This is a genomic window from Bacillus sp. LSHTCR4, assembly GCF_057197025.1.
The window spans coordinates 1683908-1741578 of the sequence record NZ_JBXUNO010000001.1 but is presented as its reverse complement, the minus strand read 5'-3'; the positions used below and the strand labels follow the sequence as shown (position 1 = coordinate 1741578).

The following is a 57671-nucleotide window of genomic DNA, read 5'->3' as shown; positions in this document are numbered from 1 at the left end:
GATTATATTAGACCGCATTACACAAGGATTTCATCAAAAAAGAAGATAACAAAAAAACACACTTTATTATACAAAGTGTGTTTTTTGTTTGAATCAGATTACATACGAACAATAACAGAAACGCCAGCTGGCGCACAAACTTGGTTTTGCTGTTGTTCAATTGATTTAATTACATGATTATTTTCTTCAATTAATGAGATTAATTTCGCTAATTGATTTTCAAGACTTGCAATACGCTGCATCATATATTGTGAATCATGATGCAATGTATTCCTTACGAGATGAGGAGAATAAACATATTGTTGATTTATATTTGGATTCCAATGAGGATGTATTTTAATCGTTCCCCCTTAAATAAATGACTGATCTTTCTTATAGTAAATGCCTATATATACTTAATGGTTACTTGAAATTTTTCCAGTGTAAAAGGAGTATGTACAGAAAATGGAAAATATTATATATGAAGGTAAAGTACATTTTTTGGAAATGTTCAAGTGAGATAGTGAATATATTAATACATTCAAGTAAGTGTATGTTATTTAGCGAGAAATGATGGGAGGAGATGTAATTTTGGCTAAAAATAATAAAAATAATAAAAATGATGCTTTGGCAATAGGTATTGGTATAGGAGTTGTAATCGGTGTATTCCAAGGTTATTTTACAAATAATTTAGTAATCGGAATTGTGATTGGGGTCGTAATTGGAATTGCGTTTTTGAAGAAATAGTGAGTTTTAAATTTCTTTCAAAAGATAATACTTCAAAAGAATGAATTTTCGGAATATAAATCCTATTTTTCCTTTTTTTATGATATTATAAATAAAAAGGATGGTGATGGATATGTCAACAAATAATCAAGTAGAACAAAACTGCTTCATTTGCGAAAAACATAAAGGAAACATTACAGTTCCAGGTGGAGCTATTTACGAAGATGAACTCGTTTACGTTGGACATGTCTACTGGGATAGTGAAGAAACATACCTTGGTTATGTAATGATAGATATAAAAAGACATGTACCCGGCCTTGCTGAACTAACAGATGAAGAAGCGAAAGCGTTCGGACTTATAACAAGTAGAGTAAGTAAAGCGCTAAAAGAAAGTGAAGGTGCTGAACATATTTACACTTTTGTTTCAGGAAATGGTGTACCACATATGCATATGCACATCATACCGCGTTATGCAAATACACCAAAAGAGTTTTGGTCACCGACTGAAGTAGCGAAATGGAACGGTGCGCCTTATGGTGACGCAGAAAAAATCAAAAAACTATGCGAAAGATTACGAAAGTATATGGTGAGTGAATATGCATACAACAAATAATAGACAACATTCATGGGTTGGAAGTAGAGAAATGTGTTTAGATGAAATTTCGGTAAAGCAATATGGTGATATCGTGCTCGGTGCATATGGTGGAAATATTAGTGCCGGAGCAAAAAAGAACGAAGATGGTGCGTTAGTTTGGTCAAATGGTGATTGGGAATTTGCAGCTATATTAGATGGACATAATAGTGCAGAAAGTGTTGATTTAGTAGTAAATACAATTCAAAAAGAATATGAAAATATAAAAGAAATGATGAATGAATCGATTGATACAGTATTTCGATCTATTGAAAATCATATTCTTACTATCTTTCAATCTTCTTCATTTAAGGAAAAGTGTCAAAGAATTAAAGGTGAAACTGCTTGCTTACTATGTGTAAGAAAAGAAAATTATATATGGTGGCTATCTATTGGAGACTGTTTAGTGTATGTATTTCATGAAGAGTTACATAAGTTAGGACAATATGCATTAAATCAACGTCATTTTTACGAATGGATTGGAAATGTAAACACATTTGATTTCCCTGTTCCTTGTTATTCAACAGGCATTCGTGAATTACGTAATGGAAAGAATCGAATTGTAATGGTGACAGATGGGGTATTAGAATGCGGGGAACGTCGGTATGAAACTCCTATAAATCTGTATAGTGATATGAATAGAAATAATTACATACTCAAAGAAAATATTCATAATGTTTTAGAACATGTTCATCAGCAATTAGGAAGAGATAGTGCGACGATTATTAGTTGGGACGTAGAGAACAAAATGAGTACTACGTATCCGAGTGATCAGCCGGACAAAATCCAGACGATAAGATAAAGGAGGTGATCTCTCTAATGCATGTGAAAGTAGTTGTATTAGTTTTATGGATCATATTCTTAGTTGTTTTAGAAAATATAGTGAGAAAAAGGCTAAATATACCGAAACAAAAAGGATGGAATAATAAATATGTAAACAAGCTGCATAAATGGGGAAACAGGATTATTATTTTTTCTTATATAGTAGTTATAATTATATGCTCTTTTCTTTCGAATCCTCTATACATGGGTTTTCTACCTTTTCTGTTTTTAATTACATTATATAGTTTCGAATCATATATGGAATGGAAATATGATCGAGAATCAAAGGAGTTTTTGATATCCTTAGGCGGAGCTATTTCATTAATGATAACGGGGATAATACTATATTTCCTTATTTAATACATATTGATTGCAACACTATCGTAATATCATATAATGAGAAATTATAAGGAGAGAAGAAATGAAAAGTCCTCGATTACGCGCTGAAGTAATGATTTTAAATAAAGATCATTCTAAAGTACTAGTACAATGTGATTTAAGTGAAACATTTTATCGTTTTCCAGGAGGCTCTATTGAATTTGGTGAAACAGCAAAAGAAGCAATAGTAAGAGAATTAATGGAAGAATACGATTTGAAGATTGATGTTCAAGAATTAGCCGTAGTAAATGAACATATTTTCGAGTGGAACAACGAAAAAGGACATCATTGTACATTGATACATTGAGGAGTTGTTAAAGAGAGGGTTACAAATGAAATAAGACATAAAGAATATGAGAATATTATATTAATATGGAAGGGCATAGAGGAATTAAAGGAGAAACTAACATATCCTGAAGGAATTGTAAGTTATTTAGAAGAGAATGATCGTAAAATAGTCCAATTTATTTCTAAAGATAAATAAAGTAATAGGAGGAATGTAAATGAGAACCTATACGTTTTGGATTATAATCTTTTTTCTTTGTATAGGTGGCTACTTTTTGGAACAATTTTTAAGAAGAAAGTTGAACATGCAGAAGAGAGGTTTCTTTGGATATAAACATGTAAATAGTCTACATGTGAAATTGGAAATAGGCTTGTTTATTATTTATCTTATAAGTGGCTTTATTTATATAAATAGCTTTGAAAATGCAAATGTAGGGTATGCTTTTTTCATTTTTTTTGGAACGCTATGGACGTTAAGGGCATGGATGGAGTGGAAATATGATAGGGAATCGAAGGAATATATTCTTTCGATAATCGGTTTATTGGCATTTACAGTTATGATTTCATCGCTCATTTACTTTGATCCGTTTTCAATTTAAAACGAAAAGAATAAAATAAGGAGATAGAATAATTTGGGGTTAAATGAAATGATTGAAAGAATTCAAGAAAAATGTACGGAACAATCAGTAATAATAATAGGTATTGATGGTTGTGGCGGTGCAGGTAAAAGTACGTTAGCTAATAAAATAAAAAGTGATTTTTCAACTGTAACGGTTGTACATATGGATGATTTTTATTTACCATCTGCAAAGATTGTAAATGTACATCCTACGAATAAATCGATTGGTGCAGATTTTGACTGGAAACGTCTTTTACAAGAAGTTTTAGATCCTATTAGTAATGGATTAGAAGGGCGTTATAAGCGTTATGATTGGGAAAAGGATTCTTTAGTTGGATCCCATATTGTTCCTGCCAGTGGTATTGTAATTATTGAAGGTGTATATGCAACACGTCAGGAGCTAGCGGAAATGTATGATTTGAAAATATGGGTGAATTGTCCTCGTGAAACACGTATAAAAAGAGGGATTGCTAGAGACGGGGAAGCTGCGCGCGATATGTGGGAAAACAATTGGATGGTTGCTGAAGATATGTATGTAGAAAGTCATAAGCCACATGAATTTGCAGATGTTATTATTGATGGCACAAATAATGAAATAACTAATAAATAAGAAACCATCTACTGCTAAATGGTTTCTTATTTATTTAAGTATTTATTTTAGCTAAAATAGATGTAACGAAATTTGTTTTATCCTCTGCATATTGATGTTTATCATTAGGATTAGCTTTTGAAAGTTGAATCTTTAACTGTTCATACTGTATACGAGCAGTTTTATTGTCTATTAAGTAATCTCGAAATTGTAATTGTTCTATTAAATATGTATTCCCTCGTTCATACATATGAATTTGATGAGTTCTTGGCTCACCTTTATTAAAATAATATCGTTCAGGCAATACATCTTCTCTATATTTATAGTTTAGTAGTTCTAACTTTTTAATACAATGTACACCGTCCGTATAATTTTCTAATTCGATTGCTATATCAATAATTGGCTTTGCACTTAAATGTGGAATAGAAGTACTACCAATATGGTGTATCGCTAAAATATGTTCGCCAATTTGTTCCTCAATGAATTGTTTCTCCTTTACAAATTCAATTGCCCACTCTTCAGTCCATGGAACTAAAAACACTTTACCGTAGGGTAAACCTAACATTTAATTAGCACCTCTTTCAAATGGTTTTTAAAAAAGGGAATTACATCTTCTTAAAGCTTCTCAAAACAAGGTATTCCCACAATCTCCAAGGAAGAATTTTCTTTGCAAAGATCATAAATTTCACACCTTTACCGATTGGATATCGTAAATTCGTACGCTTAGACTCAACAATTTCTACAATTTTATTAGCAACATCTATTGGATTACCAAATGTATCACTGCCACTATTAATATGTTTTTGTATTTTGTCCATATATTCTTTGTAAGGAGAAGTAGTATCAGATTGGTTTGTAGCTAGTTGTTTACCAACTTCCCAAATATTCGTGTTATAAGAACCAGGTTCCACTAAAGCAACATCTATTCCGAATGGTTTTACTTCTAAACGAAGGGATTCACTCCATCCTTCTAATGCATGTTTTGAAGAAACGTAAGGAGATAGACCGGGGAATCCAACTTGTCCACTAATGCTACTTATATTAATTATTTTTCCACTTTGTTGTTCTCTCATATATGGTAAAACAAGCTGAGTGATCGATATAGCACCAAAAAGATTCGTTTCAAATTGTTTGCGATATTCCTCTACTAGAATTTCTTCTACAAAGCCACCATTAGCATATCCTGCATTATTAATAAGGAGGTCTACTCTGTTTATTTCTTTTAAAAATAATTGAAAGTTATGTATAGAGTTTTGATCGGTTACATCTAATTGTTGAATTTTAATGTTTTGCTGTAAGCTGAGTTGGGTAGCTTGAGATAGTAAGTTCACTTGTTTTTCAAGGTTCCTCATTGTAGCGATAACGCAATAGTTTTTTTTCGCAAGTTCAATTGTTGTTAAAAGACCGAACCCACTTGAAGCCCCGGTTATAACTGCGATTTTTTTATTCATTTTTTGCTCTCTTTCTTTTTCTTTTATCATAACGAGTTATGATAAGAAAATCTATTATTCTTATATTCGTTTTGAGAGAATTACCCGTTAACTCTATATTCTATGAGATTTTTAAAAGAGGAAATTATACGGACTCAGCGTATATAGAGAAGTGAGTAGGAATACGTTAATGAAATGAGGGAAGAAAAATGGCCCATGTGAAAGATGTATTAGCAGATCAGTTATTAGCCAATGCAAACGATCCTAGTTGGTATATTCCGTTTTCAGATGCAGTGAAAGATCTATCTGAGAGAGAGGCTTTCTGGAAACCGAATGAAGAGAGTAATAGTATAGCTGAAATTGTACAACATTTATTGTATTGGAACTCAACGTGGCAAACTAGGTATAAAGAATCAAATGTGAATGCCGTGCCCGCTATTGGTGATAATAACAAAAGTTTTATGCTTTCAGATAATCAAACCTTCGATGAGTTAAGAGAAAAACTACTAGAGAAACTGTTACAATGGCAAAAACTTATCAATGAAGAGAAGGTTGAAAGTGATGTAATTGGATTTCCAGTATGTGCGAAGTGGTGGGAAGTGCTAGCAAATGTAACAACTCATAATGCTTATCATATTGGTCAAATTATTTACATTCGGAAGTTACAGAAGAGTTTTGATAATGAATAAGATAATAATTCTCAAATTAGGTGAACAAAAGTGGACAAAACGAGACAAGTGTCTCATTTTGTCCACTTTTTTATTATGGAAGAAAAGAGAAAACCTATTAAATCAAGGATTAGAATTTGGCACAGTACTTGCAATATAAAAGATGAACAAGAAAATAGGAGGGCTGGACATGTTAAAAACAACTGAAAGTAAAGGGAATGAAATTACGAAAGAACAAGCTCGTTGGATGTATGAAAAAATGTTAGAGATTCGTAAGTTTGAAGATAAAGTACATGAATTGTTCGCTCAAGGCGTGCTGCCAGGTTTCGTCCATTTATACGCAGGTGAAGAAGCGGTAGCGGTTGGTGTATGTGCCCACTTAACGGATAGTGACAGTATTACAAGTACGCATAGAGGACATGGACATTGTATCGCAAAAGGCTGTGATTTAAACGGTATGATGGCTGAACTTTTTGGTAAAGCGACAGGATTATGTAAAGGTAAAGGCGGCTCCATGCATATTGCCGATTTAGATAAAGGAATGCTTGGTGCGAATGGAATTGTAGGTGGTGGTTTCCCGCTTGCTTGCGGTTCGGCATTAACTGCTAAGTATAAAGGAACAAAAGATGTAAGTGTTTGCTTCTTCGGTGACGGAGCGAATAATGAAGGGACTTTTCATGAAGGAGTTAACTTAGCGGCGATTTGGAAGTTACCAGTTATTTTTATCGCTGAAAATAACGGTTACGGTGAAGCAACGACATTTGAATATGCTTCAAGTTGTGATTCTATCGCGGATCGTGCGAAAGCTTATAACATTCCAGGTGTTCAAGTGGATGGAAAGGATCTTCTAGCTGTATATAAAGCTGCTGAAGAAGCAGTAGAACATGCACGTAATGGTGGTGGTCCAACCATAATTGAATGTATGACATATCGTAATTACGGTCATTTCGAAGGTGAAGCACAAACATATAAAACTTCAGAAGAAAAAGAAGAACATTTAAACGAAAAAGATGCAATTGTGAATTTCCGTAAGCATTTAATTCATGAAGCTTTATTAACTGAGTCTGAACTTGTGGATATGGAAAAGGCAGTAGATGAGGCAGTACAAAGATCAATTGAGTTTAGTGAAAATAGTCCGTATCCAGATGATGAAGAATTATTAAAAGATGTTTATGTTTCTTATAAATAAGAGGAGGGTGAAAAATTATGACTAGAACAGTAAGTATGTCAACTGCAATCAATGAAGCGATGAAAATATCGATGAGCCGTGATGAAAATGTAATTTTAATAGGAGAAGACGTTGCAGGTGGTGCGCAAGTTGATCATTTGCAAGATGATGAAGCATGGGGCGGTGTTCTTGGTGTTACGAAAGGTCTTGTACAAGAATTTGGTCGGAATCGTATTTTAGATACACCAATTTCAGAAGCGGGTTATATGGGAGCAGCAATGGCAGCTGCAGCAACTGGTTTACGTCCGATTGCTGAATTAATGTTTAATGATTTTATCGGTAGTTGTCTTGATCAAGTATTAAACCAAGGTGCAAAATTCCGTTATATGTTCGGTGGTAAAGCGAAAGTGCCAGTTACGGTACGTACGATGCATGGTGCAGGTTTTAGCGCAGCAGCACAGCATTCACAAAGTTTATATGCGTTATTTACGAGCATTCCAGGAATTAAAGTTGTCGTTCCTTCCACTCCGTATGACGCAAAAGGCTTATTGTTAGCGGCAATTGAAGATGATGACCCAGTAATCTTCTTTGAAGATAAAACACTTTACAACATGAAAGGTGAAGTGCCAGAAGGATACTATACAATTCCATTAGGGAAAGCCGATATGAAACGTGAAGGTTCTGATGTAACAATCGTCGCAATTGGAAAACAAGTTCACACGGCGCTTGCAGCGGCTGAGCAATTATCGAAAAAGGGGCTTGAAGTAGAAGTAATCGATCCACGATCTTTATCACCACTTGATGAAGATACGATTTTAGCATCTGTTGAAAAAACAAATCGTCTTATCGTCATTGACGAAGCAAACCCAAGATGTAGTATCGCAACAGATATCGCGGCAATTGTAGCGGATAAAGGATTTGATTTGCTAGATGCACCTATTAAACGAATTACTGCACCACATACACCTGTTCCGTTCTCGCCACCACTTGAAAAGTTGTATTTGCCAACGCCAGAAAAAGTAATTGAAACTGTATCAGAAATGATCGGAGACCAATCTTTATTACATGTGTAATAAAACGATGAGAAGGGAGAGAGCAGTATGGCTGTAGAAGTTGTAATGCCAAAGTTAGGTATGGCGATGAAAGAAGGTATTATTACGAGCTGGAATATTAAAGCAGGCGACCATGTATCAAAAGGTGAACTAATTGCTAGTATTAACTCGGAAAAAATCGAAACGGAAATAGAAGCACCAGCTGATGGAACTGTTCTTGATATAGCTGTAAGTGAAGATGAGGGAGTTCCACCTGGCACTGTAATTTGTTATATCGGTAAGCCGAATGAAAAAGTAGAAGTCTACGAAAGTACAAATGTTGTAGAAGAAAAAACATCTAATCCAGAACCTAAAAAGGTCCAACATCCAGAACCTTATGTCATAGATGTGACGAAGCAAAGAGTTAAAATATCTCCAGTAGCGAAGAAAATTGCAAAAACTGAAAATCTTGATATTAAATCATTACTTGGTACCGGTCCAGGTGGAAGAATTACAAAGGTAGATGTATTAAAGGCGCTTGAAGAAAGAGTAGCAATTCCAAAAGTACTTGAACAGGAGGAAAGTAAAGTAATTCCAGTTACCGGTATGCGGAAAGCAATCGCAAACCGTATGCATGCAAGCTTACAAAATAGCGCGCAATTAACATTAACGATGAAAGTAGATGTTACAGATTTAGTTGCTTTACATAAAGAGATAGCGGACGTTGTGCAAAAACGATACGATAACAAACTAACCATTACGGATTTTGTTTCTCGTGCTGTTGTATTAGCACTTGGAGAACATAAAGAAATGAACAGTGCTTATATAGATGATACTATTCATCAATTTGAACATGTTCATTTAGGTATGGCAGTCGCATTAGAAAAAGGATTAGTCGTTCCAGCTGTTCGCTTTGCTAATAATCTATCTTTAGTAGAGTTATCTAAACAAATTAAAAACGTTGCACAAAAAGCAAGAGAAGGTAGTTTAAGTAGTGATGATATGCAAGGTACAACCTTTACAATTAGTAATTTAGGTAGCTTTGGAATTGAATATTTTACGCCAGTATTAAATACGCCGGAAACTGGTATTTTAGGCGTAGGTGCAATTGAACATGTTCCAGTATATAAAGGAAAGAAAATAAGAAAAGGCAGTATGTTACCTTTAAGTTTAACATTCGATCATCGTGTATTAGATGGTGCACCAGCAGCTGCATTTTTACGCACAATTAAACGTTATTTAGAAGAACCTGTAACAATTCTTTTATAAAGAGAAGGTGAGAGAATGAGTAAACTAGTCGTTATTGGTGGCGGACCTGCTGGCTATGTAGCGGCAATTACCGCGGCTCAAAATGGAAAAGATGTCACTCTTATTGATGAAGCTGATCTTGGCGGGACTTGTTTAAATGTTGGGTGCATGCCTACAAAATCATTGTTAGAAAGTGCAGAAGTGCATGACATTGTGAGAAAAGCGAATCATTATGGAGTTACATTTAACAATGGAAGTATATCAATTGATTGGAAGCAAATGCAGGCAAGGAAATCACAAATCGTAACGCAGCTCGTCCAAGGAATTCAATATTTAATGAAGAAAAATAAAATAAAAGTTATACAAGGTAAAGCGAAATTTGAAACGGATCATCGTGTGCGAGTTATATACGGTGATAAAGAAGATGTAGTAGATGGAGAACAGTTCATTATAGCAGCAGGTTCAGAACCGACTGCATTACCCTTTGCTCCATTTGACGGAAAGTGGATTTTAAATAGCAGCCATGCAATGTCCATAGATTATATACCAAAATCATTATTAATCGTTGGCGGTGGTGTAATAGGATGCGAGTTTGCAAGTATTTATAGTCGTCTTGGAACAAAAGTTACGATTGTTGAAATGGCACCGCAATTATTACCAGGTGAAGATGAAGATATCGCACACATTTTAAGAGGGAAACTAGAAAATGATGGTGTAGAAATATTTACAGGAGCAGCTTTAAAAGGATTAAATAATTATAAGAAGCAGGCTTCATTTGAATATGAAGGAAGTATCCAAGAAGTTAATCCAGAATTTGTTCTCGTTTCTGTCGGCCGAAAACCACGTGTACAACAATTAGATTTAGAAAAAGCAGGCATTCAATATTCAAATAAAGGAATTTCTGCGAATGAACATATGCAAACAAATGTATCACATATTTACGCAGCAGGTGATGTGATTGGTGGAATCCAACTTGCTCACGTTGCCTTCCATGAAGGAACTACGGCAGCATTACACGCAAGTGGAGAAGATGTAAAAGTAAACTACCATGCTGTACCTCGCTGTATATATACAGCTCCAGAAATTGCTAGTGTCGGTTTAACAGAAAAAGATGCAAGAGAGCAGTACGGTGACATACAAATTGGAGAATTTCCTTTTACAGCAAACGGAAAAGCGCTTATTATTGGCGAACAAACAGGTAAAGTAAAAGTTATTGTGGAACCAAAATATCAAGAAATTGTAGGGATTTCTATTATTGGTCCACATGCAACTGAACTGATTGGACAAGGAACTGTAATGATTCATACAGAAGTTACCGCTGATATTATGAGAGATTATATTGCGGCACACCCAACTTTATCTGAAGCGATTCATGAAGCGCTATTGCAAGCGGTAGGACATGCTGTACATGCTTAAATAGAAATATGATAAGCCACTATTCTCTAAATGAAAGAGAGAATAGTGGCTTGAATTTTTACAGAAGAAATTGAATATCCTATTATTTTTTTACGTCAATCGCTGAAGTAATATCGTTCCAATCAGCAGCTAGATTAGCAGTTTTACCGTACCAATCAGCGTGTTTAAATATAACACCTTTTCCATATCCTTGTGTAGAAGTATGCTCCCAAAGTGTCGTTGAATAACTTGCAGAAGGTGATGCTGTACTTACAGAGGAAATTCTGTCGTTCCAGCTAGATGGTAAGTTTTTAAAGCCGCTGCTCCAGTAAATATATTGACCACCTTTATCTTTATGTTCATAAAAATCAGTACTACCAGCACCGCTACCTAAAGGATTAATTTTATTTTTAAGTACTTTTTTATCCTTTTCAATATAAGCATCTAATGTTTCGCGGCTAGTAAAACCATAAGCTAACCAATCTCCATTTTCATTTTGCTCTGGTAATACCATAGTAATTTGGATGTCTTTCTTATCTTGATCACTTAATTTTGTAAGTGAATTAACATTCTGTTCATCCACTTTTAAATAATCAAAAGACTTAATTGTGTTACTTTTTTCTTCAGCACTTGCTACTCCTAGTCCTCCAGTTAATGCAAATCCCGCTACTAATGTACCTGCTACTAATTTCTTCAACATATAACCATCCCTTTTTGTTTAGATTTTTGTACAGGTGAATCTTTGTACTAGTAAAATGTATTCTAATTATAGACTATTGTAAATATTCTGAAGTTTTAGAAATAAAAGGCGGAATATTTACAGTTTTGCATTTTTTCTTTAGAAAAAATGGTAATTGGAATGATATAATAAATAGATATTTTGCTTCTATTGGATGTTAAAATGTTTTAGGAGGAAAGCCATTGAAGTATTTCAATAAAGATTGGTATAAAGAAATGCAAGTGTCTGGATTTTTAATTTTCTCAGAAACAGTAGAAGAATGGGAAAAGATGTTGCGAGAGAGCGAAAAGATAGGAATGGATTATAAGCAAAGTTTAAGAGAAGACGTGGAAGAAAAGAAAGAAGATTTATTAAAGTTCCTCCCTAAATCACTGCATCCATACATTCATGACAATACAATTAATTCAGAATACCCATCGGAAAAACTAAAGAAACTTATACTTGAATGGACAAAGGATTATGAGAAAAGAATGAATGATTTAGAACAAGCATATATAGATAATTATAATACAATAAAAGAAAAGCTCGAGCAGAATGTCGTTCAACTACATGAATACTCACTACATGACAGTGTAGTCAAATCAGTTGAGAGAAAATCAGAAGATACGCTAATTATAACTTTAGATTGCAGTGGTACTTTCAGTGGATTTGATAAACTGCAAGTAACTTTTACAGGCGTAACGAAATGTTCAGTTCCGGAAAATTTTGAAGGTGCTTGGTGGTTATGTCATGAAATAGATCTTATTAATGAAGGATTCGAATTGGGTGTTTTATTTGATTGCCCATTTGAAGAAGTGACGATTTGTGCAAAAGATGTATTGCTTAAGATAGGTAACTAGTAAACTTTACAAACAAAAAACAGACTTATTTGACTGTTTTTTATTTCGTTGCTAAATTATCAAGCTTCCAATATGTATCTGTTAATGGAGCAGCTTTGCTATCTATGTATAGATACATATTATTTAAATCTTTTGGTAAAGTTTTCATATTAAATTCAATGTCGGTAGTGAAAGAAAACTCAGATGGAACCTTTTTAGCATTTTGCATTTTCAACAGTTGCTCTATAGTATTCTTTTTTAAATACTTCTTCATAGTGCATTGCATTCTTTTCAAGAGTGCTTTTTTTTGTTTTGGTGTAGTACCTTTCTGTATTAAAAAGATAAACATAGGAATGATTTTACATTTATAGAAGGGTGAATAGAATGGCAATTGCGTAATATAAAAATATACATTTATTTAGTTATTAAGTTAATGGGATAGAAAAAGGGAGAAAACCTGTATAGAGTTGAATAAAGAAGTATTGAAAATATTGTAAAACAGAAAAAACATGCATATAATTAAAATATAGATTAATTTTCTGAATCTTCAATAATGGTGGTGGGAACATGTTTACTGAAGAGCGTAGAGAGAAAATTTTAGAGTTACTTAAGAAAGATGGAAGAGTAATCGCAAAGGATCTCGCGGAAAGTTTCGATATGTCTATCGATTCTATAAGAAGAGATTTGTCTATTATGGAGAAGGATGGCTTATTGAAAAGAACGCACGGAGGTGCAATTGAACTTGCTAGAGTAAGGAATTTAGCCGCCGATCCATTTGAGCGTTATAGTAATGGTTCTATATATGAAGACGCAATTGTAAAAATCGCAACTTCTTATATACAAGAAGGAGATTCCGTTTTTATTGGTGGGGCTTCGATTCATTATGCCATGTTAAAATATTTACCTGAAACATCATTTACAGTTGTTACGAATTCTATAGAAATTGCTAGTACGTTACGGGAATATAAGAACATTGATACGTATTTAATTGGTGGAAAGGTGAAACCGTCAGGAAATATGACAGATACACTTGCCTCTGAATTGATAAGTAGATTTTCTATTGATCTTCATTTCTCTACAGGTGGTGGTATTTCATTGAATGGTATAAGTACTGCAACGCCGGAAGTTGCTTATTTTAGTAAAACAGTAAGTAAGATTGCTAGAAAGAATATTTGTTTAGCACCTCATAATAAACTTGGAATAGACTGCTTTATAAAAGGAGAGTCACTGATTGAAATTGACCTTATAATAACAGATTCGGAGGCTAGTAAAGAAACGATTCAAGAATTTGAGAAGCAAGGTAAAGAGATTGTAATAGCACCAATAGACTGCATGTAAAAGGAGTTTGAAATGATTATAAAAGGACAAGAATTTCATGTGAATGGATTAACTTATACAATTCGTTCTGCAGCTGAAACAGATGCGGAACAGTTGTCGGAAATTAGAGTTCAGATCGATGGAGAAACTGAAAATATGGATAGAGAAGCTGGAGAGGGATTTATAGATAAGATAGGGTTTCAAAAAATAATAAAAACAGATAGTGACGAGACAAAGAATCTGTTTTTAGTTGCAGAAGTGCACAATCGAATCGTTGGATTTTCAAGATGCGAAGGTTCAAATTTGAAGAGATTATCTCATAAAATAGAATTTGGCGTTTGTATTTTGAAGGAGTTTTGGGGATATGGAATGGGGAAGAGTTTATTGCAACAATCTATTCATTGGGCTGATGGAAATGAGATTAAAAAAATATCATTACAAGTATTAGAGACAAACGAAAAAGCCATTGAGCTTTATAAAAAATTAGGTTTTGAAGTAGAAGGTATTTTAAAAAATGATAAAAGGATGTCGGATGGGAAGTATTATAATACGGTTGTAATGGGAAGGTGTATTTGAGTCTGCTTATAAAAGAGGTGGGAATGTATGTTTTATAGAAGAAAGTACTATATAGTAAAAAGTGAATTTATTAAAATATTTAATGATCATTTCAATAACACAAACTTACCTAATCAGTTAAAGCATGGATCTAGGCTAATAGGACGTTGGATGAAAGATAATAAGAATGGTACGACTGAAGTGTTTGCCATATGGGAATATGATAGTTATGAACAGTATAAAGAAATTGAATCGAAAATTAGAAGTGACGAGAAGCATATTAGAAGAATACATGAATGGTATGAAAAACATGGCGGAAGAGAATATGTTTTACAGAAGTACATAGTAGAGATGAAAAATGAAGAGTTAGTATGTACTATAAAGTGATAGAGAGGTAAGGGATAAGGGGAATGAAAATAAAATTATATTTTAGTGTAGCATCCACTATTTTATTTGCAATAGCCGTGATTGTTTTCTTTATAAATGGCAGTCCACAAAAGTGGTTTTGGTTATATATTTTCGTTGCGTCCATTATACAAAATATAGTGCTACTAAAAAAGCACAAAGAAGCGCATTAAGATATTCAAATTATTAACATATTTGTGTCGTCTTTCTAGTTTTATTGAAAACGCTTTTATTCAGTTTTATAATAAAAGTATGTTTTATAAATCTCCAAAACAATTAAAAGGGAGATGATACAATGTTAGCTTCACCATATTACTTACATACATGGAAAAAGTTTGTTGATGAAGGAGTCCTTGATTCAAACCGTATAAACGAAAGAATTTCAGAGTCATGGCATCGATGTAAACAAGCAAATGTGAATCCTCATATGAATAAAGGTCAGAAAATTTTGTCTTCTAATATTTTTCAAGACCAAAAGAAAAAGAGTGAAATCTTCCTAGATATAGCAATCCCTCAAATACAAAATATGAGAAAAACCATTGATGAACTGCAAATGATGGCATTATTAATTGATCCAGACGGTTACGTTTTATCGTTAAGTGGAAATCAACAAACGTTAAAACGAGCGAAACATATTAATTTCATTGAAGGTGTGAAATGGACAGAAGCAGCAGTTGGTACAAATGCGATAGGTACCGCGCTTGAGATTGAAGAGGCTATTATGATAAGTGGTACAGAACATTATTCTGTCGCATCTCATAGCTGGAGCTGTGCAGCTGCTCCCATTCATAACGATGATGGGAAATTAATTGGCGTTCTAGATTTCTCCTGTCCAATTGAATTTTCGCATCCATATATGCTCGGAATGGTAACTTCGATTGCACATGCGATTGAACGTGAATGTAGTATTCGAATACATCAAAATGAACTGCATTTAATCCATCGTTTTTTAGATGTAATTGACAGTGATGAACAAGTAGTAATTTGTAATCATCGCGATGTTATCGTTTCTGCGAGTAAGAGTGTTCGGGAACGAGTTTCTAATTGGTCACGAATGAAACTTGAAGATTTAATGCACAATGGATTGAAATCTAAGTTAGAAGTGCCAGTATACAGTAATAACAGAATGATTGGGAAATGTATTTATGTAAAGGAAAATAAACAAGAAAATTTATTTTCTATTTCCCCACTTATAAACGGAATGACTTTCCCTGGAGTTATTGGGACAAGCGATGTATTTCAACATACTTTAGAAGAAATTAAGCTTGTATCTCCAACTGACGCTACAGTATATGTGTGCGGGGAAACAGGTGTAGGGAAAGAATATGTTGCGAGAGCAATTCATGAAAATAGTCCTCGAAAAAATGGTCCTTTTATAGCTGTTAATTGCGGTTCATTACCGAAAGAATTAATGGAAAGTGAATTGTTCGGTTATGCTGAAGGAGCGTTTACAGGTGCACGGCGCCAAGGATATAAAGGGAAATTCGAACAAGCAGACGGAGGAACAATATTTTTAGATGAAATTGGTGAAGTACCGCCAGAGATGCAAGTAGCGTTATTGCGAGTTTTACAAGAACGAACAGTAACCCCAATTGGAAGTGCAAAAGAGGTACCGGTTAATATTCGTATTATTACTGCGACACATAAAGATTTATTACGTTTAGTGGAAGAAGGAAAATTCCGTCAAGATTTATATTATCGTTTGCATGTTTATCCACTATATGTCCCATCGTTAATAGAAAGAAAAGAGGATATTCCGCATTTTATAAAACATTTTTGCGAACGAAAGAATTGGAATGTTATATTTCCAAAAAGTATTTGTAATCAATTTTATCAGCATACATGGCCCGGAAATATTCGAGAATTATTAAATGTATTAGAACGCATCTACATTTTGTCGCAAGGACGAGAAATATGCGAAAAACAAATCTCTTTTTTATTACAAACAATGATGGGAAATCAACATCAATTTGAATTGCAAGCAGAAAATAAAACAGAGAACACATTAAATTTCCGTGAAAAAATACAGCGTGATAGCATGATTGAAGCGTTAGAAAAGACAAATGGAAATGTTTCATTAGCTGCAAAACTTTTAGATGTACCTCGAAGTACATTTTATAAACGAATGCAAAAATATAAGCTATAAAGTAGATTTTTGTAATCTACTTTTCTTTATGGGCTCACGTTCTGTCGGAATATGCGCTTACCGGGGAAATAATAGAATAGTTAGAAATTATTTTCCGGAAGGGAGGACTTATGTGAAGTATATTGAAATTGGTATTGGAAATAGGTGGTTCGTTCGAACGGAAACTGAAAATAAAGATGGAACTGAATTTGAGGAACGAGGAATTATAAAACCTATTTATTTTGAGTCTTTATATGTACGAATGTGGTTTCGGAAAACGTGTTTAATTTTTGATACGAAAGAAGGGTTTAAAAAAGTTAAGAAGAGGAGGATTGAATATAAATTTATAGTTGGAATTGTAAGTAGACTGGATAAAGAAAACGTGGGCTAACATGCGAAGTTATATTGACCAGGAAATTCTTTTGACTTATATCAAATTCATGAAAAGCAATTTTACTAAATATAAATTGTAAATAAAACCACTAAAAATTATTATCAAGACCTAAAAGCTAAAAATCCTAAAAAAATAAAGGTGAGCGCATATTAGTCATGTATAATATGTACTCACCTTTATTTTCTTGTTCAAAGCACCCGTTAGTCACTCATGGTACATGGAATGAAGTGTGGTATTGATTTAAAATAAAGTTTGATAATTTATAAAAAAGATTGATAAAACCCTGTATTAATATAAGGTTTTTCTTTTGCTCCTTAAATTTCAGTTGTATTGTTCAATTAAAGGGCCAGATTATTGAGAAAACAGGAATAATAAGAATACTCAAAAGATTGTTTGTGAAGTGTTACACTTAAACTAATGGGCAGTTTAGCTTAAGTACATTTTTTCACAAATTTAAAGGGAGAAATTTCCCCATTTTTTATACCAGCTTAACGTTGATTTGGGAATATTGAACTTCGCTACCTGCTAATTGAATTCTACTTCATCTGGAGATATTTAAATTAAAATGTTTCCTTTCTTCTGACAGACTTATTAAATTTCGAAAACAATCAATTCAATCATCTTTTCGTATAGAAAAACATATTAAGAAACATGCACTAGAAAAAATATAAATCATATATAGGAGATATCCCGTTTGAATGCTTGAGGAGGATATTATGAAACCTATGTTACCTAGTGAAAAATATTTCGGTAATTTAGAACTAGTTTATGCATTTTATGGGGCTATGCCTACAGGTGTTACTGTTTCAGAAACCGGTCGTATTTTCATTTGCTTTCCGAAATGGGGAGACGATGTTAAATTTACGGTGGCGGAAATTTTTGAGGATAAATTGCAGCCTTATCCTAATTTACAAACCAATTTGGTTAACCCCGAGAATATCCCAATGACTTTCATCAGTGTCCAAAGTGTAGTTGCTGATGGAAGGGGAACGCTTTGGATATTAGATACAGCGGCACCCAATTTTTCTGAACCTATTAAAGGGGGGGCAAAATTAGTCGCTGTTGATTTAGAAACCAATACAATAAGAAAAGTTTATACCTTTACAGAAGATGTTGTCCTGCCTACAACTTATCTGAATGATGTCCGTTTCGATTTTCGTGTTGGAAAAGCAGGTTATGCCTATATAACGGATTCTTCTTCAAGAGGACCAGGAGCTATTATCGTCGTAGATTTATCAAATGGAAACGCGTTTAGACGGTTAAATGGAGCAAATTCAACTTCACCCGATCCCTATTTTTTACCGAAAGTAGAAGGTCAAATTTTAATGAATCGAAACAAAGACGGTTCAACTTCTCCATTTAGGTTGGCGTCTGATAGTCTTGCGATTTCTCCTGATGGAAAGATATTATTTTTTGCTCCACTAACCAGTCGGCATTTGTTCTCGATCTCAACAGAAGCCCTGAGAGACAGAACGATACCGGACATGAATTTACCTTATTATGTGGAGTATTGGGGAGAAAAAGGTGCGTCTGATGGAATGATCACCGATGCAAAGGGAACTGTTTATGCTGGAGATTATGAAAACAACAGTATCCGTAAGATATTGCCAAATGGCATAATGGAAACTATCGCACATGATCCGAGAGTTTTGTGGCCGGATACTTTTTCAATTGGTCCGGATCAATATTTGTATGTCATTGTGAACCAATTACATCGACAGCCTAGATTTCATTATGGAAAAGACTTACGACAGAAACCTTATAGTTTACTTCGTATCAAAATTGATGAAATTCCTGCTCCGACCTTTTCATAATAAAAATTGTCAATCAATTGTTTTCATTGATAGAAAATGATCAAACTTTTTTATAAAATCAAAATATAAACCTGCTGGATAAGAATCCATTTTGATCAATCTTTTTCAAAATGGATTCTTTTTATTTACCATAGAATACGGGTTAACACGATATTTTTAATCAAACTTTATTTTAAAATTACGAAGAAACTCATGAATGTTTTAAAAAATATGGTGAAGTAGTAATACCCGAACTTATGAGTGAAATTAATGAAAAGTTAAAATGGGATGTTGTTAGTTATGTAGATCATAAGGAGTATGCTTTATGGCCACATTCTATTTGAAGATTTTTCATTGAAAATCTCAATAGCTCTTTCACATATTTCTTGATTAATACAAAATCTTTCTGTTATCCAATAATTAAGTCCAGAAGATGTAAGGCTTTGTTCTATTTTCTTACCTTGGAAATATCGTTTTAAAACATTATCATTAATAGAAGTTGGAATACCATTGATATAACCGAAAATCTGAATTTTCTTTAATACAAGAGATGTATGCCAATCGTTAGACTTTGTAATGAGTTCTTTCATACTTGATAAATGTATTGGCTCTGTATGTAAGATCTTTGCTAGACCTGGATTTCTAGCAATTTCAATCCTATTATTTGAGACTTCATAAGTGAAAGTTTCTCTTACATTACTTACTTGAAATGATTCATAAAGTGGGTAAGCTTGGAATAAAGGTGCACAATAACCAACATCAACATAATAAGGTTGGTCTAAGTTAACCCGTAAGCATAAATGTCCGGGATCCATATACATATAATGAACATTAAAACCAAGATTTGATAATAACCAATGGAATCCAATTGAGTGCGTCCAACAAGTACCCCCGAGACCTTTTGTTGTAATACGGTTTATGTATGTCTCAATGGAAGGAAAATAATTACCTGTTTCATTACCCTTTTCCCAGTCAATTATTTTAGTAAGGGTTTCCCATTTTATTTTTTCTTGATGAGCTTTAATAAGCTCATTTAAAAACTTTAAGCTAGTAGGCTGTTTTGTCGTACCTAAAAATGATAGAAAGCTATTTACTAGCTGTACTTGGGGCATTTTCTTATCCTTTCTATATAGAAATTGTTATTGGTATTATTATACAATAGGTGTCAGGAAATACAGTTGTTTATTATGGGAGTGGGAGAGAATTATATGTCGATGTCACTATATTATAAAAAAACCCGTGAGCAATTAGGACATGGGCTAATTCGAATACCGAGTGTAGCTGCTGTTATTAAAAATGAGCAAGGGAAAATCTTATTTCAATATCCTGGTGGAGAATACTGGAGTTTGCCAGCTGGAGCAATTGAGCCTGGAGAAACTCCAGAAGAAGCGGTAGTTCGTGAAGTGTGGGAAGAAACGGGTTAGAAAGTGCAAGTAAAAAAACAAAAAGGGGTATTTGGAGGGGAAAGGTTTCGTCATATATATCCGAATGGCGATCAAGTAGAATATATTGTTGTTGTGTTTGAATGTGAAATTACTAGTGGAAAACTGAAATCGATAGATGGTGAATCTTTAAAACTACAATATTTCTCATTTTCTGAAAAGCCTACTTTAGCAATACCATACCCAGATAATATATTTTTATAGATGTAAAATAACACACCTTACTTATTGAAGGTGTGCTATTTATATAACCCGGTCGTATACATCTCCGTTAACGTATACACAATTTCCTCTAAGTTAATCTTTTTGTCATTTTGCGTAATAGTCCAAAGAAACGATTCATTCATCGCGAACCAACCGCGTGCTACAATCTCTTTATTTAAATTAGGTTGTGCTAATCCACTTTCTTGAGAGTATGTAATATCCTGTTTAATGCTTTTTATAAAACGTTCCCGAATCTCCTCCCATTTTTGCCGTATTTCTCTTGATAATCCGATCGCTTCTTCTACAACTTGTAAAATAGCCCGTTCTTCTTCAGCTAATTGGAGGAATGCTCTCACTTGGTTTTGAATCATTTTACGTGCTTCTTCTTTTGTTTCAGGAGAAAAAGAGCGCTCGGCAATATCATAAAATTGATTCATAACATCTTCCATTAAAACGATGAGAAGATCATCTTTGTTTTTAAAGTATACATATGCCGTTCCATAACCAGTTTCTGCATGTTTAATAATTTGTGTAATTGTTGTTTTTTGAAATCCGTTACGTATAAAAATCGTGTAACCAGAGTGTAAAAGTTTTTTCTTTGTTTCTAAGGAGCGGTGTTTTCTTGATGAAAGAGTAGTGTTTTTCAAAGAATCACCTCTTTATACTGAAATATCTGAAAATATAACTGTATTGTAAAAGAAATTCATATATAAAGTCAACTGACATAATATCATTGACGTTATATCAACTAAGGTGATATATTTCAATTAGTTAGAATAAAAAGAAAATTAAGAGAAGGTGACACCATGTATAAAGAACCATTTCAACCAACTTATGAGTATGCGCTTGAATGTGATAAACATGATGAACTGAAAGATTTTCAAACTGAATTTTATAAAAAAGAAGGAACAATATATTTAGATGGAAACTCATTAGGGCTACTTTCAAAAAGAGCAGAGAAATCGTTACTTACTTTGCTAGATTCATGGAAAGAGTATGGCATTGACGGCTGGACCGAGGGTGAGCATCCGTGGTTTTTCCTTTCGGAGAAATTAGGTGAATTGACTGCACCTCTTATTGGAGCTTTACCAGAAGAAACTATTGTAACCGGTTCCACGACAACGAATATTCATCAAGTAATCGCAACTTTCTATGAGCCGAAAGGAATTCGCACAAAAATTCTTGCGGATGAGTTAACATTCCCGTCCGATATATATGCACTTCAAAGTCAAATTCGTTTAAAAGGCTTAGATCCTGATGAGCATTTAGTACGAGTAAAGAGCCGAGATGGTAGAACACTTTCTGAAGATGATATTATTCATGCAATGACAGATGATATCGCGTTAATTTTATTACCTTCTGTACTATATAGAAGTGGCCAAATTCTTGATATGGAACGTTTAACAGCGGAAGCACATAAGCGTGGGATTCATATCGGGTTCGATTTATGTCACTCAATCGGTTCTATTCCGCATCATTTCAAAGAATGGGATGTTGATTTCGGTATTTGGTGTAATTATAAATACTTAAATGCAGGGCCTGGTGGTGTTGCCGGCCTTTATGTAAATAAAAAGCATTTTAATAGACTTCCAGGCTTGTCTGGCTGGTTTAGTTCTAGAAAAGATAAGCAGTTTGATATGGAACATATATTAACTGCAGCTGATCATGCAGGTGCATATCAAATTGGTACTCCTCACGTATTAAGTACAGCGCCGTTAATCGGTTCTCTTGAAATTTTTAAAGATGCTGGTATAGAACGTTTACGTGAAAAATCCCTACATATTACAAGATACATGCTTAATTTAATTGATCATGAATTAAAAGATTTTGGATTTACAATTGGAAATCCATTAGAGGATGAAAAACGAGGCGGACACATTTATTTAGAGCATGCTGAAGCAGCACGCATATGTAAAGCGTTAAAAGCTAATGGAGTTATCCCTGATTTCCGTGCACCTAATGGAGTAAGACTTGCTCCAGTTGCTTTATATAACACATACGAAGAAGTGTGGAAATCTGTACAAATATTAAAGAAAATCATGAAAGATGAAGAGTATAAACAGTTTGAAAATAAGCGAGAGGTTGTGGCATAAGTATGAAAACTTCAGAGTGGATTGATATTTCACAACCGCTAAATAATGATATTGCTACTTGGCCAGGGGATACACCGTTCTCGTATGAAGTATCATGGTCAAAAGAAGAGAGTGGCTCAGTAAATGTTGGAAAGTTAACGATGAGTATTCATACAGGTACTCATATTGATGCACCGTTTCATTTTGATAATGATGGAAAAAAAGTGTTCGATTTAGATATTCAAGTTTATGTCGGACCTACGCGAATCATTGACGTTTCTAATCTTGAAAGCATCGGGAAAAAGGAATTAGAAAACTTTCATTTAGAAGGAGTAGAACGCTTGTTATTACGCACATCTTCACATGGTAAAGCGAATGAATTCCCAGATGTAATCCCGCATTTACGTGCGGATATAGCACCGTTTCTTTCAGAGAAAGGTATACGTTTAATCGGGGTGGATGTACCGTCAGTTGATCCACTAGATGATAAAGAATTAGAAGCGCATCATCAATTGTTTAAACATGGCATACACATTTTAGAAAATGTCGTACTAGATCACGTAGCAGACGGCGATTATGAATTGATCGCATTACCACTTGCCTTAACAGATGCAGATGGAAGTCCAGTTCGAGCAGTTATTAGACCAATATAAGTAGAAATATATAAAAGGGGCGTTTGGCTAATATGAAAGAAAACGAAAAGGTAATTATGGAAAAAGGGATTCATACAGACTTTAAAGAGAATATGACGTACGGGGAATATTTACAATTAGATAGTTTACTATCTTCTCAAAAGAGATTATCAGACCATCATGATGAAATGTTGTTCATCGTTATTCACCAAGCAAGTGAGCTTTGGATGAAGCTTATTTTACATGAATTACATGCAGCAATTGAATCTATTAAACAAGATAAATTACAACCAGCTTTTAAAATGTTAGCACGTGTATCAAAAATTCAGTCTCAAATTATTCAATCTTGGGATATTCTTGCGACATTAACACCATCAGAGTACATTGAGTTTCGTGACTCGCTCGGTCAAGCTTCAGGTTTTCAATCGTATCAATATCGTATGATTGAGTATGCGCTTGGTTATAAAACGCCACATGCATTGAAAATTTATGAAAAAGATCCAGAATTACACGCTCGACTTCATACGGCGCTACATGCACCAAGTTTGTATGATGTCGCAATTCAAGCACTTGTAAAAGAAGGATTCCCTATTCATAAAGATGTGTTGAATCGCGATATTACGCAGCCTTATGAAGAAGATGCCACGGTAGAAGCGGCATGGCTTGAAGTGTATGCCGATGTGAAAAAGTATTGGAACTTATACCAACTTGCTGAAAAATTAATCGATATTGAAGATTGGCTACAACAATGGCGTTTCCGTCATATGAAAACGGTAGAACGAATTATCGGACATAAAATGGGAACAGGTGGCTCTTCAGGTGTATCTTATTTAAAACGAGTACTTGATCAACAATTCTTCCCAGAGCTTTGGAATGTTCGCACGAAATTATAAAAAACAAACCTGTCAGTTAAACTGACAGGTTTGTTTTTTATTTGAATTCAATTATGCTTTAATAGAAGCTACAAGATATAATAATTGAGTAACTGTTTAAATGGAGGTAAAGTATTGGATTTCAAGCAGCTAGAAAATAAATTTGAAAAGAAAAAAGTAAATACATTTCTTGTTTATCAAAAAGGGGAATTAACAACTGAGTATTATAAAACACTCGAATGTACAAATAACTTATATAAAATAAATTCGATTACAAAAAGCATTGTATCTTTATTAATTGGTATTGCAATCGATAAAGGCTATATAAATGATATACATACACCGATTACAGAGTGGATTGAAAATGTATCTGAGGAAAAACAGGATTTGACTCTGTATCATTTATTAACGATGACTACAGGAGAAGATTGGAAGGAGTTTGGGAATGGGGTTGTTTTCCCAAATGATTTTGTAGAATCGGATAACTGGGTGCAGTACATATTAGAAAAACCAATAATTGAAGAACCGGCTACAAAAATGAATTATAACTCAGGTTCTTCGCATTTACTTAGTTACATTATCCAAAAAGCTACTGGAATGCCGACAGAGCAGTTTGCGAAAAGATATGTATTTGATCCATTAGAAATTACTGAATATGAGTGGCAGCAAGATCCGCAAGGAATACATGTCGGCGGCTTCGGAATGAAAATGAAGTCTAAAGATTTATTAAAGTTAGGAATATTATGTTTACAGAATGGATATTGGCAGGGGAATGAAATTGTATCATCGAAATGGTTAGAAGAATCAAGTACGGCTCTATTTGAAACGTATGAACATGTCGGGGCATATGGATATCACTGGTGGGTATTGAATAATGAAAGATTTCACATACCGTATTGTATGTACTTTGCTATGGGATATGGCGGGCAATACATCGTTATCATTCCGCAGTTAGAGGTCGTTGCTGTAATAAGTAGTCATATGCCTAAACGTGGCCTCGTTCCATTAAAGTTATTTATCGAGCATGTACAAGGTGTATAAGAAGAGGAGGGACTCTATGAGGGATGTAAAAACATTATCTTTATTTAGACTATGTTTAAGCCTTCTAGCATTTAGTGCAATCATTACGCAATTTATAATACGGGCACAAGTGAAACCGTTCAATCCAGTTAACTTTTTTAGTTTCTTCACTATCGAAAGTAACATTTTAGTTGCATGTATTCTCCTTTTAAGTAGTATCGGAACAGCTACATTTGGTCGATCAGAACAGTTTGGTATACTTCGTGGTGCAGCAACTGTATACATACTTACGACTGGACTCATTTATTTTTTATTATTAAGAGGGTTAGAAGAATCACTTCAAACCGCAATACCATGGGTAAATACGGTGTTACATTATATCATGCCAATCGCAATGCTTTTAGATTGGATTTTAAATCCACCTAGTAATAAAATTACATGGAAACAAGCCGCAAGTTGGCTCTTATTCCCGTTTTTTTATGTTGTATATAGCTTAATACGTGGCCCAATCGTGAATTGGTATCCTTATCCGTTTTTAGATCCGATAATAGGTGGATATGGTAGAGTACTTTTATACAGTATAGGGATAGCAGTTGTAATTGGCGCTATTTGTATATTGGTAAGATTTTTAGGGAATCGAAATTTTAGAAATGAAAGAAACCCGGCTGTTTAGATTCATAACAGCCGGGTTTCTTTCATTTTATCTACTCGTCTTCTGAAACGACATCTTTATAAATTTCTCCGTCTTCGTTTCAAATTCTACATCAACAAAAACACCATATTCTTTTCCGTCCTCACGTAACCACAATTTAAATTTTTCAACTGTTATTTGAACGGTTTTTGGTTTTCTACCTATATGAAGGTAATCAATAATCTCCGCTTTTGGGTACTGTTCTTTCGTTTTCTCTACAGCAAGTTTCCCCCATTTCGCATACGGCGGCTGCGCATGAACAATTGATGAGCCTGTATATACATTTGAACATGTAGCTAGGAATAGAATGACGAGTGCGACACGTTTTAACAATTTTTTCATGATGAACTCCTTTTACCTTTTTTATATTGTTTACATATTTTTTCAACGATATGAGTTTGGATTTTTTTGTCTTCTTTACATAAAAGCGAGGCTTTTACAAAACATAACCAAGAAATCATTTACATAATTAAGGAGGGAAAATTATGCGCCAAAAAGCTATTTTTAAAATAGCGGTTTTACTTGCGTTCATAGGGCTATCTTTGATGGTCAGTAGTATACAACTAAAGAATGTAGAAGCCTTTTCTAATCAAGTCATTCAAAGGGGAGCATCTGGTGAAGATGTCATTGAACTGCAATCTCGTTTGAAATATAACGGATTTTATACGGGAAAAGTAGATGGTGTTTTCGGATGGGGTACATACTGGGCACTTCGGAATTTTCAAGAGAAATTTGGTTTACCGGTTGATGGTTTAGCTGGAGCTAAAACGAAGCAAATGCTCGTGAAGGCAACGAAGTATGATAAGTCAACTGCTAATAAAGGCACGACAACGAATAAAGGGAATAGTGGAGGTACTGCACAAGAAAATAAACCACCTCAAAATAAAGGGACAAATGTTCCAAATGGTTATTCTCAAAATGATATACAGCTCATGGCAAACGCAGTATATGGAGAGTCTCGTGGGGAGCCGTACTTAGGACAAGTTGCAGTCGCTGCGGTTATTTTAAATCGTGTTACAAGTGCATCATTTCCAAATACCGTTTCAGGTGTAATCTTTGAGCCAAGAGCATTTACAGCGGTAGCAGACGGACAAATATATTTAACGCCAAATGAAACAGCGAAAAAAGCTGTATTAGATGCAATTAATGGATGGGACCCAACAGGAAACGCATTGTATTATTTCAATCCAGATACCGCAACAAGCAAATGGATTTGGACTCGTCCACAAATTAAAAAGATCGGGAAACATATTTTCTGTAAATAGAGCGGAGGTGGAACTATGTTACGAGGTATTATAATCGTATTATTAACAGTTGGTGTAGTTGGGACAGGATACTGGGGCTATAAAGAGCATCAAGAGAAGAATGCAGTATTAATTCGGGCAGAAAATAGCTATCAACGTGCGTTTCATGATTTAGCATATGAGGTTGATTTATTGCACGACAAAATTGGAACAACGCTTGCGATGAATTCACGCGCATCTTTATCGCCTGCTTTAGCAGATGTATGGAGATTAACATCGGAAGCTCGTTCGGATGTAGGACAACTTCCTTTAACATTAATGCCTTTTAATAAAACGGAAGAATTTTTAGCGAATATCGGTGATTTTAGTTACCGTGCAGCGATTCGTGATTTAGAAAAAGAGCCATTAAATGATCAAGAATACAAAACGTTGCAAACTTTATACTCAAATGCAGGAAATATACAAGATGAACTAAGAAAAGTGCAACATCTTGTTTTGAAAAATAATTTACGCTGGATGGATGTTGAGATGGCGCTCGCATCAAATCGCGATCCTGCAGACAATACAATTATTGACGGGTTAAAAACAGTAGAAAAAAATGTAACATCGTATTCATCTACAAACTTTGGACCTACCTTTACAAGTGCACAAAAAAATAAAAAAGGTGGATTTGAAGCAGAAGGAAAAGCAATTTCAAAAGATGAAGCGGCGAAAATCGCAAAATCGTTTTTGAATTTAAAAGGAAATGAAAAAGTAGAAGTTGAGAAAAGTGGAAAAGGTGCGAAAGAATCTTTCTATAGTGTGAAAATTAAAGATGAAGCAACGAATAATGAGTTTTATATGGATATTACCGGAAAAGGCGGATATCCAATTTGGGTTATGAATAATCGAGAAATTAAAGAACAGAAGATTAGTTTAAACGACGCAGGAAGTAAAGGTTTGAAATTCTTAAAGGACCATAAGTTTCATAATATGGAGCTTTATGATAGCTCACAATATGATAATATTGGTGTATTTACGTATGTAGTAAATGAAAACGGCGTACGCATTTATCCGGAAGCAATCCAAATGAAAATTGCTTTAGATGACGGTTCTATCGTTGGTTTTTCTGCAAAAGAGTATTTAGCATCACATCAAAAACGCACAGTTCCATCAGCAAAGCTAACTGCAGCAGAAGCAAGAAAGAAAATTAATCCAGATGTTAAAGTTATGGAAGAGCGTAAAGCTGTCGTAGTAAATGATTTGCATAACGAAGTACTTTGCTATGAATTTGTAGGTACTTTAGGGAAAGATACGTACCAAATTTTCATCAATGCAAATAGCGGGGCAGAAGAAAAAGTGAAGAAAATGCAAGCTGTTGAAAAAATTTATGATTAAACTTTAATGGTAAAGTGGTGAGAATAATGAAGATTTTAATATATATGTTGATGGTTTGTTTATTAATAACTGGATGTAGTATTGGGAAAAAGGACAATCCAAACGAAAAGCCAGAGCAAAAAAATGTTTCAATGAAAAATGTTAATTATACGAACAAGTCAAATAAGCCAAATGAAAAAGCAGCGGACCATTTAGCATCTTTAGCAGCAAGTGTGCCAGGTGTAAATGATGCGACAGCGGTAGTAGTTGGGAAATATGCAATCGTTGGAATTGATGTAAAAGCGAAACTAGATCGAACACGTGTTGAGTCCATAAAATACTCTGTTGCAGAAAGTTTAAAAAACGATCCTGATGGTGCTAATGCAGTCGTTGTAGCAGATGTTGATACGTATGAACGACTGAAACAAATTGGAAAGCAAATTAAAAAAGGAAAAACAGGTGAAGGTATACTGGATGAGTTAGCTGCAATTGTTGGCCGAGTAATGCCACAAGTTCCAAATGATATGATTGAAAATAAAGAAACGAATCCAATTAAAGATAATGATAAACAATTACCAAAAGATGAAGAACAAGAACTGAGAAAAGAACAGGATGACCAATCTAATAATCATCTGAATAAATAAAGTTAACCTTAACCCTGTACTAAATTGTGCAGGGTTTTCTAATATAATATTAAATATTCAGTTTATTTTTGAGGGAATATATGGTTTAATTATTATGGGAGGGACAACTGTTATGATGAAAAAAAGCACAATAATAGTATGTAGTTTATGCTTAGGTTTCAGTATGACAGCGTGTGAACAGAAGAAAGAAGTAAAAAAGCAAACAGCGATTTCTTCTACTGTGATGGAAAATCAGAAGAAAGAATTTATCAATATAAATCATTTTTTGAATATAAATGAAGGAATGACTTATAAAGAAGTGAAAGATTTAATTGGTTTTGAAGGGGATTTAGTTATAGAAGAAGGCGTAGAACATTCTACACAAATTAAACAAGTTTTTGCTTGGAAGGGAAGCAATCCAACTGCATTAGTTGAAATTACCTTTTTAGATGGCAAAGTACATTCTAAATTGCAGCAAGGCTTAAGTTAATAAGTTGAAAATGGGAGAGTTTAGCATGAACGTACATACAGGGGAAATTCAATTAGTTCCGTATAAAGAGGAATATAAAGAAGTTATACAAACATTTACTTTACCAAGTGAACAAGTTCAATTTACATCGGACCCAACCGAATTATTGAAAAAAGCAAAAAATGATTGTACAAAAAATGTGATTGTTATTTTAGATTACAATGGGGTACCTGTTGGTCTTTTTGCATTGCAAACAGGAGATAGAGTGCAGGAATTCACAGAAAATGAGAGCGCTTTACTTTTAACTTCGTTTTCTATAAATCACGATAGACAAGGAAGAGGATATGCTAAAAAATCACTGGCACTATTACAAGAGTTTGTACAACGTTATTTTCCGATGAAAAATGAAGTTGTACTTGCTGTGAATGAAAAAAATATTCCAGCACAAAATTTATATGAAAAAGTTGGCTTCCAAGATAAAGGTTTTAGAAGAATGGGACCAATTGGTCAACAAATCATAATGCATTTACCTATCATAAAATAACGAGAAAAAACTTACTCTTGCACAACAAAGTGGTAAGTTTTTTTATTTAGAACGATATATGATGTAGAATATATAAATAAACGAAATAGAAATGAAGGAAATACAAAATGAATCAAGTTAGAAAATGGAATATTATTGGTGGAAGGGTGATAAAAACAGGAATTGCGGTTTTTCTTACAGTTCTAGTTTGTGAATTTTTCAATATCCCAACTATATTTGCTGTTATCACCGCAATTGTAACGATTGAGCCAACTGCAACGGATTCTATAAAAAAAGGACTAGTTCGTTTTCCAGCTTCAACAATTGGATCGGCGTATGCAATGACTTTCACATTTTTCCTAGGTCATCAGGCACTTTCTTATGCGTTAGCAGCGATGTTTACAATCGTTACATGTCAAAAGCTAAGATTACATGCGGGAACGTTAGTTGCAACATTAACTGCTGTTGCAATGATCCCAATTACAGCAGATCACTATTTTACTGCATTTTTAATTCGATTGACTACTACATCTACTGGTATTTTAGTGTCTACTTTAGTCAATTTTTTCATTTTACCACCACACTATGTTAAAACAATTTCGGGATGTACAGAGGAGCTATTTGTTAAAACGGCACATATTATGGAGGAATGGCTTACTGCATTAATTGAAGGGGAAGTTATAACCAAAGAGACAACTCATAATCTATCTAAATTGAATTTATTATTACATAAAGCGGTACAATTTGTTCAATATGAGCAAAAAGATTGGAAATATCATCGACATACAAAAAAAGAAATGAGAAGCTTTTTACTTGTACAAAAGCAACTTCATTTATTACAGCAAATTATTTATCATATAGATAATTTAGCTCAAGCACCAATTGAAACATGTGACTGTTCGCAAAATGAAAAAGAGATTTTACGACGAACAATTCATTCTATAATTTCAATATTAAGAAATCATTGTAATAAAATAGATGAGGAACATTTTAAAATGATTGATGAATTAGACAAGCAATTTTGGAATTATAAAAATGATTTAGCACATTGTAAACCGAATCAATATCATCATCATTTTTCAAGTGAATCTATCATTTTATTTGAGGTATTATCTATACATGATATGTTAGAGGAATTAAAACAAATATTTGAGAAATATGAGGGTGAAAATCAATTCAATTGTTCAGTTCATTAAAATGTGGAGGATTGCTATGACAATTTATATTGCACTACTAAGAGGAATCAATGTAGGCGGTCATAAGATAATTAAAATGGCTGATTTAAAACAAACGTTTGAATCAATAGGGCTAAAACAAGTAAAAACATATATTCAAAGTGGTAATATCGTGTTCGAATCTGAAAAAGATATTGATTTTCTAAAAAAACGAATACAAACTGAAATTAAAAACGTTTTTGGTTTTGATGTTCCGGTTATGTTAAGAACACATGAGGAATTTATAAATGTTATAAAAAGATGCCCCTATGAAGTCAATTCATTGCGAGAAGGCGAAAGCATACATGTTGCCTTCTTAGCAAATGAACTTTCTGAAATAGAAGAAAATCAGCTAATTATGCAAAAAAATGAGACTGAAGATTGTTACATACATGAAAAAGTTGTGTATTTATTTTTTAAAAATAGTATTCGAAATTCTAAATTAATGAATCAGTTTCAGAAGTTACATACATCAGCTACAGTAAGGAATTGGCGGACTGTGAATAAATTAAAAGCGATAGTTGAGGGAATGTAAATATAAAAAGATGAGATTTTCTGCATATAGAAAATCTCATCTTTTTATTTATATTGTTTCGCGACAAGGAGTTCGACAATAGGATAAATAAAGAATGAAGAGCAAAGGGCGATAAAAAGAGGCAGGTTCTTTATTTCATCAAGTAATAGGAATGCAAATCCTTCTGATAAGATTAAAATAAAAAACATAAGGCATATAAGTACAAAATAAGCAACTTTAAAACTTTTATATTGGATTTGCTGTCCCATTTCATCTTGGCTTTCTTTCGATACTCCGTTTGGATCTCCCCAAGTAATTTGATTAATTAAATTACCGATAATTAACGAAAAAGCGAATATTGTTCCTCCCAAAATCGAACCTTCCGTTACATATTTATATGCACCATGTATAAGGACTCCGATCAATGATAAAACGATAATCATGAAAATAATTTTTTTATGGTTCAATTTAGAAATGCCACCTCCATAGTTGTAAAAAACTCTTTACATCCATAGTATAAAATTTGGGAAGTTTTATGTCAAATACTTTTTACATAAAGGATGAAACAATATTATATTTTGTTTTTGCGATGAATAAAAAATTACATTACATTTGAATGGAAAAGAATGGGCTCGCATATATTTGGAAGGGATGTCAGATTAATTTAGGGGGTAGTTATGTCTATTCTTTTAAAAGCTGGTGCTGATGCAGGAAATAATGGTTTGAAGTTAATGGTGAAAGGGCAAGAACCTGTTTTTATTCCGAGTATATATGCTTTATATATAGGAGAGCCTACAGGATTGTTAGATGAAGGAGATGTTTCATTATCTGAATTAGAAAATCACATTGACGTGACCATTAGTTCTCCATCGTTAATGTTAAATAATGTACGGTATATCGTTGGAGAAAAAGTCATTCAAGATCAATTAAAAGGTACTGAGGTTGAGAAGAAATCGAATAAATCAACTGATGAGTTAATGGTCATTACGATTCTATCTGGTTTAGCCGTAAGTGCTATGCGTCAAAGTCCAACTTCTAGTCATATTAACATTCGTTATGACTTATCTGTTGCTCTTCCTATGCAACTTATTACACAAGAAATAGCGGCGGAAAATGCAAAACGTTATATGGGAAATCATAAAGTTGTGTTCCACTATCCAAACGGACGTGATGTGACAATTAATATTTCAATTGAATATTGTAAATGCCTACCGGAGGGTGCTTCTGGAACGTGGGGCATTGTATATGATGAAGAAGGAAATGTTGTGAAACATAAAATAGAATGTGAACAAAATAAAGTGTCAGAAATTGACTTTGTTGATAAAACACTATTATCTTTTGATATTGGCGCAGGGACGACAGAAGAAGTCGTTTCATTAGGCGTAAACTTTAGACCTCAACTAAGTAAGGGCTTATCATACGGTGTGAAAGAAACGTTACTACAAATTATTACGAGATGGAACCGGAAGTATCCAACAAAGACGATTGATAGCATTACAGAATTCAATCAAATTTATTTAAATGATAAACACCCTAGAAATGCATTATTAGTTGAGGAATCACAACCAGCATTACTAGGTTTAGCAGCGCGCGTTGCAACGGATATTATAAACAAAATTGATGATATGAAAGACGATCCATATGTATTTATTTATGGCGGGGGCGCAGTTATCATAAAAAATAGCCTGAAAATGATTTTAAAACAAAAAGGGCGTTTAACAAATGTAATCTTTGTAGATAATCCATTATTTACAAATGCACGTGGATTATTAGTCTACACTTGTTCACCAAAATATAGAGAGCATAAGCAAAAAGAGTTAGGATTTACAAACTTAACGATAAGTTAGTTGGTGGAAACATGCGATCTAGGCGATATAAACGTGGTGATCGAGTGAAAATCAATATTCATAAATCAGTATCACCTGAAATGCTTGCATGGCTGAATAAACAATCAAACCCAACCAATTTCTTTTTCTTTGCAGCGCAGCAACTTTTTAAACAAGTAGGAGATATTGATGTGTCAAAAGCTATACCAAGCAGCCATGTTTTCTCATTATACGTAGAGCCATCATCCTTATTAAAGGTTGAAGTTAATCCTTTTAAAAACGTACCACTAGAAGCAAATAAATCCACCGATAATATAAAAAAAAAATCATGGGAAGCTGTTGACCAATTAGATTGTCCGTTTTTTTAAACATAGAAAAATATAAGTATCGCCCATCACTATACATACGGATACAGTGATGGGCTTTTTTACATGTAACAAATAAAAGGGGCACAAATTGTGGCGTGCCCCTTTTATTCGTTATTTTTCTATTATTTTAGCTGTATGTTCAGTAACAGCATGAATTATGTCTTCCCAGTCATCAGGATGATTCTCATGTCCTGCGCCTTCAAGGGTTAATAAAACGGAGTTAGGAATTTCATCGATAAGTGCGAGACCATGTTCAAAAGGGAGTGCGGTATCGTCTGTTCCATGAATAACTAATGTAGGTGCTTGTATGGAGTGAAGCACGTCTTCATATGCATCATCGCCTTGAAGTAAAGCGTGGTTAAACATGCTTAATAAATTGTTAGCTCGTTCTATTTCTTGCATTACTTGTTTATAGACTCTTTTTTCATCAAATGTTCGTTTGGATCCACATAGTAGGCGAGATCCGGAAACTAAATATTCTGCTACAACTTTTTCATTTGTCCAATCTAAATGTGTGCCATTTGCGTGATGTGTTAAAATTCTTTCATCCATCGGAGGTAAATCGCGCGTGTTATCGTCAGAACCTATCACACTGGTAGCTAGTAATGTTAATGTTAATATTCTTTCGGAATGTTTTACAGCAGCAATTTGAGCAATCATACCACCTAATGACATCCCAAATAGATGCGCTTTGTCAATATGATAAGCATCTAGTACCCCAATTGCATCTTCAGCCATATCCGTAACGGAATAATTAGAAGTCCCAGGTTCATATGCGACAGAGCGTCCCACATCACGGTTATCAAAACGAATAACAAATTTCCCGCTGTTCGCCAACTGTTCACAAAATTCTTTATCCCAATAAACCATTGAACACGTAGCACCCATAATTAATAAAATAGCTGGATTTTTAGGATTTCCAAAACTTTCTGTACATATATCAATCCCGTTTATTTTAAATATCTTTTCAGTCATAGAGTTCTCTCCATTTCTTTTGAATTTAATTAAAAATACAATTTTGAATGACTCTAAGGTGTGTGTAAGATTTGCTTTGTTTCTTGCATAATTACCTCCAAAAATAAGTTTATGATAATTCAAGGCAAAAAATTTTGAGAAATATTTGTATGTTATTAAAATAAACAGCAAGGAGGAGAGGAAATGAAAGCAATTGTTATAGATCAATATGGTAGTGTTGAAGAATTAAAAGAAAGACAAGTTTTAAAACCAGTTGTTAAGAATAATGAGGTATTAATACGTATTCTCGCGACATCTATTAATCCTGTTGATTGGAAAATAAGAAAAGGAGACTTACAAGAACAGCTGCGTTTTTCATTTCCAATCATTTTAGGGCTAGATGTAGCAGGAGTTATTGAAGAAGTTGGGGAAGAGGTAGAGTGTTTCAAAATAGGAGATAAGGTGTATACGAAACCTGAAAATATAGGGCAGGGCTCTTATGCTGAATTCATTACAGTAAAATCGGATTTAGTATCCTATATGCCTACAAATCTGAGTTTTGAAGAGGCAGCTTCTATTCCTCTTGCAGGGCTTACTGCATGGCAAAGTCTTGTAGATTACGCAAAAATAAAAGAACATGACCGAGTACTCATTCATGCTGGAGCTGGTGGAGTTGGAAGTTTAGCAATCCAAATCGCAAAATCATTTGGAGCTTTTGTTGCGACAACTGCAAGTAGTAAGAATGAAGAGTTTTTAAAGGCTTTAGGAGCGGATCTTGTTATTGATTATAAAAAAGATAAATTTGAAGAACTACTATCAGATTTTGATATTGTGTTAGATACAATAGGTGGCGAAGTACAAGAAAAAAGTTTTCAAATTATAAAACCTAGTGGTGTTTTCGTTTCGATTGTTCATGAGCCAATTCAAAAAGTAAAAGGGATAAAATCAGGTTTTTTATGGCTAAAACCAAATGGAAAGCAACTAGAAGAATTATCAGATTTAATTGTAAATGGAAAAATAAAACCAATCATAAGTAAAGTTGTATCTTTTAATGAAGCAGGGGTTAGAGAAGCTCATATTTTGAGTGAAGGTCAACATGTTAAAGGTAAGATTGTAATGAAAGTGGAGTAAAAATGATTAAGTATCCTTCAAAAATTCATTATACCCCAAAACAAAAATATTTTGGGGTATTTACTTTTCAGCTTAAAGGTAGTGGACATATGCTTCTATAGTTTATAGTTTCGTATTGTATTATGTAATCTCTCTAAACCAATTAACATATCTTTTTCAGTTAACATGGAATAGCTAATCCTTAATTGGTGATTATTTATTTCGGGATTTAATAGACAAGCTGTTCCTGGTAAAAAAGAGACATCTACTTCATTTGCTTTTTGTAATAAGGTAAAGGGATCTATCGAATCGGGAAGAGTAATCCATAAATTAAAACCACCATTTGGTATTTCAAAGTTCAGTTCTTTTAATGGCGATAATATATCAATTGTTAAATCACGTCTCATTTGTAAAGCTGTACGTAATTTTTCTAAATGGTTTTTCATACGTTCTGCACGTAAAAACGGTAGAAGTGCTTTTTGTGTTAATAAAGGACTACCGATATCCATTGAACCTTTTACTGCATATAGCCATTCAAAAATAGGGCCATCGGCAATAAGTGCTGCGATACGCAATCCTGGTGCTAACGTTTTACTAAATCCTTTTATATATAGTACATGGCCATTTGTATCAAAATTTTTGATAGGAGGGGGAACAGTCGCACCCTCAAAATATATTTCACCGAAAGAATCATCTTCAATGATAAAAAATTGATATAACTCTGCTAGTTCTATAAGTTCCATTCTCCGTTCTTTACTCATTACTGAACCTGTTGGGTTCTGGAAAGTTGGATTCGTATATAATAAAACGGGATTTTTACTTTGACAAATATCATCGATTAAGTCAGAGCGAACCCCATGATTATCAAGAGAAACGGGAATGATTTGAACACCTTTATTGATGAAAATATCAAGCGCAGCACTGTAACATGGACTTTCTACTAATACAATATCTCCAGGTTTTAATAATGTTTGAGCAATTAAATCAATTCCTTGTTGTGCTCCGCTTGTAATTAATAATTGAGATGGGTTTGTCACTAATTTCTGGTGTTCATGTAAGTAATTTGCTATTTCAACTCGCAGTTCATAATCGCCTTGAACTGGCCCATAAGTTGCTAACAACATCGGATTTTTATCCAGCAATTTATGCATTTCGTCTGCCAAAAATGGATTTGGTAACAGACGAGGATAAAGAATCGCTTGTGAAAAATTATAATATTTACGGTGCTTATTCATTGCATATTGAGAACGCATAACATTAATCGTTTTCGTTTGTTGCCATTTATACGGGATTTGTTTGAAATCTTTCTTTACCCGTTTATATATGTAAGCACCTTTTCCTTGTTCGATGTGTATATACCCTTTCGTTTCTAATTGTTTATACGCTTTACGAACAGTTAATACATTGATTTGTAAATCTGTGGCCATACAACGTAAAGAAGGAAGGGATTCACCATGTGAAAGCATACCACTTTGTACTCTTTCAACAATTTGCATATATATTTGCTTGTAATACGGTATGTTTGATTCTTTACGCAATACAATCTTCATAGTTTCACCTATTTTTCTTTTTAATTTAATTAAATCGAAAAATATATAGGGAATCAACTACAACTTGAAGTAACTGTTATATGTACCGATACACTGTTATACACCATACCCTCTATACTCATTTTAAGAGTAAAAAGGAGGAAGAAAAATGGTCATTTTTAATTACATTTTAGTATGTATTATTTTCGGAACAACATTTTTAACGATAAAGATTGGAATTGAAGCAGGAGCGCCCCCATTATTTTCAGCGGGAATTCGTTTCTTTTTAGCAGGAGTAATCTTAATGATTATATTTAAGTTAAAGCGAAAAGAAATTATGCCACATATATTTTCAAAACGCATTATGTATGCTGGATTTTGTTTAACATTCATGACATTCGCAAGCTTGTATTGGTCAGAACAATATATTTCTTCAGGATTAGCTGCTGTTCTTTCTGCTACAGGACCAATGATGATTTTGTTAATACAAGCAAAGAAGAATAGGGAGAAATTACAAAAGGAACAACTTGTCGCTTTAGTTATTGCACTAATAGGTGTTACATTTGTTTCTTTACCAGGAATGCATCAACAAGTAAGTTTCATATGGAGTATTGCTTGTATTGTTTTAGTTATAGGTGAGTTATTTTACGGAATAGGCTCTATTCGTTCGAAAGAAATACTTTCAGATTTATCAAATGTATCACCTTTTCTTATTAACGGTATTCAAATGTTTTATGGAGGGATTTTACTACTAATTGCATCTATAATTGTAGAACAGCCAAATGTAACTGTATTAACTTCATGGAGTGTACAATGGCCTATTTTATATCTTATCTTTATCGGATCAATTGGTGGGCACGGATTATATTATTGGCTCTTATCAAAAACAAATCCAGTATTTCCATCGACGTGGTTATATGTATCACCATTAATAGCAATTATCGTAGGGTATATCGTATTAGGAGAACCCTTAAATCCAGCAATGGGATTAGGTGCTTGTTTCATTTTGATAGGTGTATTTTTAGCAAACCGTACAACAATTGGAGCTTATTTTAAGCAAGGGAAGTTATTAAAGAAGGAGCTTTAAATAGAAACGACTGAAGTATTTTAAGAACTTAAATAAATAGATGAAACAAAAAACATGCTATTACCAATTTGTAGCATGTTTTCTTTATTGGATATGTTTCCATAATTTTCTTGTGATATTAACGAACAGCGTACTTTACGAACGGTGTTCGTTATGTTATAAATAGAACAAGTAATTCAAAAACATGTAAGGTGTGATTAATGATGGAAAGAACGAACAATACGAAAAAAAGAATTGCCATTATAGGTGCTGGACCAGGAGGGTTAACATTAGCTCGTATATTGCAAAAACATGGTTTAAAAAGTGTGGTGTATGAAAAAGAAACATCACCAATGAGTCGTCAACAAGGAGGTTCATTAGATATCCATCATGATTCTGGTCAAGAGGCGTTAAAAGAAGCAGGGTTGTTAGAGCAATTTTATGAATTTGCTAGATATGAGGGAGAAGACTTTCGTTTATTTGATAAGAGTGGAAATATATATTTAGATGAAGAAGCAGATTCAGCTGACGGGGATCGTCCTGAAATTGATCGTGGTACTTTGCGTGAGTTGCTTTTAAACTCTGTTGATTCAGAATGTATACATTGGGGATATAATTTAATAAAAGCCGTTTCTCTAGAAAACGGTATGCATAAACTTCATTTTGAAAATGGACATGTAGATATTGTGGATTTAGTTGTAGCGGCAGATGGAGCTTTTTCACGAATTCGCCCACTTGTCACAGATTCGGTACCGCAATATACTGGAATTAGTATGATTGAATTGAATTTGCAAAATGTCGCGGAAAATCATCCGGAAATAGCGGAGTTTAATCGACGTGGTAAAGTCTTTGCACTTTCGGATCATAAAGGTATTTTGGCACAGTTAAATGGAGATGACAGTATTCGAGTATACTTAAGTTTTAGAACTAATAAAGAATGGCTTGATAATTGTGGGATTCCATTTGGAAATTTAGAAGCAGCAAAGAGTCAACTTCTACAATATTTTGAGGACTGGGATGAAACTCTTAAAAATTATATTAGATGTGCAGATGGTGCAATTTTTCCTAGACGAATTTATATGTTACCTGTGGGGCTAACTTGGAATAGTACACCTGGTGTTACTTTAATTGGTGATGCTGCTCATTTAATGTCTCCATTTGCTGGAGAAGGTGTGAACCTAGCTATGCGTGATGCGGCAGAACTTGCACTAGCTATTGTAAAATATGACGATTTGAACGAAGCAATCAAAAATTATGAAGGAAAAATGTACGATTATTCTTCACAATCTGCTGCTATTTCAAATGATAACCTTGAAATTTGTTTTTCAGAAGATGCTGCTATTAACATGTATAATCTTATGAATCAACTTCATGAACAACAATAAAACTGAATGTAATTAAGGAGAACTATGGAAGAGAAAACAAATACAACGAATAGCCGTCGTTCGCGACCAGCAAAAGAACCATTGAGTAAAGAGATTATTGTGAAAACTGCATATAACCTCCTGGAATCTGAAGGGATATCAGGTCTTAGTATGAGAAAAATTGCAAAAGTGCTAGATACAGGACCATCTTCTTTATATGTTTATGTTAAAAATGCTGATGAATTAAGAGCGTTTGTATTAGACTATGGTCTAGGAAAAATTGAAGAAATAGATGTCAAAAATGAGACATGGAAAAAAGCATTATTTGAACTTGTATATTCATATTTCAGAATTTTGTTTAATTCCCCTGGAATGGCGGAATTGGCTTTAATGACAATTCCAATTGGACCAAATTCGTTAGCTCTTACCGAACAGATTTTGCACCAATTACACGTAGGAGGAGTGAATGCGAAATCATCAGCATGGGGAGTAGATATTCTACTGTTATATGCTGCTTCAGTCGCATATGAACAAACAGCACGTAAAGAAAAGGGAGCTACACTTGACGCAATTCGCGCTTCGTACGAAACATTAGATGAAGTAAAGTATCCGAGGATTGTAAGTTTAAAAGATGATATGTTGTCTGGTGGAGAAGAAAGGTTCCGCTGGGGATTAGAAGTTGTACTTCAAGGTATTTTACATGCACAATAATAAGGATTTTAAAATCAAGAATTAATGGCGATATTTATATAAAATAAAAAACACACTATGTCTTTAAACCATAGTGTGTTTTTTATAATTAATTCACTTTTTTAATAAAGCCTTTATAATGACGTTTTACAAGCTGGCTTTCTAAAGTCTTCATAGTTTCTAGTGCTACACCGACAATGATAAGTAAGCTTGTACCACCAATTTGAGCAGAAGGTGGTAATGTAGCAATTTTTGTGAATACGAGCGGTAAAATTGAAATGGCACCTAAGAAAATTGCGCCAATAAATGTTAAACGGTATAAAATTTTCGTTACATATTGTTCTGTTGATTTACCAGGACGAATACCAGGCACATAGCCATTTTGCTTTTTCAAATTCTCAGCCATTTGCTCAGGGTTTACTTGAATAAATGCATAGAAGTATGTAAAAGCAACGATAAGACCGACATAAAGTGTCATTCCAATAGGATGTGCAAAATCAAGATTAGCAACTAACCATTTTGATACACTTGAATCAGGGAAAAGCTGCGCAATTGTACGCGGCGTCATTAAAAATGCAGAAGCAAAGATTACTGGAATTACACCAGCACTATTTACTTTAAGAGGTAAATGAGTGTTTTTTGCTCCTTGATATTGATTGTTTCCTGAAACAGCCTTCGCATATTGAATTGGAATTTTACGTACGGCTTGTTGAATGTAAATAACGCCAACAACAATCGCTAAAATTACGAGACCAATTAAAAGCATTTTTATGATGTGCATGAATAATTGATCGCCTGCATTTTGAAATTGTTGTAAATAAATTTGATTCGCAACATTTGGAATCGCTGCTACAAGTCCTGCGAAGATAATCATCGAAATACCATTACCTACTCCATTAGCGGTAATTTGTTCGCCTAACCAAAGTAAAAATGCAGTACCTGCAGTTAAAACTGTCGCAATAAATAAGTATGTAGTCCAGCTTTGATCTGTTATTAATTGTCCACCTGCTATATTATTAAAGCCATAAGACATCCCAATGGCTTGTATGAATGCGAGAATGATTGTAAAGTATCGAGTGAATTGAGCTGATTTCTTACGGCCCATTTCTCCTTGCTTTGCCCATTCCGAAAATTTAGGTATAACGTCCATTTGTAGTAATTGTACTATGATGGAAGCTGTAATATATGGTGTAATACCTACAGCAAAGATTGAGAAGTGTTGCAGTGCTCCTCCGCCAAATACGTTTAGCATACCTAAAACGTTAGCTTGATCTTGTACTTTTAATACCTCTGCGTTAGTATGAGGAACTGGAATAAACGTGCCAATTCGAAAAACAATTAACATCGCTAATGTAAAAAGGATCTTTCTTCTTATCTCAGCTACTCTCATGAAATTTGAAATCGTACGAAACATAATGTCGCCTCCTATATTTTTATCAGTTTAAAACTGATTATTATATCCCGATGAAGTAACCACAAACCTCCTTCCGCATTAAATTCATTTGACAAATGGAATTTTATACATTTTGTAGTTTTCACGGATATAAAAAATATAAGGTGTTTTTTAGCGAGCTATAAGTTTTTCGTAATCATTCAATACACATAATATATCGAATAAATTAACAAATGTACATACATACGCATGAAAAATGAATGAATAGGGACATTTTTTACATTTATTTAATGATAAATTGATAGGACATTATTATTCAAGATTGTTATACATGTTATAAAAATAAAGGCGAGCCATTATGATTTATAACTAATATTCATTCAAATGTGTGAGCTAATAGTGTCTCCCAATCTTTAAAGGATAATTTATCAGTTATATGTTTTAGTGAGTTAGGTACAACAATATGACAAATAAGTTCTAAGCTATTACCATCTGGATCAATAAAATAAACAGATGCATTACCTTGATGTGGACGGACAAAGGGTTCAATAGATTCATTACTCCCAAACGGAACAGCTTTAATTTGAAGTGAGTGTAACCAATGTAATGATTCTTTTAAATCCTCATATGAAACTCTAAATGCAATATGACGTAAAGAAGGATGATATTTTGTTTCGTATTCAGAGCCCGCCCATAATCCTAGCCAACTTTTCCCATCCTCAATCCAAAAGAATGCTGTTGATTCATCACTCCAGGCTAACTTCAACCCTAGTTTTTCATAAAATTCGATAGATTGTTGTAAATTACTCACTGGTAAATGCGCTTCGTATATTCCTTTAATCAATTAAAATCCTCCACCTTTTTATTTTCTTACAATTAATATATCGATTTAAAAAGAATTTAAAATCAAATAAAAGTATGAAAGTACATACTACTTTAGTAGTAGTAATCAATTATATTTCAATTAAAATTCATCTCCCACTGATTAAAGTTTCACTTTATATGATTAGAGTATTCTTTTTATTTAAGAAGGAATAAATGTTAAAGAAAGCTAATTAAACAGTGTACATATTTATAGGGGAGAAGATATAAATGAAAGTTGTTATAAAAAAATTACCACCATTAGAAGTAGCGTATATAAGACGAACTGGTAGCTACTTTGAACCGCAAGATCACTGGGGAAAGTTACTGAATTGGTCAATTGAAAATAAACTGTATCCACCAGAGCAATCATTTATCGGAATATCATTAGATAATCCTGAACTTGTTGCAAGTCATAAGTGCCGGCATGATGCATGTGTTACGATTCCTGAAAACTTCGATAAAGAAAAGTATCATACTGTGCAATTTAAAAGATTAGATGGAGGTACATATGGTCTATACCAGTTCTATGATGAACCTCATAAATTAAGTGATGCGTATCGATATATGTACGCAGTGTGGTTACCAAATAGTGAGTATAGTGCAGATTATGATAGGAATAATTTAGAGTTTTGTATGAACAATGTTGCAGAAGACCTAGAAGGAAAATTAAAGGTTGATTTATTTGTGCCAATAAAAAGAACAAATAAATTCATGGCAGAAATATAGTTTTTAATAAGTAATATAAATTATAAGAGGTATTAAAACAATTTTTTTAGTATAAAACCCACTCTTAAAAATAGTTGAGAGTGGGTTTTATGTTGTTGTTGAGAAAAAAGTTTACTTTAATTAATATGAACATTTGTTTATATCATGAATGTACGTAGTAGTACATCATAAAAAATATTATTTTTTTGTCACAAAAATGAGCATTCTGGTTTCTCTATAATGCAGGCATCAAACGAGAGAGAGGTTTTATTCACATGCAAACAATAAAAAGTGAAGAGAGGAATGTTTCACATATAACATTTGAAGCGTTGTTTAAACAAAACTATGCGTATGTTGTTAAACAAATAATATGGATCATTAAAGAACAGACAGTTGCTGAGGAATTAGCGCAAGAGGTGTTTTTGCAACTGTATCATTCAGATTGGAAATCAATAGAAAATTTACGCGCTTGGCTTATAAAGTCTTCTACTTATGTCGCCTATAACTACATTCGCTCTGAAAAGAGACATCGGGCAAGAATCGATAAAGAAACCCAGTATCAAGAAGTTCAAATTGATTCGTCACTAGATGATGAATGGATTAGAAAAGAAGAAATTACAAAAGTACAAAGGGTTTTGCGAAAAATGAAAGAACAAGATCGAACAATATTATTAATGAAATTTTCAGGGTTTCGATATAAAGAAATCGCGCAAGTACTTCAGATTGAAGATTCGTCTGTTGGAACATTGTTGGCACGAGCTAAACTTAAGTTCCGAAAAACTTTTGAACAAATGGAGGGGAAATAAATGACTTGTTATGAAATGGGATCCATTCAATCATATATTGATGGCGAACTTTCGCGTGAGGAAAGAAAACAATTTATAAAGCATTTAGACAAATGTCATAAGTGTCAAAATTTATTAATCGAGCTAACAGAATTAAATCAATGGGAGCATTCAACACTAGCCGAGGAGAAGCTTCATGAGGCTCCAGAAATAAATATTGATGTTGAAAAAGCATGGCAAACATTTAATAGTTATAACCAGACTAATAATGTACTTAGTACAAATCAAACGATAGAAAGAAAGCAGGGAGTATTTTCAAATATGAATAAAAAATCAAAACGTTTCATGTATATGGCGGTTGCTGCGGTATGTGTTTTTACTATAGCTATGATCCCGCAAGTTCAAGTTGCAGCAACTAATATTGCTTCTTACTTTGCTAATGAGGTATTAAATGATACGGTTGTAAATAAAGGAAGTAAAGATGAAAACGGTGTACAACAAGAAGGTATGTTGAACGGGCAGTTTATACCTATTGATGAAAAGATAACAGATCAAGGGATAACTGTACATTTTAAAGAATTATATGTGGCAGATGCACGTATATCTGTTCATTATAGAGTGGAGAAAGCCGACGGAACTCTAATGCCATTTGAATTTGATACAAATGGATTAGATATAAAAAGCGATGGAAAAGTAAACGGACAACAAGAAGAAAATCCTGAATATAACACAGGAAATGGTATGTTTTCACAATTATCATTTATTCAAGGTGAAGACAATTCACCATTTGAATTATTGTCAGAAGGAAAAAAGTTAGAGCATGTAGGCATTCGTGATAAAGACAGACCAGAAGGCGTCATTACATTTGTTGAAGGTCCTGAAGGAAAAGGTTCCTTTAAACAGCCTTTAACATTAGATGTAAACATAAATAAAATAGGAAAAATAGCTGGATCTTGGAAAGGTCAATTTCAAATTAATCCTGAAAAAGTAAATAAGTAAAACAAATTTATATGAAAAAAAGAATAACACAATACATGTCGAGTGCTATCTTTATCTATTGGTTTACTTTTATAATGCTTATCTCTTATATTATTTTAACTATCTCTTTTATTTATTAATCAAATAGTAACGAAGAAATTCAATGTATGAGATAACTAATTTTTATAAGTTATTGTGCAGCGAAATTACCAAGTAAACAATTAAATGAGACGAGCATATACTAATAAATGACACAATGCATTTATGATTTATAATCGTATGTAAAGAGCTCCTTAGGGAGCTCTTTTTTTATTGAAATTCATGCACTTATATAAGTTGTTCTAAATTTGTATCATCGTCCTTACATTATGTAATTTTGCATAATGTTACATAAATTGTGTATTTTCCCTTTTTTTCGACAGAAACAGGCAGTATACTTTGTACAAGCTTTCTATTTCAAAATTATACGAGGTGAAAAAATGAAAAACAAGAAGACATTAACTAAGGTAGCATTAACAACAGGTTTAGCTTTAACAGCAGTAGCACCATACGGAGTAGGTCATGCAGAGGAAACAGATCAACTACAAGTTCAAATTCAGGAGGAATCATTCCGATCAGGTGAACTTACACAACCGTCACAAAAGGCACCAGAGAATGTAGTAAAAGATGCTCTTAAGGAGAAAACAGAACAAGCCCTTTCTTCAAAGCAAGTCAATGGAGAAACTGGAGTAGATTATAAAGTTCTTCAAAAACGTGATTCATATGATGGGACTACACTTGTACGTATTCAACAAACATATGAAGGAAAAGAAGTATATGGTCATCAATTAACTGCACACGTAGATAATAACGGTGTTATTAAAAGTGTTTCAGGCGATAGCGCGCAAAATTTAAAACAAGAAGAATTGAAAAAGCCTATCAATCTATCAAAAGATGAAGCGAAACAATATATTTATACGAAGTACGGGAACGATATCAATTTTATTTCGGAGCCAGAAGTTAAGGAAGTTATTTTTGTTGATGAAAATAACGGACAGGCTAGCAATGCATACCAGGTTACATTTGAAGCGGCAACACCAAAATATGTTTCCGGAACATATTTAGTAAATGCACAAAATGGTGATATGTTAAAAAATATGGTGCAAGAGTCTAACTTGAAAGCAAGTGAAAAACTAGTTGGAGCCTTAAAGAAAAGTAAAAAAAGCAGTCTTACATCATTAACGGGCACTGGAAAAGATGATTTAGGGATCTCTCGTTCATTTGGTATTTCTAAACAAAGTAATGGTAAATATGCTCTGGCTGATTATACAAGAGGGCAAGGAATTGAAACATATGATGTGAATTACAGAGATATTACTAAAGAAGAAAGCTATTATCCTGGTACATTAGCAACTAGTACTTCGACAACATTTAACGATCCAAAAGCAGTAAGTGCTCATTACTTAGCAACAAAAGTTTTTGATTTTTATAAAGATAAATACAATCGTAATAGCTTTGATAATAAGGGACAAAAGGTAGTTTCAGTTGTACACGCTTGGGATTCTGAAGAGACGAATAATCCGAAAAATTGGCAGAATGCATTAAGTGCTAATAATGGTAGTATGCTTGTATATGGAGATCCTATCGTCAAAGCATATGACGTAGCTGGGCATGAATTTACACATGCTGTTACTTCTAGTGAATCTAATCTTGAATATTACGGTGAATCTGGTGCGATTAATGAGGCACTATCTGATATTATGGGAACATCTATTGAGAAATATGTAAATAATGGAAGATTTAACTGGACGATGGGAGAACAAACTGGATCTGTCTTCCGTGATATGGAAAACCCAGCTTCTGTTCCATCTTCACTTGGAGTACCTTATCCAGATGATTACAGTGAATTTAACGATTTTAATGGATGGGATCAAGGTGGCGTTCATTTTAATTCAAGCATTATTAATAAAGTTGCGTATCTTATTGCAAAAGGCGGGACTCATAACGGTGTAACTGTTAAAGGAATTGGTGAAGATAAAATGTTTGATATCTTCTATTACGCAAATACAGATGAGTTAAACATGACTTCTAATTTCAAAGAATTGAAATCAGCATGTATTCGAGTGGCAACAAATAAATATGGTGCGAATACAGCGGAAGTTCAAGCGGTACAAAAGGCATTTGATGCAGCAAAAATTAAGTAAGTTACAAATATAGTTATCATTCATTTATTATTACATTATGAAAAACAGCTAATATCCTTAAAAGGACATTAGCTGTTTTTTACATAACTATGCATTAGTGAAAATACACTTACTAAGCAATAATTAGGCACATTACCTTTAAGAAGCTGCGACAAATAAGTAAGGTTTATAGTGTGTAAAAACAGAAAATTAATAATATATTGACCTCTTAATGGGAAGTGCTATAAAATGAAAGCGATAACAAACGATTGCTTTAAAATAATTTCCCTGATCTTTTAGTATTTACAAATATATGAAGACATAAACAAACTATTTTTTTAAACATTAATGCAAACGTTTTCGTATTGAAAAGATCATTGAAATACAGCTTTGAAAATAGCAAACATGGGGGTGAAGTAAAAATAGATTTCTAGATTAATTTAAGTATTGGAATGTAGTACGGGCATAATCAATCGTTCGTACTATTTAAAGAAAGGGTGTATTTGGTGCAAATGATAAAAAGATTAATTAACAAATCAGTTTTATTACTTACTATAATTGTTATGTTCGCATCTGTTTTCTCTATCCAAAGTGTAAAGGCAGTTTCAAATTCAAAAACAACTGAAGTTATCATTCATTACAAAGAGCAGCCTGGAAATACAAAAGAATGGAACCTTTGGATATGGGGAGAAAATGCAAATGGTAAATCATATGAATTTACTGGGGAAGATGAATTTGGAAAGTACGCTAAGATTAATATAGATGGTGACTATAATCGTGTAGGATTCATCATTCGCACAAATGAGTGGAAAAAAGATGGTGGGGATCGTTGGATTGAAAATATAAAGGACGGTCGTGCTGAAGTATGGATTCTTTCTGGTGATGAAAAGGTATATAACGCTAAACCTTCTTCGGAACTATCAATTCAAAAAGCAACTATTGATAGTTTCAATGAAATTACTGTAACGACTAATGTCCCATTTCATATTAAGGAACAGAAAATTGAAATTGAAGGTATTAAAATTAAGAATATTAGTCCTTATGATATAAACAGTGGAAATGTTACGAATAAGGTGAAAATAATTACGGAGCAGAAAATTGATTTAAAGCAGACATACAAAGTTAAAATTGAAAACTTAGCTGATACAAATACTGAAATCGGTAAAGTCATTCGTAGTGAGGAGTTTGATCATTCATTTTATTATGGCGGTAACGATTTAGGGAATATATATACACCACAACATACAAAGTTCCGTGTATGGGCTCCTACTGCGAGTGAAGCGAAATTAGTTACATATAAAAAATGGAACGATAAAATAGGTACTGAAATAAACATGCAACAAGGTGAAAAGGGCACTTGGAAAGCAGAACTTAAAGGGAACCAAGAAGGTCTCTATTATACATATAAGGTGAAAATTGGTGATAAGTGGACGGAAGCAGTTGATCCGTATGCACGTGCTGCTTCTGTAAATGGAGATAAAGGTGCGGTTGTTGATTTAGAAGAAACAAATCCGAAAAAATGGAACACGAACAAAAAGCCTAAATTAAAAAATCCGGAAGATGCTATTATTTATGAATTGCATGTACGCGATCTTTCCATCCAACCTGAAAGTGGGATTAAGCAGAAAGGGAAATATTTGGGAGTAACAGAAAAAGGAACAAAAGGGCCAGAAGGTGTAAAAACAGGACTTGATCATATGAAAGATCTTGGTGTTACACACGTTCAGCTTTTACCGATATTTGATTATGCTTCAGTAAATGAAGAGAATGTAAACGAACCACAATATAACTGGGGATATGATCCGAAAAATTTCAACGTTCCAGAGGGATCTTATTCTACAAATCCATATGAGCCTACTGTTCGAATAACTGAATTAAAGCAAATGATTCAAACACTGCACGATAATAACCTTCGTGTTGTTATGGATGTAGTTTATAACCATATGTATAATGCTGCTGAATCTAATTTTCATAAGTTAGTTCCAGGTTATTATTATCGTTACAATGAAGACGGAACATTTGCAAATGGCACTGGTGTAGGAAATGATACTGCTTCAGAACGAAAAATGATGAGGAAATTTATGATTGATTCAATAACATATTGGGCAAAAGAATACAATTTAGACGGATTCCGTTTTGATTTAATGGGTATTCATGATTATGAAACAATGAATGAAATACGTAATGCTGTTAATCAAATTGACCCTTCTATTATACTGCATGGAGAAGGTTGGGATTTAAATACACCTCTTGCAGCAGAGTTGAAAGCAAATCAAAAAAATGCAGAGAAAATGAAAGGGATTGCTCATTTTAACGATAATATACGTGATGGATTAAAAGGTAGTGTATTTGAAGAGAAAGAAAATGGATTCGTAAATGGAAAGGAAAACATGGAAGACCGTATTAAAAAAGGCATTACGGCAGGCATTGACTACGATACAAAGTCGTCGACTTATCAAGATCCAGAGCAGGTGCTAACTTATGTGGAAGCGCATGATAATCATACATTATGGGATAAACTTGAGTTGACTAATCCAAGTGACAGTGAAGAAGTGCGAAAACAAATGCATAAATTATCTTCTTCGATTTTATTAACATCACAAGGTATTCCGTTCTTACATGCGGGACAAGAGTTTATGCGCACGAAATATGGTGATCATAACAGTTACAAATCTCCAGATTCAATTAACCAGATGGATTGGCTGCGCCGAGCAACGTTTAATAATGAAGTAGATTATATGAAGGGTTTAATAGAATTACGCAAAAAGTACTCAGCTTTTCGAATGACATCTGCAGAGCAAATAAAAACACATGTATCATTTATTGATGCTCCGAAAAATACTGTAGCTTATACAATAGAGGGGAATAAAAATGAATACTTTACGGTGGCTCACAATGCAAATAAAGAAGCTGTTGAAATAACACTTCCATCGAAGGGTCCTTGGAAAGTACTAGTAGACGGGAAGCAGGCGGGAAGTAAACCACTTTATGTTGTCCATGACAATAAAATTAAAGTTCCTGCATTAAGTTCATTTGTTTTAAAAACAGAGAAACCGATTAAATAAATGCCAAAAGCGGACGGAAGATTGTTTTCACTTCGCTTTTAAAGTTAAAATAATATAATTTCACATACTGTAATTATATTACAATTTAATAAAAAAAGAGAAGAACTTACCAAGGTTCTTCTCTTTTTTTATGTGTAATTATCGTTTCCGTAGTTGTAGATATAAGAGTTTATGAATATAGCAAAAGGCAAGACGATGAACCTATTTACAAAGTGACGAAAAAATGACAAAACTGTAAGAATGCACGAATGTTTGTAAGGAAATTCGATGTTTTCCTTTTTCTTTTTTTATTAAAGTGAAAAAGAAGAAAGCGGTATCATAAGAGACCGATATTTTTACATGGATACTATAACCAACGCTATCCATCTAATGAAAGTATATGGCAATCAGTAAAACACCTTACTAAAAGGAGGGATTTGAAATGTCTTTTTCTCAATTCAATATTGATATTTTTCGAGCAATTAATGATTTAGGTAAACAATATTCATTCCTAAACCCGGCCACCGTATTTTTGGCAGAATATATGGTATATATTTTTGCTTTAATTATTTTAGCTTATTGGTTTACTGGTTCCAGAAAAGGTAGGATGATGGTTATTCAAGCGATGTTTGCTTTTGTAATTGCTGAGGTGATTGGAAAAATAGCAGGGAAATTCCATCTAAATTATCAACCGTTTGCAGTATTGCCTGATGTTAATAAACTTGTCGATCATGCTGTAGATAATTCATTTCCTAGTGACCATACGATTCTCTTTTTTTCAATTTGTTTTTCGTTTTGGCTTGTTCGTAAAAAAACTGGATGGCTATGGCTTATACTTGCACTTTGTGTAGCCATCTCACGTATTTGGGTCGGGGTTCATTATCCTTTTGATGTTGCAGTAGGGGCTTTAATAGGGTGTATTTCAGCGGTAATTTCGTATTGGTTAGTACCGAAAGTTTCTTTTATCAAGCAATTACTTACTCAATATGAAAGAGTAGAGAAACGTGTTTTACCATCAAAAAACAATTCAAAGGAACTTTGAGTATACAAGTATAAAAAAGACGTTATCCTTTCCTAAAATTCTACAGAAAGGATAACGTCTTTTTCGTTTTATCGATATTGCAAAATATTAGATTGATAATGATGTATCGGGACCCCATAGTTAAATATAAGTTTCTTCAACTCTATCCAACCATTCAAAATAGCTTATTTTTTATTAAAGGGTTCACCTTTTAAAATGACGTGATTTCTATGTTTATCGTGTAGAAATTGCACAATAAATATATTTTTCATGTTACATACATTAAATTAAACTTAACCTCCTTTTCTTTTTCTATAAGTCCCTTAAATGGACAAACTTCTTACCGATATTCAAAACCGTTTACGCTTTTGGCTTGTTTTTTCGGTTTTTCTTGATTAGGCCAATGAATAAATAACTACACATAAACTCCTTATATCTCTAGATAAACTACCGATTAGCTCCATATAGACTCTAGATAACATATATAGAATACAAGTTATCAAGGAGGTAAGAAAAAATGAATTTTATAAAACGTGCAATTCTCAGTATGAAAAAAAGAATAGGAACATCATTAATTTTGATGGCAGTTTTTCTAATTGTTACAAATTTGGTTCTTTCAGGGTTCACAATCCAAAATGCATCAAAAAAAGCAGCTGATGCTGCAAGAAAAAAACTAGGTGCAGATGTTACTTTAAGTCTTGATTTTGACAAATTAGGTCAAAAAGCTAGAGAAACTGGAGAAATGCCAAAACCGCCGCAGCTCAATATAAAAGAAACAGATCAATTAGCGAAGTCAAAATATGTAAAAGACTATAATTACATAACTAACACTTTCGGAATTTCTGATGGACTTAAACTAGTAGGAGCCTCAGATGAAGAAGAAGGCAAAGGTAAAGTGGGAATGGCGGCTGTACGAGGCGGTTCAAGCTCAGGTACAGAAATAGATATGAATGCATCTTTTACGATTGAGGGAGTTCGCAAGACAGCATTACAAGAAAGCTTTAAAAATGGAAAAAGTAAAATCATAGATGGAAAACCAATTACAGAACAGATGAAAGATCAGAATGTAGCTTTAATGGAAAAACGATTAGCGGAATTAAACAATTTGAAAGTAGGAGACAAAGTAAAAGTGCAATCAGGGGATAAGAAGGAAACCCTCGAGATTGAAATTATCGGTATTTACGAAACGAATGAGCAAGCAATGGGTCAACAGGCCCCTCCTATAATGGATCCAGCTAATAAACTATATATGCCGCATTCAACTATGAAAAAATTAGAAGTAGATAAAGGTATAAATAGTGTTCAAGTCGTGTATTTCTTGAATGACCCACAATACATTGATGCATTTAAAAAAGAAGCAAAAAAATCTAATATTGATTTTAATTATTTTAAATTAGATGCACATGATTCATTGTACAAACAAATGATTGGTCCTATCGAAAATATCTCTTCTACTTCTCAAATGATTATTTATATTGTATCGATTGCAGGTGCGATTATATTAGGGTTAATCATTATGCTATCAATTAAAGGGCGTCGTAAGGAAATGGGGATTTTGTTATCTATTGGAGAGAAAAAGTGGAAACTGATGGCACAGTTCGTAGTAGAAGTAGTATGTATCGCTATTTTAGCATTTGGATTATCCATAACAACAGGAGCCAAAGTTTCTCAATTTATAGGGAATAATTTACTTTCGAGTGAAATTGCTACTGCGAGCGAAGAAACAGATACCTCGCAACATGGTACTGTAATGATGGCTGGGCCTGGTGGTACTCTACAAAATCAAAAAGAAAATCCAATTGATAAAATTGATGTAAGTGTAACAGGAGAAGATGTAGGGAAAATGGGTGGAATTGGACTAGCTATTGCTATAATTGCAACGCTTCTTCCGGCATTATCTATTCTACGTTTAAATCCAAAACAAATTCTTTTAAAAGATGAATAAGGAGGCGCGATATGGAAACGATTTTACAATTTAAAAACTTGGATTATTATTATGAAAGTAATGGAAAAAATGTAGCGATACTAGACAATGTTAACTTTTCTTTTCAAAAAGGTCATTTCTACACAATTTTAGGACCATCCGGATCTGGAAAAACCACAACTCTAAGCTTAGGTTGTGGACTGGATGTCCCTAAAAATGGTTACGTACTGTATAATGGCAAAGATATTCGAAAAATTGGTTTGGATCGATACCGTAATCAAAATGTATCTGTAATTTTCCAATCTTATAATTTGATTACCTATATGACTGCTCTTCAAAATGTCCTAACAGCAATGGAAATTACAGGTGTCAAAGTGAAAAATAAGATGGTAAGGGCATTAGAATTATTAGAGAAAGTAGGACTCACAGAAGTTGAAGCGAAACGAAACGTCCTGCAACTAAGTGGCGGGCAACAACAACGTGTAGCAATTGCTCGAGCGTTATCTTGTAATGTTGATTTACTTATTGCAGATGAACCGACAGGAAACCTCGACGAAGAAACGGCAATGGATATTATAGAACTGTTTCAAGAACTTGCACATAAAGAGAATAAATGTATTATTGTTGTAACGCATTCACAGGAAGTTGCTAAAAAATCAGATCGTGCAGTGTATTTAAGTAAGAAGAAGTTGGTCGTAAACCAAATCTAATACAAACATCTTAGCTTTTTAATTCACATAATTTTCAAATATCACTCATTTCAAAAGCTTATATTTGATATATAATAAAATCAAGCCATAATCAAAATGGTCTCCCTGTATTGAATGTTAAGATATTTTGTTGTTTCCTTTTTAACTAAATTTGAAAAAGAACTTGTAGGATATTCTACAGGTTCTTTTTGCTATGATCAGTTACCTATATTATTGAAGAATTACTGTCCCGTTTAACTGTTTATCTGCATAGTTATTGAAGAATTAAACCTATTATCATAATTAAACTAAATACTATCATCCAGCCAAATGCACAATAGCCGAAGATTCTAATCCATTTAGGTAATTGATTCATGTTAATTTTATTTGTGGGAACTCCTTGCATAGAAAACATCATTTTTTGATCTCTATCTCTATTATTTTGTTATTCATACATAACATCATCACCTTTCTAGAACTATTGTGTTTATAGTATACCTGCCTAAAGAAATTATGTATAGAATAGAAGGAGCTAGCTTACATCTAATGTGAAAAAAAGTTTAATTGTCCATGTCTCTAAGTGCTAACCATTTGGAATAAAGAAGTAATGTATCAGTTATACTATGTAATATTTCTTCATTACTAAACATGGTGGTAAGTATGAATAAGCAAACAATTACTTTATTTCAAGTTTCTATGATACTCATTGGTAGTATTGGGATAATTAATCATGTCATTATGATTCCTATGTTATTAGATACATCAGGTAGAGATTCGTGGATCTCTATTATATTAGTAAGCATCCTATACTTGCTTTGGATTTCAATAATATTCATCATATATAAAAAAATAAAAAATGAACATTTGTTTTTATGGCTAAAAAATAATTTCGGGAAATTCAGTGTATATCCAATCATATTCATAGTTGCACTTTATTTAATAACGATTGGTGTCGTTGCACTAAAAGAAACCTTAACCTTTTTCTCTTTTTATTTACCAGAAACACCTCACTTTGTATTAGGAATACTTTTTTTGTTGATTTGTCTCTATAATGCTACAAAAGGAATTCAATCTATTGCACTTACAACAGGTGTTTTGTTGCCAATTGTATTTTTACTTGGTTTTTTTGTAATGTTTGCAAATGTTCCACATAAAGATTATTCTTTACTTCAGCCAATGATGGAAAATGGAATGAATCCAATATTTAGGGGGATGGTTTATCCTGCAGCAGGATTTCTAGAATTAATTTTTATTCTTTTTTTACAACATCATATTTGTTCAAAAGTAAAATTATATCAATTGATTGCTTTAGGTATTGTTATTATTGGTATCACAATAGGCCCAGTTATGGCAGCTATTATAGAATTTGGTCCTTTCGCAGCAGCAAACCAACGATATCCAGCATTTGAAGAATGGAGACTTGTGTCAATAGGAAGGTACATTGAAAATTTAGACTTTCTCTCCGTGTATCAGTGGCTTGTAGGGATCTTTATTCGTCTATCGCTTGTTGTTTTTCTCATTCCAGATTTGTTATCAATTACAAATCGGAAAACAAGAAATCGGGTTATGTTTGCAATACTTTCATGTATTTTAGTAATAAGTATACTACCCATCAGTGACTCTAGTTTCTATTGGTTTGTATCTCAAATTGTTTTGCCAGTTTCAGCAATAGGACTATTTTTGTTTTCTATATTACTAATGGTGTTTGTATGGGTTGTTAAATTTAAGAAAAGCTCTTGAAAGAGTATGAGTATATAATTTATATGAGGTTGCTGAGTTTGAAGGAGACAACGTAGATGAACAAACGAGTAGAATTAAACGAGAAGGTAATACTAGAGTGGTTTGAAGGATGCAACGATGTAAAAATAATAAAGCATGAATTGGACGAGGAAGAAAAAACGAGTTCAGTATTGTTTATGTATTGTCAAAACTTAATTGATAATACAAAATTAAAACAAGCCACATCATCTCAAGTTTGCAAAAAGCTTTTAAGTAATTCTATAGAAGAATTTAACCTTTCAACATTAATTCCTCAGTTATCAGTAAAAAAATTAGATATAGTAAATTCGAATGAAACTATATCTAAAATTATATTTGAAGGTAACCTCCTCATTATTTTTGAAGAATATAAACAAGGGTATATAGTTGATATTGCCCAAATACCTACAAGATCAGTTGAGCAAACAAATACAGAGATGACCATTCGTGGTGGACGTGATGGATTTGTTGAAGAGTTAAACACAAATATAGGATTAATTAGAAAAAGGCTAAAAACAAGTTCTCTTAGTTATGAAGAATTTATTATTGGAGAAAGAACACAAACTAAAGTAGCCCTCTTGTATTTAAAAGATATTGCATCCCAAGATATCATTAATCAAGTTCGATTAAAATTAAGACAAATTAAAATAGATGGGATTGTTTCAAGTGCACAGATTGAAGAATTAATTACAAACAATCAATTTAGTGTATTTCCTTTAGTTGAATATACAGGACGTCCTGATTATGCTGTGAATTGTTTGTTGTATGGGCGTTTTATTTTATTAGTCGAAGGGTCACCGACAGCCACTATTGCTCCAGTTACGTTTCCTTTTTTTGTGAATACATCTGAAGATCAAGATTTTTTCTATATATTCGGTAGCTTTGTACGGCTTGTAAGTCTTTTGGGGATAGCAATTTCTATATTTCTTCCAGGAATTTGGATAGCATTAATTACATATCATCCAGATCAGATTCCCTATACGTTGTTAGCTACATTAAGCTTATCAAGAGAAGGGATTCCTTTTCCTGCTCCTTTAGAAGGGCTAATAATGATGACCTTATTTGAAGTTTTGAGGCAAGCAGGATTGCGTGTTCCTGCGGTATTTGGTCAAACATTATCTGTGGTAGGGGGATTGATTATTGGACAAGCCGCTATTAGTGCTGGAATTGTTTCAGCATCTATGGTCATTATAATAGCAATCTCGGTTGTTTCGACATTTGCTTTAACTAATCAGTCGGTAACAGGGATAATAAGTATATTGCGATATATAGTATTTGTAGTGTCTTCTTTATTAGGTATAGTAGGATTTATCTTCTGTGTTCTTGTGATGGCGATACATGTAGTGAATTTACGATCTTTTGGAGTCCCATTCTTTACACCATATTCACCCCCTGTATTTAAAAGTATGCTAGCAGCCACATTTAGAATTCCTTTCACGTATATGAAAAA

At 33.4% G+C, this 57671-nt stretch carries 59 protein-coding genes and 3 pseudogenes (2 of these 62 running past the window's edge); 49 read left to right on the top strand and 13 right to left on the bottom strand.

Annotated features, from left to right (window positions below; all coding sequences use genetic code 11):
* Positions 1–49, top strand: the end of a protein-coding gene (locus tag AC2CGR_RS08945; RefSeq protein WP_001084762.1) for an ABC transporter permease. Its footprint begins 788 nt before the window's first position; only the last 49 of its 837 coding nucleotides appear in the window; its start codon lies off the left edge, out of view; it ends in the stop codon at positions 47–49.
* Positions 50–98: 49 nt separating this feature from the next.
* Here AC2CGR_RS08945 and AC2CGR_RS08940 read toward each other — a convergent pair whose 3' ends face one another.
* Positions 99–335, bottom strand: coding sequence for a hypothetical protein (locus AC2CGR_RS08940; RefSeq protein WP_087963954.1), 237 nt, complete (start codon positions 333–335; stop codon positions 99–101).
* Positions 336–552: 217 nt separating this feature from the next.
* On the opposite strand from AC2CGR_RS08940, the gene AC2CGR_RS08935 reads away from it, so the two are divergent.
* From AC2CGR_RS08935 to AC2CGR_RS08905, 7 genes and pseudogenes are all read left to right on the top strand, one after another.
* Positions 553–726 (top strand): glycine zipper domain-containing protein, encoded by a 174-nt coding sequence (locus AC2CGR_RS08935; protein WP_142391882.1) that lies wholly within the window; start codon positions 553–555, stop codon positions 724–726.
* A gap of 106 nt (positions 727–832) precedes the next feature.
* Positions 833–1318, top strand: a complete 486-nt coding sequence (locus tag AC2CGR_RS08930; RefSeq protein WP_087963956.1) for an HIT family protein — start codon at positions 833–835, stop codon at positions 1316–1318.
* On the top strand, positions 1302–2138 hold the full coding sequence (locus AC2CGR_RS08925) for a PP2C family serine/threonine-protein phosphatase (RefSeq protein ID WP_484480756.1): 837 nt from the start codon (positions 1302–1304) through the stop codon (positions 2136–2138). The genes AC2CGR_RS08930 and AC2CGR_RS08925 overlap by 17 nt, the downstream gene beginning before the upstream one ends.
* Before the next feature lie 17 nt (positions 2139–2155).
* Positions 2156–2518, top strand: coding sequence for a DUF4181 domain-containing protein (locus tag AC2CGR_RS08920; protein WP_087963958.1), 363 nt, complete (start codon positions 2156–2158; stop codon positions 2516–2518).
* 61 nt (positions 2519–2579) lie between these two features.
* Positions 2580–3020 (top strand): annotated as a pseudogene (locus tag AC2CGR_RS08915) (NUDIX domain-containing protein).
* 19 nt (positions 3021–3039) lie between these two features.
* Positions 3040–3420, top strand: coding sequence for a DUF4181 domain-containing protein (locus AC2CGR_RS08910; RefSeq protein ID WP_131102361.1), 381 nt, complete (start codon positions 3040–3042; stop codon positions 3418–3420).
* 48 nt (positions 3421–3468) lie between these two features.
* A complete protein-coding gene (locus AC2CGR_RS08905) occupies positions 3469–4050 on the top strand; it encodes a uridine kinase family protein (RefSeq protein ID WP_372460098.1) in 582 nt (193 codons plus the stop codon).
* A 34-nt stretch (positions 4051–4084) separates the two neighbouring features.
* Here the strand turns inward: AC2CGR_RS08905 and AC2CGR_RS08900 are convergent, their stop codons facing one another.
* Positions 4085–4594, bottom strand: a complete 510-nt coding sequence (locus tag AC2CGR_RS08900; protein WP_087963960.1) for a GrpB family protein — start codon at positions 4592–4594, stop codon at positions 4085–4087.
* Positions 4595–4634: 40 nt separating this feature from the next.
* Positions 4635–5480, bottom strand: a complete 846-nt coding sequence (locus AC2CGR_RS08895; protein WP_484480755.1) for an SDR family oxidoreductase — start codon at positions 5478–5480, stop codon at positions 4635–4637.
* A 188-nt stretch (positions 5481–5668) separates the two neighbouring features.
* Between AC2CGR_RS08895 and AC2CGR_RS08890 the strand changes: the two genes are divergently transcribed.
* The 5 genes from AC2CGR_RS08890 to lpdA all read left to right on the top strand — a co-directional run bounded on the left by AC2CGR_RS08890 (position 5669) and on the right by lpdA (position 10990).
* The gene (locus tag AC2CGR_RS08890) at positions 5669–6148 is read left to right on the top strand and encodes a DinB family protein (RefSeq protein WP_071715665.1); all 480 of its coding nucleotides are present in this window, start codon (positions 5669–5671) and stop codon (positions 6146–6148) included.
* Between the two features lie 169 nt (positions 6149–6317).
* Positions 6318–7316: an acetoin:2,6-dichlorophenolindophenol oxidoreductase subunit alpha gene (gene acoA, locus AC2CGR_RS08885; protein ID WP_071715664.1), complete on the top strand. Its 999-nt coding sequence runs from the start codon at positions 6318–6320 to the stop codon at positions 7314–7316.
* A 17-nt stretch (positions 7317–7333) separates the two neighbouring features.
* On the top strand, positions 7334–8368 hold the full coding sequence (gene acoB / locus AC2CGR_RS08880; RefSeq protein ID WP_071715663.1) for an acetoin:2,6-dichlorophenolindophenol oxidoreductase subunit beta: 1035 nt from the start codon (positions 7334–7336) through the stop codon (positions 8366–8368).
* 27 nt (positions 8369–8395) lie between these two features.
* The gene (locus AC2CGR_RS08875) at positions 8396–9595 is read left to right on the top strand and encodes a dihydrolipoamide acetyltransferase family protein (protein ID WP_071715662.1); all 1200 of its coding nucleotides are present in this window, start codon (positions 8396–8398) and stop codon (positions 9593–9595) included.
* Between the two features lie 15 nt (positions 9596–9610).
* The gene (gene lpdA, locus AC2CGR_RS08870; protein WP_071715661.1) at positions 9611–10990 is read left to right on the top strand and encodes a dihydrolipoyl dehydrogenase; all 1380 of its coding nucleotides are present in this window, start codon (positions 9611–9613) and stop codon (positions 10988–10990) included.
* An 82-nt stretch (positions 10991–11072) separates the two neighbouring features.
* On the opposite strand, the gene AC2CGR_RS08865 is transcribed toward lpdA, so the two are convergent.
* On the bottom strand, positions 11073–11669 hold the full coding sequence (locus AC2CGR_RS08865) for a hypothetical protein (protein ID WP_000914455.1): 597 nt from the start codon (positions 11667–11669) through the stop codon (positions 11073–11075).
* Between the two features lie 221 nt (positions 11670–11890).
* Here AC2CGR_RS08865 and AC2CGR_RS08860 point away from each other — a divergent pair, with 221 nt between their 5' ends.
* Complete coding sequence (locus tag AC2CGR_RS08860; RefSeq protein ID WP_071715660.1) at positions 11891–12547, top strand: DUF4085 family protein; 657 nt, start codon at positions 11891–11893, stop codon at positions 12545–12547.
* Between the two features lie 40 nt (positions 12548–12587).
* Here AC2CGR_RS08860 and AC2CGR_RS08855 read toward each other — a convergent pair.
* Positions 12588–12840 (bottom strand): annotated as a pseudogene (locus AC2CGR_RS08855) (hypothetical protein); the annotation flags it as partial.
* Between the two features lie 253 nt (positions 12841–13093).
* Here AC2CGR_RS08855 and AC2CGR_RS08850 point away from each other — a divergent pair.
* The 6 genes from AC2CGR_RS08850 to AC2CGR_RS08825 all read left to right on the top strand — a co-directional run bounded on the left by AC2CGR_RS08850 (position 13094) and on the right by AC2CGR_RS08825 (position 19136).
* Complete coding sequence (locus tag AC2CGR_RS08850) at positions 13094–13864, top strand: DeoR/GlpR family DNA-binding transcription regulator (protein WP_087963961.1); 771 nt, start codon at positions 13094–13096, stop codon at positions 13862–13864.
* Positions 13865–13876: 12 nt separating this feature from the next.
* Positions 13877–14419, top strand: a complete 543-nt coding sequence (locus AC2CGR_RS08845) for a GNAT family N-acetyltransferase (protein ID WP_087963962.1) — start codon at positions 13877–13879, stop codon at positions 14417–14419.
* Between the two features lie 27 nt (positions 14420–14446).
* A complete protein-coding gene (locus AC2CGR_RS08840) occupies positions 14447–14785 on the top strand; it encodes an NIPSNAP family protein (RefSeq protein ID WP_071725629.1) in 339 nt (112 codons plus the stop codon).
* Between the two features lie 313 nt (positions 14786–15098).
* Positions 15099–16949: a sigma-54-dependent Fis family transcriptional regulator gene (locus AC2CGR_RS08835; RefSeq protein ID WP_087963964.1), complete on the top strand. Its 1851-nt coding sequence runs from the start codon at positions 15099–15101 to the stop codon at positions 16947–16949.
* A gap of 112 nt (positions 16950–17061) precedes the next feature.
* Positions 17062–17319, top strand: coding sequence for a DUF3977 family protein (locus AC2CGR_RS08830; protein WP_071715655.1), 258 nt, complete (start codon positions 17062–17064; stop codon positions 17317–17319).
* 719 nt (positions 17320–18038) lie between these two features.
* Positions 18039–19136: an L-dopachrome tautomerase-related protein gene (locus AC2CGR_RS08825; protein WP_087964051.1), complete on the top strand. Its 1098-nt coding sequence runs from the start codon at positions 18039–18041 to the stop codon at positions 19134–19136.
* A gap of 302 nt (positions 19137–19438) precedes the next feature.
* Here AC2CGR_RS08825 and AC2CGR_RS08820 read toward each other — a convergent pair whose 3' ends face one another.
* Positions 19439–20227 (bottom strand): arylamine N-acetyltransferase, encoded by a 789-nt coding sequence (locus tag AC2CGR_RS08820; RefSeq protein WP_270185099.1) that lies wholly within the window; start codon positions 20225–20227, stop codon positions 19439–19441.
* Positions 20228–20323: 96 nt separating this feature from the next.
* Here AC2CGR_RS08820 and AC2CGR_RS08815 point away from each other — a divergent pair.
* Positions 20324–20761, top strand: a pseudogene (locus tag AC2CGR_RS08815) (NUDIX hydrolase).
* Between the two features lie 35 nt (positions 20762–20796).
* Here AC2CGR_RS08815 and AC2CGR_RS08810 read toward each other — a convergent pair.
* A complete protein-coding gene (locus AC2CGR_RS08810) occupies positions 20797–21408 on the bottom strand; it encodes a TetR/AcrR family transcriptional regulator (RefSeq protein WP_087963966.1) in 612 nt (203 codons plus the stop codon).
* Between the two features lie 159 nt (positions 21409–21567).
* Between AC2CGR_RS08810 and kynU the strand changes: the two genes are divergently transcribed.
* The 5 genes from kynU (at position 21568) to AC2CGR_RS08785 (ending at position 26030) form a co-directional block, all read left to right on the top strand.
* Entirely contained in the window at positions 21568–22854 is a 1287-nt protein-coding gene (gene kynU, locus AC2CGR_RS08805; protein WP_087963967.1) for a kynureninase, read from the top strand.
* A gap of 2 nt (positions 22855–22856) precedes the next feature.
* Complete coding sequence (gene kynB / locus AC2CGR_RS08800; RefSeq protein ID WP_000858054.1) at positions 22857–23486, top strand: arylformamidase; 630 nt, start codon at positions 22857–22859, stop codon at positions 23484–23486.
* 32 nt (positions 23487–23518) lie between these two features.
* Positions 23519–24358 carry a tryptophan 2,3-dioxygenase gene (gene kynA / locus AC2CGR_RS08795; RefSeq protein ID WP_087963968.1) on the top strand — a complete coding sequence of 280 codons (840 nt, stop codon included), beginning with the start codon at positions 23519–23521 and terminating at the stop codon, positions 24356–24358.
* 114 nt (positions 24359–24472) lie between these two features.
* A complete protein-coding gene (locus AC2CGR_RS08790; RefSeq protein WP_131102355.1) occupies positions 24473–25378 on the top strand; it encodes a serine hydrolase domain-containing protein in 906 nt (301 codons plus the stop codon).
* Positions 25379–25394: 16 nt separating this feature from the next.
* A complete protein-coding gene (locus AC2CGR_RS08785) occupies positions 25395–26030 on the top strand; it encodes a Pr6Pr family membrane protein (RefSeq protein ID WP_087963970.1) in 636 nt (211 codons plus the stop codon).
* A gap of 27 nt (positions 26031–26057) precedes the next feature.
* Here the strand turns inward: AC2CGR_RS08785 and AC2CGR_RS08780 are convergent, their stop codons facing one another.
* Entirely contained in the window at positions 26058–26390 is a 333-nt protein-coding gene (locus AC2CGR_RS08780; RefSeq protein WP_087963971.1) for a DUF3889 domain-containing protein, read from the bottom strand.
* Between the two features lie 143 nt (positions 26391–26533).
* On the opposite strand from AC2CGR_RS08780, the gene sleB reads away from it, so the two are divergent.
* The 7 genes from sleB to AC2CGR_RS08745 all read left to right on the top strand — a co-directional run bounded on the left by sleB (position 26534) and on the right by AC2CGR_RS08745 (position 32012).
* Positions 26534–27313, top strand: a complete 780-nt coding sequence (gene sleB, locus AC2CGR_RS08775) for a spore cortex-lytic enzyme (protein WP_001249053.1) — start codon at positions 26534–26536, stop codon at positions 27311–27313.
* Positions 27314–27328: 15 nt separating this feature from the next.
* Entirely contained in the window at positions 27329–28669 is a 1341-nt protein-coding gene (gene ypeB, locus AC2CGR_RS08770; RefSeq protein WP_131102354.1) for a germination protein YpeB, read from the top strand.
* A gap of 26 nt (positions 28670–28695) precedes the next feature.
* Positions 28696–29292 carry a YhcN/YlaJ family sporulation lipoprotein gene (locus AC2CGR_RS08765; RefSeq protein WP_000698004.1) on the top strand — a complete coding sequence of 199 codons (597 nt, stop codon included), beginning with the start codon at positions 28696–28698 and terminating at the stop codon, positions 29290–29292.
* Between the two features lie 112 nt (positions 29293–29404).
* On the top strand, positions 29405–29761 hold the full coding sequence (locus AC2CGR_RS08760; protein ID WP_484480754.1) for a hypothetical protein: 357 nt from the start codon (positions 29405–29407) through the stop codon (positions 29759–29761).
* 25 nt (positions 29762–29786) lie between these two features.
* Positions 29787–30284 carry a GNAT family N-acetyltransferase gene (locus tag AC2CGR_RS08755; RefSeq protein ID WP_270185102.1) on the top strand — a complete coding sequence of 166 codons (498 nt, stop codon included), beginning with the start codon at positions 29787–29789 and terminating at the stop codon, positions 30282–30284.
* Between the two features lie 107 nt (positions 30285–30391).
* Complete coding sequence (locus AC2CGR_RS08750) at positions 30392–31459, top strand: aromatic acid exporter family protein (RefSeq protein WP_484480753.1); 1068 nt, start codon at positions 30392–30394, stop codon at positions 31457–31459.
* Positions 31460–31475: 16 nt separating this feature from the next.
* Positions 31476–32012, top strand: a complete 537-nt coding sequence (locus tag AC2CGR_RS08745) for a DUF1697 domain-containing protein (protein ID WP_270185104.1) — start codon at positions 31476–31478, stop codon at positions 32010–32012.
* Positions 32013–32056: 44 nt separating this feature from the next.
* On the opposite strand, the gene AC2CGR_RS08740 is transcribed toward AC2CGR_RS08745, so the two are convergent.
* Complete coding sequence (locus AC2CGR_RS08740; protein ID WP_087963977.1) at positions 32057–32458, bottom strand: hypothetical protein; 402 nt, start codon at positions 32456–32458, stop codon at positions 32057–32059.
* A gap of 210 nt (positions 32459–32668) precedes the next feature.
* On the opposite strand from AC2CGR_RS08740, the gene AC2CGR_RS08735 reads away from it, so the two are divergent.
* Positions 32669–33838 carry a ParM/StbA family protein gene (locus tag AC2CGR_RS08735; RefSeq protein WP_087963978.1) on the top strand — a complete coding sequence of 390 codons (1170 nt, stop codon included), beginning with the start codon at positions 32669–32671 and terminating at the stop codon, positions 33836–33838.
* Positions 33839–33849: 11 nt separating this feature from the next.
* Positions 33850–34185, top strand: a complete 336-nt coding sequence (locus AC2CGR_RS08730) for a hypothetical protein (protein WP_001257753.1) — start codon at positions 33850–33852, stop codon at positions 34183–34185.
* A gap of 111 nt (positions 34186–34296) precedes the next feature.
* Here AC2CGR_RS08730 and mleBCA read toward each other — a convergent pair whose 3' ends face one another.
* Positions 34297–35160, bottom strand: coding sequence for a BCA family alpha/beta fold macrolide esterase (mleBCA, locus tag AC2CGR_RS08725; RefSeq protein WP_484480752.1), 864 nt, complete (start codon positions 35158–35160; stop codon positions 34297–34299).
* Positions 35161–35343: 183 nt separating this feature from the next.
* Here mleBCA and AC2CGR_RS08720 point away from each other — a divergent pair, with 183 nt between their 5' ends.
* A complete protein-coding gene (locus AC2CGR_RS08720) occupies positions 35344–36270 on the top strand; it encodes an NADP-dependent oxidoreductase (protein WP_484480751.1) in 927 nt (308 codons plus the stop codon).
* 95 nt (positions 36271–36365) lie between these two features.
* On the opposite strand, the gene pdxR is transcribed toward AC2CGR_RS08720, so the two are convergent.
* Positions 36366–37799 carry a MocR-like pyridoxine biosynthesis transcription factor PdxR gene (pdxR, locus tag AC2CGR_RS08715; protein ID WP_071716321.1) on the bottom strand — a complete coding sequence of 478 codons (1434 nt, stop codon included), beginning with the start codon at positions 37797–37799 and terminating at the stop codon, positions 36366–36368.
* Between the two features lie 148 nt (positions 37800–37947).
* Between pdxR and AC2CGR_RS08710 the strand changes: the two genes are divergently transcribed.
* The 3 genes from AC2CGR_RS08710 to AC2CGR_RS08700 all read left to right on the top strand — a co-directional run bounded on the left by AC2CGR_RS08710 (position 37948) and on the right by AC2CGR_RS08700 (position 40919).
* Positions 37948–38865 carry a DMT family transporter gene (locus tag AC2CGR_RS08710; RefSeq protein ID WP_087963981.1) on the top strand — a complete coding sequence of 306 codons (918 nt, stop codon included), beginning with the start codon at positions 37948–37950 and terminating at the stop codon, positions 38863–38865.
* A 200-nt stretch (positions 38866–39065) separates the two neighbouring features.
* Positions 39066–40229 (top strand): FAD-dependent oxidoreductase, encoded by a 1164-nt coding sequence (locus AC2CGR_RS08705; RefSeq protein WP_484480750.1) that lies wholly within the window; start codon positions 39066–39068, stop codon positions 40227–40229.
* A gap of 24 nt (positions 40230–40253) precedes the next feature.
* The gene (locus AC2CGR_RS08700; RefSeq protein WP_071716324.1) at positions 40254–40919 is read left to right on the top strand and encodes a TetR/AcrR family transcriptional regulator; all 666 of its coding nucleotides are present in this window, start codon (positions 40254–40256) and stop codon (positions 40917–40919) included.
* Positions 40920–41007: 88 nt separating this feature from the next.
* On the opposite strand, the gene secY is transcribed toward AC2CGR_RS08700, so the two are convergent.
* Entirely contained in the window at positions 41008–42312 is a 1305-nt protein-coding gene (gene secY / locus AC2CGR_RS08695) for a preprotein translocase subunit SecY (protein ID WP_071716325.1), read from the bottom strand.
* Positions 42313–42667: 355 nt separating this feature from the next.
* Positions 42668–43135 (bottom strand): VOC family protein, encoded by a 468-nt coding sequence (locus AC2CGR_RS08690; protein WP_087963983.1) that lies wholly within the window; start codon positions 43133–43135, stop codon positions 42668–42670.
* 248 nt (positions 43136–43383) lie between these two features.
* On the opposite strand from AC2CGR_RS08690, the gene AC2CGR_RS08685 reads away from it, so the two are divergent.
* The 10 genes from AC2CGR_RS08685 to gerXA all read left to right on the top strand — a co-directional run.
* A complete protein-coding gene (locus AC2CGR_RS08685; protein ID WP_071716327.1) occupies positions 43384–43881 on the top strand; it encodes an AraC family transcriptional regulator in 498 nt (165 codons plus the stop codon).
* A gap of 254 nt (positions 43882–44135) precedes the next feature.
* Complete coding sequence (locus tag AC2CGR_RS08680) at positions 44136–44666, top strand: RNA polymerase sigma factor SigX (RefSeq protein ID WP_017561583.1); 531 nt, start codon at positions 44136–44138, stop codon at positions 44664–44666.
* Positions 44667–45644 (top strand): DUF4179 domain-containing protein, encoded by a 978-nt coding sequence (locus tag AC2CGR_RS08675; RefSeq protein WP_071716328.1) that lies wholly within the window; start codon positions 44667–44669, stop codon positions 45642–45644. It begins immediately after the preceding gene.
* 458 nt (positions 45645–46102) lie between these two features.
* On the top strand, positions 46103–47806 hold the full coding sequence (locus tag AC2CGR_RS08670) for a M4 family metallopeptidase (RefSeq protein ID WP_071716329.1): 1704 nt from the start codon (positions 46103–46105) through the stop codon (positions 47804–47806).
* Positions 47807–48291: 485 nt separating this feature from the next.
* Positions 48292–50850 (top strand): type I pullulanase, encoded by a 2559-nt coding sequence (gene pulA / locus AC2CGR_RS08665; protein ID WP_484480749.1) that lies wholly within the window; start codon positions 48292–48294, stop codon positions 50848–50850.
* A 421-nt stretch (positions 50851–51271) separates the two neighbouring features.
* Entirely contained in the window at positions 51272–51871 is a 600-nt protein-coding gene (locus AC2CGR_RS08660; protein WP_484480748.1) for an undecaprenyl-diphosphatase, read from the top strand.
* Between the two features lie 496 nt (positions 51872–52367).
* Entirely contained in the window at positions 52368–53795 is a 1428-nt protein-coding gene (locus AC2CGR_RS08655; protein WP_484480747.1) for an ABC transporter permease, read from the top strand.
* An 11-nt stretch (positions 53796–53806) separates the two neighbouring features.
* A complete protein-coding gene (locus AC2CGR_RS08650; RefSeq protein ID WP_000447846.1) occupies positions 53807–54484 on the top strand; it encodes an ABC transporter ATP-binding protein in 678 nt (225 codons plus the stop codon).
* Positions 54485–55123: 639 nt separating this feature from the next.
* A complete protein-coding gene (gene gerXB, locus AC2CGR_RS08645) occupies positions 55124–56203 on the top strand; it encodes a spore germination protein GerXB (RefSeq protein WP_071716334.1) in 1080 nt (359 codons plus the stop codon).
* A 56-nt stretch (positions 56204–56259) separates the two neighbouring features.
* On the top strand, positions 56260–57671 hold the 5' portion of the coding sequence (gene gerXA, locus AC2CGR_RS08640) for a spore germination protein GerXA (protein ID WP_071716335.1). Its footprint extends 67 nt past the window's final position; the window shows 1412 of its 1479 coding nt (coding positions 1–1412); its start codon is at positions 56260–56262; its stop codon lies off the right edge, out of view.

What these genes read in the sequence shown, in the direction of transcription:
- AC2CGR_RS08660 (WP_484480748.1), top strand. Translation starts at nt 51,272, where the DNA reads ATGTCTTTTTCTCAATTCAATATTGATATTTTTCGAGCAATTAATGAT.
- sleB (WP_001249053.1), top strand. Translation starts at nt 26,534, where the DNA reads ATGCGCCAAAAAGCTATTTTTAAAATAGCGGTTTTACTTGCGTTCATA.
- AC2CGR_RS08820 (WP_270185099.1), bottom strand. Translation starts at nt 20,227, where the DNA reads ATGCCCCAAGTACAGCTAGTAAATAGCTTTCTATCATTTTTAGGTACG.
- AC2CGR_RS08670 (WP_071716329.1), top strand. Translation starts at nt 46,103, where the DNA reads ATGAAAAACAAGAAGACATTAACTAAGGTAGCATTAACAACAGGTTTA.
- AC2CGR_RS08705 (WP_484480750.1), top strand. Translation starts at nt 39,066, where the DNA reads ATGATGGAAAGAACGAACAATACGAAAAAAAGAATTGCCATTATAGGT.
- AC2CGR_RS08655 (WP_484480747.1), top strand. Translation starts at nt 52,368, where the DNA reads ATGAATTTTATAAAACGTGCAATTCTCAGTATGAAAAAAAGAATAGGA.
- AC2CGR_RS08895 (WP_484480755.1), bottom strand. Translation starts at nt 5,480, where the DNA reads ATGAATAAAAAAATCGCAGTTATAACCGGGGCTTCAAGTGGGTTCGGT.
- AC2CGR_RS08930 (WP_087963956.1), top strand. Translation starts at nt 833, where the DNA reads ATGGATATGTCAACAAATAATCAAGTAGAACAAAACTGCTTCATTTGC.
- AC2CGR_RS08890 (WP_071715665.1), top strand. Translation starts at nt 5,669, where the DNA reads ATGGCCCATGTGAAAGATGTATTAGCAGATCAGTTATTAGCCAATGCA.
- AC2CGR_RS08825 (WP_087964051.1), top strand. Translation starts at nt 18,039, where the DNA reads ATGAAACCTATGTTACCTAGTGAAAAATATTTCGGTAATTTAGAACTA.
- mleBCA (WP_484480752.1), bottom strand. Translation starts at nt 35,160, where the DNA reads ATGACTGAAAAGATATTTAAAATAAACGGGATTGATATATGTACAGAA.
- AC2CGR_RS08650 (WP_000447846.1), top strand. Translation starts at nt 53,807, where the DNA reads ATGGAAACGATTTTACAATTTAAAAACTTGGATTATTATTATGAAAGT.
- kynA (WP_087963968.1), top strand. Translation starts at nt 23,519, where the DNA reads ATGAAAGAAAACGAAAAGGTAATTATGGAAAAAGGGATTCATACAGAC.
- acoB (WP_071715663.1), top strand. Translation starts at nt 7,334, where the DNA reads ATGACTAGAACAGTAAGTATGTCAACTGCAATCAATGAAGCGATGAAA.
- AC2CGR_RS08935 (WP_142391882.1), top strand. Translation starts at nt 553, where the DNA reads ATGGGAGGAGATGTAATTTTGGCTAAAAATAATAAAAATAATAAAAAT.
- AC2CGR_RS08745 (WP_270185104.1), top strand. Translation starts at nt 31,476, where the DNA reads ATGACAATTTATATTGCACTACTAAGAGGAATCAATGTAGGCGGTCAT.
- AC2CGR_RS08735 (WP_087963978.1), top strand. Translation starts at nt 32,669, where the DNA reads ATGTCTATTCTTTTAAAAGCTGGTGCTGATGCAGGAAATAATGGTTTG.
- AC2CGR_RS08850 (WP_087963961.1), top strand. Translation starts at nt 13,094, where the DNA reads ATGTTTACTGAAGAGCGTAGAGAGAAAATTTTAGAGTTACTTAAGAAA.
- AC2CGR_RS08675 (WP_071716328.1), top strand. Translation starts at nt 44,667, where the DNA reads ATGACTTGTTATGAAATGGGATCCATTCAATCATATATTGATGGCGAA.
- AC2CGR_RS08835 (WP_087963964.1), top strand. Translation starts at nt 15,099, where the DNA reads ATGTTAGCTTCACCATATTACTTACATACATGGAAAAAGTTTGTTGAT.
- AC2CGR_RS08840 (WP_071725629.1), top strand. Translation starts at nt 14,447, where the DNA reads ATGTTTTATAGAAGAAAGTACTATATAGTAAAAAGTGAATTTATTAAA.
- AC2CGR_RS08685 (WP_071716327.1), top strand. Translation starts at nt 43,384, where the DNA reads ATGAAAGTTGTTATAAAAAAATTACCACCATTAGAAGTAGCGTATATA.
- AC2CGR_RS08865 (WP_000914455.1), bottom strand. Translation starts at nt 11,669, where the DNA reads ATGTTGAAGAAATTAGTAGCAGGTACATTAGTAGCGGGATTTGCATTA.
- AC2CGR_RS08785 (WP_087963970.1), top strand. Translation starts at nt 25,395, where the DNA reads ATGAGGGATGTAAAAACATTATCTTTATTTAGACTATGTTTAAGCCTT.
- AC2CGR_RS08910 (WP_131102361.1), top strand. Translation starts at nt 3,040, where the DNA reads ATGAGAACCTATACGTTTTGGATTATAATCTTTTTTCTTTGTATAGGT.
- acoA (WP_071715664.1), top strand. Translation starts at nt 6,318, where the DNA reads ATGTTAAAAACAACTGAAAGTAAAGGGAATGAAATTACGAAAGAACAA.
- AC2CGR_RS08875 (WP_071715662.1), top strand. Translation starts at nt 8,396, where the DNA reads ATGGCTGTAGAAGTTGTAATGCCAAAGTTAGGTATGGCGATGAAAGAA.
- kynU (WP_087963967.1), top strand. Translation starts at nt 21,568, where the DNA reads ATGTATAAAGAACCATTTCAACCAACTTATGAGTATGCGCTTGAATGT.
- pdxR (WP_071716321.1), bottom strand. Translation starts at nt 37,799, where the DNA reads ATGAAGATTGTATTGCGTAAAGAATCAAACATACCGTATTACAAGCAA.
- secY (WP_071716325.1), bottom strand. Translation starts at nt 42,312, where the DNA reads ATGTTTCGTACGATTTCAAATTTCATGAGAGTAGCTGAGATAAGAAGA.
- AC2CGR_RS08750 (WP_484480753.1), top strand. Translation starts at nt 30,392, where the DNA reads ATGAATCAAGTTAGAAAATGGAATATTATTGGTGGAAGGGTGATAAAA.
- AC2CGR_RS08720 (WP_484480751.1), top strand. Translation starts at nt 35,344, where the DNA reads ATGAAAGCAATTGTTATAGATCAATATGGTAGTGTTGAAGAATTAAAA.
- AC2CGR_RS08680 (WP_017561583.1), top strand. Translation starts at nt 44,136, where the DNA reads ATGCAAACAATAAAAAGTGAAGAGAGGAATGTTTCACATATAACATTT.
- AC2CGR_RS08700 (WP_071716324.1), top strand. Translation starts at nt 40,254, where the DNA reads ATGGAAGAGAAAACAAATACAACGAATAGCCGTCGTTCGCGACCAGCA.
- lpdA (WP_071715661.1), top strand. Translation starts at nt 9,611, where the DNA reads ATGAGTAAACTAGTCGTTATTGGTGGCGGACCTGCTGGCTATGTAGCG.
- AC2CGR_RS08710 (WP_087963981.1), top strand. Translation starts at nt 37,948, where the DNA reads ATGGTCATTTTTAATTACATTTTAGTATGTATTATTTTCGGAACAACA.
- AC2CGR_RS08765 (WP_000698004.1), top strand. Translation starts at nt 28,696, where the DNA reads ATGAAGATTTTAATATATATGTTGATGGTTTGTTTATTAATAACTGGA.
- AC2CGR_RS08845 (WP_087963962.1), top strand. Translation starts at nt 13,877, where the DNA reads ATGATTATAAAAGGACAAGAATTTCATGTGAATGGATTAACTTATACA.
- AC2CGR_RS08730 (WP_001257753.1), top strand. Translation starts at nt 33,850, where the DNA reads ATGCGATCTAGGCGATATAAACGTGGTGATCGAGTGAAAATCAATATT.
- AC2CGR_RS08900 (WP_087963960.1), bottom strand. Translation starts at nt 4,594, where the DNA reads ATGTTAGGTTTACCCTACGGTAAAGTGTTTTTAGTTCCATGGACTGAA.
- ypeB (WP_131102354.1), top strand. Translation starts at nt 27,329, where the DNA reads ATGTTACGAGGTATTATAATCGTATTATTAACAGTTGGTGTAGTTGGG.
- AC2CGR_RS08905 (WP_372460098.1), top strand. Translation starts at nt 3,469, where the DNA reads ATGATTGAAAGAATTCAAGAAAAATGTACGGAACAATCAGTAATAATA.
- AC2CGR_RS08780 (WP_087963971.1), bottom strand. Translation starts at nt 26,390, where the DNA reads ATGAAAAAATTGTTAAAACGTGTCGCACTCGTCATTCTATTCCTAGCT.
- AC2CGR_RS08925 (WP_484480756.1), top strand. Translation starts at nt 1,302, where the DNA reads ATGCATACAACAAATAATAGACAACATTCATGGGTTGGAAGTAGAGAA.
- AC2CGR_RS08760 (WP_484480754.1), top strand. Translation starts at nt 29,405, where the DNA reads ATGATGAAAAAAAGCACAATAATAGTATGTAGTTTATGCTTAGGTTTC.
- AC2CGR_RS08920 (WP_087963958.1), top strand. Translation starts at nt 2,156, where the DNA reads ATGCATGTGAAAGTAGTTGTATTAGTTTTATGGATCATATTCTTAGTT.
- AC2CGR_RS08755 (WP_270185102.1), top strand. Translation starts at nt 29,787, where the DNA reads ATGAACGTACATACAGGGGAAATTCAATTAGTTCCGTATAAAGAGGAA.
- gerXB (WP_071716334.1), top strand. Translation starts at nt 55,124, where the DNA reads ATGAATAAGCAAACAATTACTTTATTTCAAGTTTCTATGATACTCATT.
- kynB (WP_000858054.1), top strand. Translation starts at nt 22,857, where the DNA reads ATGAAAACTTCAGAGTGGATTGATATTTCACAACCGCTAAATAATGAT.